Raw genomic sequence first — 57,671 nt, forward strand, 5'->3', positions numbered from 1 at the left:
CTTATTCTTAAAATCATCGTGGATATTCAGCTGCTGATTCTTTTCAGAGATGGCATCGTTCATTTCCCTCAACAAACGTTCCTGCCGGCGCAGTTGTTTGTAAGACCGGTAGCGGGCATAGGTGAAGCCTCCCATCAGCAGCAGCACACCAGCCAGAAAACCGATTAGTTGCTGGCGGCTTTTCCGCTTCATATTGGCCTTGTTGATCTTCTGCTCCTGTACCCTGTTACTCAGCTCCCATTCGTTCAGCTCCTGCTCTTTCAGGAAGTAATCCAGGTAGTTCATATAATTGCTGGATTTCAGTTCCAGCCGCTTTCTCACCAGTTCCCACAGTGCCCGGCCATAGTAGGCCTTTTTGGCCTCATTACTGCTGTTGGCGTAATACCGGTACAGGCTGGCAATGGTTGGCAGCATCATATTCAGATACCCTGACCGGCTACCTATTGCAAAGGCCTTTTCCTTAGCAGGTATAGCATCAGCAGGATAACCGTTCTGCCTATATGTGTCAATGTGATCCAGCATGTCAATAGCCACTACCACCAGGCCTTCCTTCAGCGCCTTATCCGCCAGCTGGTTGATTCGCTGTACGGCCCGGGCGCCTTCCCCATCCTTCATCCATTCATCGGCCTCTAATGCCTGTATATAGTAGACATCCCTGCTACCAGGATACCTGCGGATAATTTCCTTTGATCTTTCCAATGCCCATTTCACAGAATCCCGGTGGGTACTGTCCTGTTCAAAACGTAGGGCATAATTGATCAGCACCAGGCTGTAAATAGAGTCCTGTGTCAGTGTTTTTCCCAGCTCCATTGCCTGATAGAGGTACTGATTGGATTCCGGTTTCATGCCATCCATGTAATGGAACACACTGAGATTCATCAGTAACTGGCAGATGTTGGGCTGGTCTTCCAGTTCACGATAGAGCAACAGGGATTTAAAGCCATATTCAATAGCCTGCTTGGTGTTGGCTTTCAATGCATAGAAAATACTCAGGTTATTCAGCGCGCCTGCCAGGCCTCTTTTGTCTCCGCGCCGGGTAGCTATATCACGGGCTTTTACCGCATACCAGAAACAGCTGTCAGTATTACTCAGATGATATTGCATACCCAGCTGGTTCAATACATCTGTATAGCGGCTACTATCCGGCTGTCGTAACAGGTCGGCCCGTAACTGGCGGATCACATTATCCTGGGCAACTGACGGCCTTCCGGCCATCAGGCCAGCTACCATTAAGAGTATGATATGTATCCATGTTCTTTTCACTGTTCCTGGGTTATGCTCTCCTTTGCGAGCGGCAAAGTATAGGAGAACGTACTACCGTTCTCCGGGTTGTTGGTTGCCTGAATAGTGCCGCCTATCTTGTCCATAAAGTCTTTGCAGATGATAAGTGCCAGTCCTGCGCCGCCATTTGTCCGGCCCCGGTCTTTTTCCCTGTTGCGGTATTCGAACAGGTACTGCAGCATGCCGGGATCCACTCCTCTTCCTTCATCGCTGAATGAAATAGTGGCCTTGTCTCCTTCCACAGCAGCGGTGATATGCAGTGTACCCTGTAGCGGACTGAATTTCACAGCGTTGTGTAACAGGTTCCGGTGTACGAACTGCAGCATTTCCCTGTCGGCCAGCACTTGCAGGTGCTCCGGAATATCGACACGTATATTCAACTCTTTCTCCAAACAATTATCCTTTATAATCTCCAACGCCTCGCGGATCATAGCAGCCGGCCGGCAAATCGCCGGGGTATATACGAAACCGCTCAGTTGTGACCTGATCCAGCGCAGGATGCTGTCAAAAATATGCAGGGTATCCTGGGACTTGGTTTCCAGCTTCCGGAACAGGGCCGTCGCGTCATCATATTCCAGGGACTGGTCCTTCAGCAAATTGGTGATGTCTATGATATGATTCAGCGGCACCCGGAAGTCGTGCGCGATGAGGGAGATCAGTTTATTTTTAAAATCATCATTGGTACGCAACAATGCATTCTTTTCGCTGATCTCACGGTTCTTCTCTCCCAGCTGGATGGCATTCCGGCGGGAGCGCCGGTGGGAACGGTTGACATCCACCAACAATAAAACCGTCAATAACAGCAGTATAGTCAGAAAGATAATAACCGCGTACCTGCCACGGCTTTCCATGGCCTTTTTATCCAGTAGCTGCTGCTGGTAGTCGTGTTGCAATTGTAAGGCGCGCAGCTTTTTCTCCTGCATGTAATAGTCTATGTAGTCCAGCTCTCCCTGTGTTTTACTTAGTTCCTCCTTTTCCACTATATCCAGCATAACGGAGCCATAGAACCGGGCGGAATCGTCCATGTTGTGATTATCGTACCAGGCATAGAGTTTTGCTACCACCGGCAAAGCCAGTTCCCGGTACCCTCCTTCCAGCGCCAGCCGCACCATTTGCCGCTGAAATATCAGCGAGTCTGCCTGGTGGCTGCGGGCTTTGTAAGAAGCCAGGTGGGATGAGCCATACATGGCATGATACACATATCCTTTCCGCTCAGCCTCGGCCACAAGGGCAATGAGTTTAGTTACGCCCTCAGCTTCGGCCGTTTTACCATATATCAGCTCCTGGGCCTGTAGCATACCGGTATAGAGCAGCAACCGTTCATCGCCTGCCCTGGCGGCCATCTGACGCGCCAGCGCCAATGCCCGGACGGCCCTTTTCCTGTCGACGATGTCACTACTTCGCCCGGCGCGGAGATTACTGAGATAAATGAAATAATAATTGGCCCGCAGGGCCATGAGAATACTATCGTTTTTCAGGCGCTTACCAATATCCAGGGCCCGCTTCATGTACCCGCCGGCTTCCTCGTACTGTTTTTCAAACTGGTAATATACCCCCAGGTGCATACAGGTCTGGCAGATACCGGCACTGTCTCCCAGCTCTTTATACAGGTTCAGGGCATCAATGTAAAAGCGGAAAGAAAGATAGTTGTTGTCACGATAGGTATAATAGCTTCCCAGTCCCCGGTAAGCAGCTGCTTCCCCTTTCACATAACCCAGCCGCTGGGCTACTTCGCGGGCTTTACAGAGATACAGGAAACAGGTATCCAGCTGACGGTGCTGGAACTGGCCAGCCAGCTGGTTCATGAGATCGACATACCGGGCGCTGTCTGTAGTCACGGTCGCAGTGGCCTGTAGCCGGGAAATAACCCCATTCTGGGCAAACACTGCTCCCTGCCGGACAAAGCTCCCGGAAATGACTATCATGAGGTAGATGAGTACGTTCTTATTACGGAAGATGTACAATAATAAACAGATGTAGTGTAATGATTTCGCCTGTTTTCTCTTACAAGATACTGTTATATCTCGAACACCAGTCCCCTCCTTTTTAATTCTTCATATTTCTGTTTATCAAACCGGTACAGGTGTGCTCCTTTCTTTGAGGTTGTTTTATCCTTTTCCTCGAGTTTCTCCAATATGTTCATGGACAGTATCTTCTTACGGAAGTTACGCTTATCCAGTTCATGCTGGTAGATTTCCTCGTACAGGCTGCGTAGCTGGGAAAGGGTAAACTTTTCGGGCAGCAGTTCAAAGCCAATCGGGTGAAAATGAGCATTATCTCTCAATTTCTTCAGCGCGTCGGCTATCATCTGGCGGTGGTCGAAGATGAGGTTAGGGATCTGATGCAGTTCCAGCCAATGTGCGCTGTATTGCTGGGTGGGATTATGTTCATGTTCCCGGATGCGGATCAGGGCGTAATACGCCATTGATATTACCCGGGCGCCTGAGTCACGGCCAACGTCTCCGTAACAGGCTAATTGTTCCATGTAAATGTTTTCCAGTCCCGTAGTTAGCTTTAGTACCCGCCCGGCAGCTTCGTCCACACTCTCATCTTTCTGGAGAAAACCACCCATTAAAGACCACTCTCCCTGCATGGGATCTACCTTTCGTTGCATGATCAGCAACTTCAGTTTACTGTTTTCGAATCCAAAAATAATACAATCTACTGCTACCAGGTGTTGCGGTACATTAGCATAAAATGATTGTGCACTCATTGAAATATTATTGTCTGCCTTGTGCTGACCAGCTGCAAAGATGCTACTATTTTCTGCTTCTTGCGAACTCGCTGAAATCAGTAACGGGAATTTTTGAAATACCGGCCTGCCGCAACATAGTTACCAGCTGACCGCGATGATACGTGGCATGATTAAATACCTGCATCAGTATTTCTATAACGGTTGATTTACAATATTGTTTCCGGGTATCGTAATAAGCCACCACATGCTGTAGCCTGACAGGCTGCACCTGTTTTACCCAGTCTGCCAGCAACTGTGACTGTTGCTGCCAACGGGCGCACGCTTCCGCAAACGTGCCTTCGAAACCAGTGGAGGGCCGGACTGCCTGTTCGACCAGGTGTAAACGCTGGTACCACAAGCTTTCCGCATCCCACATGTGGTATGCCGTCTTGCGTAAACTTCCAAAGCTGCTGCCCGTTTCCTGGTCCAGCTGTGTATCCGGCAACTTTTTCAATACATCCGCTATCCTATTGTTAGCCCAAAGGTTATAAGCTGCATAGCTGAGCAGGATATCCTTCATGGATATAATTTTAGTTACTATCTTCACCAAAATACCAAAATTATCGCACCTGCCAGCATGTGCAGGTAAATAATCCTGAAGGAACATGGAAAAAATTACTATAAGGGACGTACGAAAAGAAGATTGTCCGAGAATAATGGAGCTGATACAGGAGCTGGCAGAATACGAAAAAGCACCCGAGGCGGTGACCGTAACACTTCAGGAGTTTGAGGATGCAGGCTTCGGTAAAAACCCTGTCTGGAAAGCATTTGCGGCCACCCATACGGAAGACGGGAAAGAAACAATTGTTGGTTTTGCGCTTTATTATATCCGTTATTCTACCTGGAAAGGATGCAGATTATACCTGGAAGATCTGATCGTAACAGAGCGTTTCAGAGGCAGACGTATAGGTAATATGTTGTTTGAAAGATTATTCGAGGAAGTAAGGGAAAAGAAGCTGAAAGGCATGAACTGGCAGGTACTGGAATGGAATGAACCTGCTATCAACTTCTACAAGAAACTAAACGCCAATTTCGACCCGGAGTGGTGGAATGCCAGCATTGACTTTTAAATAAAGAGAGAGGGATCAGGAGTTACGTCCTGATCCCTCTTTCAAATTAGCTGATTCCGTTCACCACGGCATCTTTCTGTATCTTCACGATCAGCCCCTGCAATACCTTGCCAGGGCCTACTTCTGTAAATGTAGTTGCACCGTCGGCTACCATAGCCTGTACGGACTGTGTCCAGCGTACCGCGCCAGTCAGCTGATCGATCAGGTTTTGCTTGATCTCTGCCGGAGTGCTGACAGCTTTAGCCACCACGTTCTGATATACCGGGCAGGACGGTGTGCTGAAAGTTGTTTTCTCAATAGCCGCCTTCAGCTCTTCTTTGGCAGGCGCCATCAACGGAGAATGGAACGCACCACCTACAGGCAGTACCAGGGCTCTTTTGGCACCCGCCGCTTTCATTCTTTCACAGGCTATATCAATACCTTTGATGGAACCGGAAATCACCAGCTGGCCAGGGCAGTTGAAGTTGGCAGGTACTACTACCTCCCCTGTTTCTGCACTTACAGCAGCACAAATCTCCTCCACTTTTGCATCGTCCAGCGCCAGCACAGCTGCCATTGTAGATGGCTGCAGCTCACAGGCCTTCTGCATAGCTGTAGCGCGTATGAATACCAGGCGTAATGCGTCTTCGAATGTCAGTGTACCATTGGCCACCAGCGCCGAAAATTCACCCAGAGAATGTCCAGCTACCATGTCTGGTTTTGCCGCAGGCTCAGCACACAGGAAAGCGATCACGCTATGCAGGAACACTGCCGGTTGCGTCACCTTGGTTTGTTTCAGGTCTTCCTCAGTACCGGAAAACATAATGTCTGATATACGGAAGCCCAAAATTTCGTTGGCTTTCTCGAAAAGCTCTTTTGCTTTAGGATTGCTATCGTACAGATTCTTGCCCATACCCGGGAACTGAGAACCCTGTCCTGGAAAAACGTAAGCGTGTTTCATCTGATTTGGTTTACGCTACCTGACACATGCATTAATATTTCTGCATATATCTTGGTAACTGGATTGCAAATATTCATACTCTTTGTGATATATCAAAATCCCACTTAAAAAAGGCGGGATTATAGCTGCGGTTGTTTAACTTGCATTAACCTTTTCTCCATGTAGCATTTCGATCCGTTCAGTAGAACACCAGGTAATTCTTTAACAGGGGTTAAAATACATACTGCAATGATAACAGGAAATGATTACACGATAATTTCAAACAAAGAGTTCAGTGAATTCTTCCCGGCTTTTATTGAGGACCTCAAAACGAGGGACGTACACCTCATTGTGGAAGAAGTGGAAGTTGTTGAAGAAGAGGTGTATGAGTATGTGCTGGCAAAAGACAAAAAAACATTTCAGGAATATCGTGAAAACGGGTATGCTATAAATGAGCGTGGGGAAGGTTGTTTTGTAATAATTGCCAAAAGGGTTCACAGGCTGGAATATAATGTTGAGATCACAACGAAGATAGAAGATGATGTAGAAGAGGCGATCGATCCTTATTCTTCAGTGTTGATATTGAGGGATACCTGGAGTTATACGCTGGTATTGCCGGCTGTAATTGAGGATAGCGATTATTGTCAGCGTGTATATAATATAGCCGTGAATGTGTTGAGGTAAATAAAAAAACCGCCTGACAACGCCAGACGGTTCATATCTTTTTGTCGAACTTATTTCGTGATCAAACGCATAAACTCATTCCTCGTCCTGCCATCTTCAAACTGACCTGAAAACGCAGACGTTGTCGTCACTGAATTCTGCTTCTGCACACCACGCATCATCATACACAAATGCTGCGCTTCTATTACCACTCCCACTCCCAGCGGCTGCAGCGTCTCCTGGATAGCATCAAGGATCTGATGGGTCATACGTTCCTGTACCTGTAGTCTGCGCGCGTACACATCCACTACACGGGCCAGCTTGCTCAGACCGGTAATATACCCATTAGGAATATAGGCAATATGCGCCTTGCCGAAAAATGGTAACATATGGTGTTCGCACAGGGAGTACAACTCAATGTCCTTTACGATCACCATTTCACTATATGCTTCTGTAAACCTGGCTCCTTCCAGGATAGCTTTCGCATCCATCTGGTAACCTTCAGTGAGGAATTGCATTGCTTTGGCCACACGTTCCGGTGTCTTCAATAGTCCCTCTCTCTCAACGTCTTCTCCTAATAACTCTATGCTGCTCTTGTAATGATGAATAAGCTCATTCGTTATCTTTTCATCATACGTTTCTATCTTATTGTAAGCCATTACTATAATTAACTTAGTCTAATAATCGGCAATTCCTGAATATCCGTGGTATGGGATATGTTATAGCTTATTTGCCACCAAAGTATTCTACATAGATACGAGGCGTCTCATACAGCTTAATACAATGTAATTCTACTCCGGCGGGCAGATGAGGCGTCAGTTGGTCCCAGATGCCTATAGCGAGATTTTCAGCAGAAGTAAATATGCCGGCCATGAAATCAACATCCACGTTCAGATTCCTGTGGTCTACCTTTTCCACAATATAATCCTTGATAAGTACGCCGAGTGTCTTGGCATTAAATACAAATCCGGTTTCCGGATCTGGCGTTCCCTTTACTGTGACGTGTAATTCGTAATTATGACCGTGCCAGTTTTCGTTAGCACATTTACCAAACACTTCCTCGTTCTTTTCCTTACTCCAAGCGGGATTGGATAACTTATGCGCCGCATTGAAGTTCTCCACACGCGTTAAATAGATCATTATTTACTCTATATTTTCCGCAAAAATACAATAATTCGATCAGAACCGATCGTTACACAAAAACCAAAAGCGCCTACCTTTGCATCATGAAAATTTTGGTTACCGCAGCTACTACCTTTGAAATCCAGCCTTTTATGGACCATCTGGCCGGGAAGAATTACCGGAATTGCCAGGTAACCACCCTGATAGGCGGCATCGGCATGATGCATACCGCTTACCAACTGGGCAGGCAGTTCGCCTCATCCCGACCGGATTTTGCCATTCAGGCCGGCATTGCCGGCTGTTTTGATCATTCCTGGGAAATGGGAAAAGTAGTGATCATCGACAAAGAACAGTTAGGCGATCTGGGCGTTGAAGATGACCAGGCCTATAAAGACCTGTTTGACATACAGTTATGGCAACCGGATCAGCCTCCCTTCACTAACAGGCAGCTTATTAATCCGCTGAAAGATATCCCCCACCTGCCGGAGCTTCCGATTGCTTCAGGTGTGACTATCAATACCGTCAGCGGTAGCGAGCGCACCCGTCAGCTGCTGCTGGATAAGTATAAGCCGGAAGTTGAAAGTATGGAAGGCGCGGCTTTTCATTACGCCTGCCTGCTGGAAAAGATTCCCTTCCTGCAATTGCGGAGTATCTCCAACTACGTGGAGGTAAGAGATAAAAGCAAATGGAAGATCCAGCTGGCTATTAAAGAATTGAATGATACATTGATTAAATATTTTGAACGATGGAACTAACATTAGGATTCTCACCATGCCCGAATGATACATTCATTTTTGACGCTATGGTGAATAACAAGATCGATACAAAGGGCCTCACATTCAACACACAGCTTGAAGATGTTGAAACACTGAACAAGTGGGCTATGCAGGGCAAACTGGCTGTTACCAAACTGAGTTTTGGCGTATACCAGAAAGTGAAAGATAAATACGAACTGCTTAACAGTGGCAGCGCTTTAGGCAGAGGCTGCGGACCACTGCTCATAGCAAAAAAAGATATCCCGCAGGAAAAGATTAAGGATTGTAAAATTGCTATCCCGGGGGAAAATACAACAGCTAATTTACTCTTCTCTATTGCATTTCCGGAAGCTAAACAAAAAGAAGTACTGATATTCTCTGATATTGAAAATGCAGTACTGGACGGTAGAGTAGATGCAGGTGTGATCATTCATGAAAACAGGTTCACTTATCAGCAGAAAGGTCTTGTGAAAATTATTGATCTTGGTGAATACTGGGAAAACACCACCGGTAGCCCAATTCCCTTAGGAGGTATCTTTATCCGGAAAGATATTCCTGATCATATCAAACAACAGGTAGATCAGCTGATACATGACAGTCTGCAATATTCCTACAAACATTATCCTGCATTATCATCCTATGTAACTGATCATGCGCAGGAAATGGATGAAGCAGTGATGCGTCAGCATATCGATCTGTATGTAAATGATTTCAGCCTTGGCCTCGGTGAAGCGGGTAAAGCGGCGGTTGACAGACTGATGTCCGTATATGGGTAAACATTAGCAGGTATAATAAAAACAGCCCACAGATGACTTGTAATTGTCTGTGGGCTGCTTATGTCTTAATGATCGTATTGTTCCCCCGCTTCTATTTATTGCGATGACCTAAGAAGCTAATGCGGCTTTATAAACTTCCAGTACCCTTTTGCGCGCCTGCTCATGCACAACCATTGGTTTTACATAAGTCAGTTCTTCAAATTCAGGCACCCATTTTCTGATATATTCAAAAGAAGGATCAAAACGTTGCGTTTGCAGCGTCGGATTAAACACCCTGAAATAAGGCGCTGCATCACAACCACAACCTGCCGCCCATTGCCAGTTACCATTGTTTGCTGCCAGATCATAATCGAGTAATTTCTTAGCGAAATAAGCTTCTCCCCAACGCCAGTCTATCAACAGATGTTTCGTAAGAAAACTTGCAGTGATCATACGTACACGGTTATGCATAAAACCTGTCGTATTCAGTTCACGCATGCCTGCATCTACAATAGGATAACCGGTTTGTCCGTCACACCATTGCTGAAATTCTTTTTCATTATTCCGCCATTGTATGTTATCATATTCACGACGGAAAGAATGTTCTACAACATGCGGAAAATGCCACAGTATCATCTGAAAGAAATCACGCCATATCAGTTCCCCAAGAAATGTCTCGTTTAACTGATTAGCACGTTCTGCTATTTCACGTATGCTCATCGTGCCAAAACGCAGATGTAATCCAATATGTGTAGTACCTTCAATACCCGGCAGATCGCGTGTTTTATCATAGTTCTTTATCACGCTGTCCTTTACTCTCATGGAGGGGAATCCCCTATCTCCGGCAAGGAATCCGATAGCACGCAGGCTCGGTACCTTTTTAGCTTTCTGTTTGAAGAAATTCCTGAAATATGTTTCTGTAGGATATGCTTGTAAAGAATAATCATCCAGTAAGGTTTTCCATTTTTTACTATAAGGTGTAAATACCGTATATGGTTCTCCGTTATCTTTCAAAACTTCATCACGGTCAAAGATAACCTGGTCTTTGTACTGATGAAAGGCAATTCCCTTCAACTTCAGCCGCTTCGCAATATCTGCGTCCCGTTTTACTGCATAAGGCTCGTAGTCGATGTTGGTGAACACTTCCTGTACATCATACTGTGTGGTCCAGTGTTCGAACGCTTCCTGCGGAGTACCATAAAAAACATCCAGTGTACTGCCCAGCTTACTGAGTTTTACCTGCAGATCATTCAATGTGTCATGAAGAAACGTGACGCGTCTGTCATGCTTGTCTTCAAGATCATTCAGAATGTTTGTGTCGAACACAAAGACAGGGACAACAGGATTTGTTGACTTCAAAGCGTAGTATAAAGCTGCGTGGTCAAGCAAACGTAAATCACGTCGCAACCAGCATAAATTTATAGTTGGAGGCATAAGAGTGGTTAGTTTTGCATTCTCAAATAAACAATCGCAGGTACAAGATAAACCGGATAAAACAAAGAAAGTGCCACTAAAAATATGCCACTGCCGTGCAGGTTCAGTATATATCACTAAATAATTAATGGTATATTTTTATCTATAATCCTTCGTGGATGAGTTCATGTAGAATAACCGCAGTGGCATTTCCATAACTGCTATCGCGGAATGCACCTACCCAGCGGATACCGGTAACGGCATTGGTGAGAAATATTTCATCTGCCGTCTCAAGATCTGCTACTGTTATAGGTTTCTCGCTAACAGCGAATGGCATTTCCATACGTAGCAGATTCTTACGCATCACTCCGCACACTCCTCCTTCAGATAATGGAGGTGTGATAATCTCCCGCCCCTGCACTATAAAAAGATTGGCGATAGTAGTGTCTGCCACTCTTCCGCAGGGGTTCAGCAATACTGCTTCATTAATGCGGTGTTGTTTTGCATACATAGCGGCCATAACATATGGCAGGCAATTATTCGACTTTATATAGGAATATTTATCGCTCGGTTTTCTTACATCGGGGAAAATATCCAGCCTCAGTCCGGTCACATTTAACTCCAATGTCTGCCGGTTCAGTTCCCAGCTCTGGATAATGAAATTCGGCAGGTTATTTATCGGGTCATATAAGCCTCCGTCCGACCTGAAAACGGTCAGCCTTACCCTTGCCAGCCGCTCATGACCATTCCGGCTGCAAAGCTCTGTTATGAGCCTGGTAAAATATGCCTTTGTAAATTGCTGGGGAACATCAAAATGAAGGAGGTTCATGCTGGACATCAGCCGCTCAAAGTGCAGATCAGCCAGCAGGATCCGTCCCTGGTACACCCGCATGGTTTCAAAACAACCATCTCCATAACGGAAGGAACGGTTATCGGCCGTTAGTATAGGCTCGGACGCCGCAATAAACTTACCATTATAACATAAAGAACCCGATTGCACTTCGAACACTTTAACTTTTAATTGGACTGTTAAGTTACGGAAAATTAATGGGGTAAAAATGGGTAGCGGTTACCCGGCCTGATGCCGGATAACCGTCTTTTTTCACATAGGACAGGGGTTCTTCCCGGCTTAGGCAGGGATGAACACCTGTAATACCTGACAACCCAATATTGGAAACTGCTGATGATACGGAAATCCTCAGGCGCGACTACGCACAAACCCTGGCACAGGCTTGCAATCCACCAGGTGTGGTACAGTATTCTTTCATAATTCAAAAAAAAGTATAAGATAAATAGGACATTTCGAACAATCACATGACAGGAATTAAATTCCAACATATACCATTCGGTACTTGTAATCATTCAGTATTCTGCTCCATTCAGGATAGATACATACGTGGTCTTAATTTCATAGTGTTGCTTGATTCTCTGAACGTTCACGACAATTTCCACAATGCGCGTTACATTGTACGATTTAAAGTTTTGGTTGTTCCCTCAGGAAATATTGACTTCTCTTATCTGATTTGCTTTCGAATGCCGTTCACATACGCTACTGCTATACTAATCGCTAACAGTAATTGACATAGCAAAGATGCTGATTTTGTTTTATTATACAATAGCAAGTTAAGGGTATTGCAAATATGAGGGATAATACTTATGAAAAAATAAAAAATTAGGAATTGAGAATTCAACACGAAGAGTTATCGCGGCATTTCAATTCCTGATCCAGATGCTTAATTCAGCTTCATTTCCGGTATATCTCCCTTGACTATCAGCCGTCCTGCTGTTTTGGCAATGATCTCCTCCACACTTACACCGGGAGCCCTTTCCAGTAAAAGGAAGCCTTCGGGAGTGATATCCATTACCGCCAGCTCGGTTACCACTTTTTTCACACATGATACTCCTGTCAGAGGTAAGGTACACGTTGGTAGCAATTTGCTCTCCCCTTTGGGATTTGTATGCATCATCGCCACGATAATATTTTTTGCGGATGCTACCAGGTCCATCGCTCCTCCCATTCCTTTTACCATTTTACCAGGTATTTTCCAGTTGGCGATATCCCCTGCGTCAGATACTTCCATGGCGCCCAATACGGTAAGATCCACCTTTCCTGCCCTGATCATGCCAAAGCTCTCTGCAGAGTCAAAAAAAGCGCCTCCCGGCAGTACAGTGACCGTTTCCTTACCGGCATTGATCAGGTCTGCATCTATCTCCTGCTCATCGGGATAAGGGCCCATGCCCAGCAATCCGTTTTCAGACTGTAACATGATAGAGATACCAGAAGGTACGAAATTGGCGACCAGGGTTGGGATACCAATACCCAGGTTCACATACATACCGTCGCGCAGTTCCTGTGCTATTCTTTTGGCTATGCTGTATTTATCTAAAGACATAATGATTTTCAGATTTGAGGTTGCAGTAAACAGTGAGGGATCAACCCATTTTTACGGTTTTCCGCTCTATACGTTTCTCATAATTATTTCCCTGGAAGACACGATGTACATAAATACCCGGTACATGGATCTGGTCGGGGTCCAGTTCTCCCGGTTGTACCAGGTGTTCTACTTCGGCAATAGTGACATTGCCGGCTTTGGCCATAGAGGTACTGAAATTGCGGGTGGTTTTCCGGAATACCAGGTTGCCCATTGTATCCCCTTTCCAGGCTTTAACGATAGAAAAATCAGCATGCAGGGCCAGTTCCATGAGATACTGTTTGCCATTGAACTCACGCGACTCTTTTCCCGTAGCGATCTCGGTACCATAACCGGCAGGGGTGAAGAAAGCGGGAATTCCCATACCCGCCATCTGGATACGGGTAGCCAGGGTGCCCTGGGGGATCAGTTCCACCTCCAGTTCGCCGGAGAGCAGCTGACGTTCAAATTCAGCGTTCTCTCCCACGTAAGACGAAAGCATCTTTTTGATCTGCCGGGTTTTCAGCAGCAGTCCGAGGCCAAAATCGTCCACACCGGCATTATTGGAAATACAGGTTAACTGTTGAATACCCTTACGTACTAAGGCGGCAATACTGTTTTCGGGGATGCCGCACAAACCAAATCCGCCCAGCATCAGGGTAGCGCCGTCACGGATGTCATGCAATGCTTCATCAGCATTAGCTACAACTTTATTCATGTTTTGGTGATGTTTTTAAAGAGGAAGGCTTCAGCTCCCCGGTTTGGCCATTTTGAGCCTGGGCTTTGGTGGCAGATGGTCGAAATTGATGCCTCTCTTATTTTTCTTAACAAATGGAATTAATGTATCCTGTTCGCCTGAAATTAGGCTATTATTATTAACCGGCAAAAGAGAACGGCGGTTTGTAACATATTCCTGCCGTTTCACATTCAGGTCCAGCATGTTCTTATCGTTCGTGATAGATGAGAACATCATATCATATACTTCTTTGAACTTGTTGGGGTGCGCCTCATAATAGGCGTAGCTGTGTCTAAACGCTGCGGGAGTCAGTTTATGCAGGTCCAGGATCTGGCGGTAATACATCTTCGCCCTTTGCTTGCGCACGGAGTCCTGGACGATCAGGTTGGACTGGTCATTATCCGACATGCCACTGTATGCATCCGCCAGATTCATATCCAGCAGCACATCGCGCATTTTTTCTTTTGACAGGACGTCTTTCGGTACTTTATCCGCCTCCCCACACGCCATTGTCAACAGCATCAGGCAAACTGCTATAATTCTATACATAAATGATTTTCCTTCTTCAGAATGCAAAGCTATTTCATCTGCTGATATTTCGCAGCATTGGTGACGTCCATTGTGGCAAGTAACTGTGCCGCACGTGATCTTTCCTGCGGAGGTGATTTCGCGAAGATCTTCTGCAATTCATCCGCTTTGGCGGTAAAGAACGTCGACATCAGCATAGAATTGGGTATATCCTGGTATATGGCATACATCATATTCAGGCAATTCATCACCGCATTACGCCCCTTGTTCATGTCCTCATACATCACATCCAGTCCCTGCCGGTGATATTGGTACATCACATCATGAAACCGGGCGAATTTTACATTCAGCAGATTGTCCTGCAGCCAGTAGCGGTTACGGTTGCCTTCAAAAGGTTTCCATCCGGCGATATCTTTTCCGTCAGGCGCATTGCTCACTATATTCAGCGCTTTCTTATAAAAATCGTCTCCTCCCCTGGCAGCAAAAGAATCTGCGTCCAGTCCGAGAATAATATAGGTATAATAGGCCAGGATAGCTGTCAGGTTGGACGCCAGCGGATCATTTCCCACTACACGGTTATCACTGAATTCCAGTGGCTGAAATTCCACGTAACGGAACACGACATTCACATCCTGTGTGTTCAGGAGACTGCTCACGTATCCGGCATTGTATACGGGTCGGGTAGCCTGTATTGTCAAAGTGGCCTTGAAAGTATTATTACCCAGGTCTTCGGTAATATTGAGCAGGAAGTTACTCTCTATACGTTCTGCAGGCGTATACGCTTCGTCTGTCCATCTGCGGCCATTCAGAAATTCCCTGATGGAATTCTGCAGGGTGGTAAATACCTTCCTGCTGGTATTATTATTTACCAGCCTGCCGGTAGTGACAGTAACATTTGCGCGGAGCTCCTGTGCCTCTGCAGGTATCAGGGCCAGCAAAGTTCCTGCTATTGACATGATGAGTGCAAAACACCAGGTTCTGTGTTTTGCATACCATAAGTGAGCGTTAGTTGCCATTGTGATCATTCTATTATATAGAGCATGTGTTTAGACTACCAGGGGAGCGCTGTTAAGGTGAACAATATCCACAATAGCAGCTACTATATCCTGCGCCACCTCCAGTTTCGATTTCAGTGGCAGGTCCCTTGCATCGCCTTTCTTGTCGAACAAAGTTACCTTGTTGGTATCGTGATTAAAGCCGGCGCCTTTGTCATTCAGGGAATTCATTACAACAAGGTCCAGGTGTTTTTCACGGAGTTTCTTCAATGCATATTCCCTTTCGTTATTCGTCTCCAGTGAAAATCCAACCAGTACCTGCTTATCAGTACGGGTAGCGCCAAGGGTACGCAGGATATCTTTCGTTTTTTCCAGTTCCAGCGTCAGGGCATCTCCCTCTCCTTTCTTCATCTTAATATCTGCCACATGTTTGGGACGGTAATCCGCCACTGCTGCCGCCATTACAATTACATCAGCCTGGGCGAAATGTGCAGCGCTGCTATTGAACATCTCTTCCGCAGTAACTACCCGGATGGTACTGATGGTTGGATTAACCGCCGACAGGCCTGTTGGTCCCAGTACCAGGGTCACCTCAGCGCCGGCAGCCGCCAATGCATCTGCAATGGCAATCCCCATCTTTCCGCTGGAATGGTTACTGATATAACGTACAGGATCCAACGGTTCTTGCGTGGGACCAGCAGTTACCAGCGCTTTTTTTCCTTTGAGGGGCAGGCCCGTAAAGGTAAACTGTTGCTGATCAATGTGCTGTGCTGCCCGATCGGCACCTGACTGTTCTGTAAGCACAGGTTGCCCGGTCAGACCGGCAACATCCTTTGTCTCTTCCGGCTTATGCAGGGATTGTCTGGTACTGAAATGCCCTTCCAGGTATTTCACAATATTTTCCGGTTCTGCCATACGGCCTTCTCCGAACAGGCCACTGGCCAGCTCTCCTTTTTCTACCGGTATCTGTTGATGCCCGTAAGAGAGTAATTTACTGATATTGTTCCGTGTTGCGGGATGGTGCCACATATCCTCGTCCATAGCCGGCGCAAAAAGCACCGGGCAGGTAGCAGACAGATAGGTTGCCATCAGCAGGTTATCGCAGGCGCCATTAGCCATTTTGGAGAGGGTATTGGCAGAAGCCGGTGCTATCAGCATCACATCCGCCCAGCGCCCCAGCATAACATGGTTATTCCAGCTCTGGTTATCGCTGATGGTTACCGGCACTTCATGTTTGGATAAGGTAGCCAGGGTCAGTGGAGTAATAAAATCGCAGGCAGATGGGGTCATGACCACTTTCACGTCTGCACCTTCTTTTACCAGCAACCTTACAAGCGTCGCTGCCTTATAGGCAGCGATGCTGCCGGATACACCCAGTAATATTTTCTTTCCTTGAAGCATGACCTATTGGCTATTAAACAAAAAGGCGGCAGAAATATGTTCCTGCCGCCATGAAGTTAGATATTTTTCAGTCAAACTACTTAACTATACAAGTCGTCGTCGTTCCTGCGGAAGTAGATCTTATCTTCCAGGAATTCCTGTGTAGCCTGGATAGCCGGATTCGCCATCCTCTCATAGAAACGGGAGATCTCAATCTGCTCTTTGTTCTCATGCACTTCCTCCAGGTTGTCTGTGTGGCTGGCAAATTCTTCCAGCTTGGAGTGCAGTTCTTCCTTCACAGATATGTTGATCTGGTTGGCGCGTTTCGCGATCACTGCAATAGATTCATACAGGTTACCAGTTTTGCCCTTAATCTCGGTAGTATTTTTAGTTTCTACCATCGGATTGATGCTACTGGTGAGACCTCTTTTTATTTTGCTCATTCTCCAGGGAATTATTGTGTTTATTAATTGTTTTTAGTTTCGGTATCGGCTTTTTCAGATTTCTTTGAGTTCTCTGATTTTTCCGTTTTGTCAGCCTTTTCAGCTTTATTAGCTGCTTTTTCAGCTTTTTTGGCTTCTTTCTTTAAACGCTCAGGCTTTACGTTGCTATAACTTTCGATCGTTTTGATATTGCCTTGTGCTAAGGTATAATATTTCTCGGCATCTCCCTTCAGTTTGCTCTTCGGATAATGATCCGCAAAATCCAGGTATTCAGAGACTACGTCGTCGTAGCGTTCCTTTTGCTTTTCCCAGATACTATTTTTGGCATATTGATAATATGCCTTGATAGCCATATACTTATACTCATCGCTCTTGTCAGAATCCGGATAGTTGCGCATCAGGCTTTTGAAAGAGATGGCAGCTGCCTTATAATATCCTAAGTTATAGTATAACTCTGAGTTGTTGTATTCTTTCTTTTCCAGCTTCCTGCGGGACAGCTCGATCACGAGATTAGCCTCAGGTACTTTATCGGAAGTGGGATAGTTGTTGATGAAGGTCTGCATGGCAGCAATAGCTTTCTGGGTATTGGTCTGGTCCAGCTGCACCTTCGGGGACTGTTTATAATAGCAGTAGGCCTGCATATAGTCCATCTCAGTTGCTCTCGGGCTGTTCGGGAAGTTATCCAGGTAGTTCTTGAAATAGAACCCGGCCTGTACATAGTCCCTCATCTTATAAGAGCAGTAGCAGTAATTATAATAAATAGGTTCATACTTATCAGTTCCTTTATATACCTGGAACAAAGACTCATATAAAGCCTGGGCTGAAGTATACTTCTTTTTAGCATACAGCTTGTCAGCATATGCCAGCTTGGCTTCGTAGTCCTTGCTTTTTTCAATTCTGCGCAGCTCCGTATTACATGATACAGAAGCTGTTGCTGCCACAAAGAGACTGATGTATAAAACTATTTTCCGCATAAAGAGGGCAAAGTTAAGAATTAAATGTAAATGTAAGATAGGGAGGGAATCGAAGCTGTTAAAATTTTGTAAAAGCCGGGGCCGGCAAAACGACTACTTGCCTTCCCCTATCCATCGCAACGGGAACCGTTAGTGAAAAAAGTCCCACCACTTTTTACCACCGGGATCATATTCCCCCACTTTTTACCACGAAAATCTCTTTTCACCACTTTTTACCACGGAAACCCAAAAACAGGCTTCCAGATGCAATCCATTCTGTTCAGGTCCCCCCATGCGTTGGGTATAAAGCATGTTCAGGTCCACCCGTACATCAGATATATGCCTGGTTTGCGGCAAACCTAAGATACGTTTAAGTCCACCTCAAAGGCATGGCAAAGGCATGGTAAAGGCATGGTAAAGCCGTATTAAGAGTTGGCAAAGCGGACCAAAAAACCATTGATAATCAGCCACAGGAGAGCATAAGAGGGAGAGCATAAGTAGCAGCAGTTTCAGATGGGAATGGCGGGCCTTCGGCGCTCCGGTGACACGACTGATGCGTTCAATCTATATTCCAAAATCCGATTCGATTGACGACGTTCAATAGTCTTCCAGAGAGGCGCCGACCGCCATATCATACTGAAAATGAGCTACTTATTGTGAGACAAAGGGATGATAAAATTCTACAGAGAGCGTGAAGACTAATTTGCTCACCCGGGTTATAAACAAGAAATACACACTTATAAACATATTATTAACATGATATTCACACCAATTCACACCGATTGCACAATAAAACTCACACGACTCAATATTATAGGCAAAAAACCGCTGTGGAAAAAATTTATATTTCATTTTTTCGTTAGAGAGTGGGAAAAAGTGTTATTTTGTGTTAGAAAAGTGTTTTTCAAGGACTTTCGCCCCCCAAGTATGACAGGCTTTCTCGGTGAATATGAGGCTACGCTGGATGCAAAAGGGCGCTTTCTACTACCCGCTGGCTTTAAAAAGCAGCTGGCAGAGAGCGCAGGGGAGCAGTTTGTGCTTAACCGCGGGTTTGAAAAATGCTTGTCTTTGTATCCCATGAATGAATGGCAGCCAATTTTCGAGCGTATCAGTAAACTGAACGACTTCGATCCGAAAGTTAGGGAATTCCGCCGCTATTTTCTGAATGGAGCTACCATATGTGAACTGGACAGTGCAGGGAGATTATTAGTACCAAAAAACCTGATGTCGTACGCCTCACTTGAAAAAGACATTGTGCTGGCTGCGGCAACCAATAAGATAGAGATCTGGGATAAAGGTAAATACCAGGAGTTCTTTGAAAATTTCTCACCAGGATCATTTAGTGACCTGGCCCAACAAGTAATGGGAGGCGGAGATAATAATATTTCGATTTAACCGAGTATGGAAGAAGGTTCAGCATATCATCTGCCCGTGTTACTGCAGGAAGTGATTACAAACCTGCAGATACGCCCCGACGGTGTATATGTAGATGCCACTTTTGGAGGAGGGGGCCATTCCAGGGCAATCCTGGAACAACTAAATGAAAACGGCAGACTGATCGTATTTGACCAGGATGAAGATGCTTATAACAACCGGATAGATGACCCCAGGGTCACCTTTGTTCAACAGAACTTCCGGCATATGCAACGGTTCCTGAAATTATACAAGTCAGTCCCGGTAGACGGTATTCTCGCTGACCTGGGAGTTTCTTCCTGGCAGTTCGATACCGCAGAAAGAGGATTCAGTACCCGCTTTGACGGCGACCTGGACATGCGGATGGATAAGCGAACCACGCAGACCGCCGCAGGGCTCCTGCAATCATCTACCGAAAAGGAACTACAACTGATCTTTCAGGAATATGGCGAAGTAACAAACGCCCGTACCCTCGCAAAGACCATTGTACAGGAACGCAAGGCAAGACCTATGCGTACCATCAGTGAATTCAAATCTGTAATTCAGCCGATAGTAAAAGGCAATCCGCAGAAATACCTGGCACAGGTGTTCCAGGCACTGCGAATTGCAGTCAATGATGAACTTGGCGCCCTGAAAGATATTTTGACCCAGTCAGCGGAAGTGCTGAAACCAGGCGGTAAACTCGCCATCATCACTTTCCACTCGCTGGAAGACAGACTGGTAAAAAACTTTATGAAAATGGGACAATTTGAAGTACAGGATGATACGTTCTCTTTTGAAACGCCTCCGAAACTCTTCAGATTAGTGACTAAAAAACCAGTAACTGCCAGCCCCGAAGAGCTGAAGCGCAATACGAGGTCCCGAAGTGCAAAACTCCGGGTAGCCGAAAAATTATAAGATTGATTATGAATCCGCTATGCCAATGTACTTGTTCAATAACAAGCTGCATTGGCTTAGTAGCATAAATAATAAAAAGTGTTGCAGGACGAAGAAGCATACATATCAGACGTGGACGAGACCCCGGAAGAACAGCCGGAACAGCATGAACATAAGAAGGAATGGCGCCTTCGTATTAACTACAGAGCCATTACCCAGAATATGCCGTTCATCGGGTTCCTGTCCGTGCTCGCACTGATATATATCGCCAACAGTCACCTGGCAGAAAAAAAGATCCGGCGCATCAATAAACTCGGCAGGGAAATAAAGGAACTCAAATGGGAGTACCTCAACGTCAAAAGTGAATTGATGTTCCGCAGTAAAATGAGCGAAGTAGGCAAAGCAGTAGAGCCCCTGGGACTAAAACCGCTTAACTCTCCGCCACAGAAAATTGAACTGGAGAAAAAGGAATAACCTTTTATACATAACAAACAGTGGAAGTAAAGAAAGACATATTGTGGCGTGTGTATCTATGCTTTATTGGCATGGGACTGTTTGGTGTGGCAATTCTCGTAAAAGTGTTCATGGTCCAGAACATAGAGGGCAACTACTGGCGTAGTATGGCAGACAGCCTGCATACCCGCTACGTTTCTCTCGATGCTGACCGCGGCACCATTTATTCAGAAGAAGGCAGAATGCTTTCCACTTCCATCCCTTACTTCAACCTGAGGGTGGATTTCGCTGCTGATGGCCTGCGGGACAAAAAAGGAAAGATCTTCAGGGACAATGTAGACTCATTGTCCATTCGCCTTTCCGGCCTGTTCGGCGATCATACGCCAGCTGAATACAAACGTATCCTGCTGGACGCATACAAAACCAAAGACAGGTACTTCCTCCTCAAAAGAGATGTACAGTTTGTCCAATACCAGGCAGTCCGCGACTTCCCGATGTTCAGACTGGGAAGGAACAAAGGCGGCCTGATCACAGAAACGAAAAATAAACGCATCAACCCCTTCAAACTATTGGCCAACCGTACAATAGGATTGTCCAGGGAAAATGCTCAGAACGTAGGTCTCGAAAGGACCTACGATAAATATTTAAAAGGCGTTACCGGTAAAAGACTGATGCGCCGTATCGCCGGTGGAACATTCGTTCCCGTGGAAGGATACGATATCGAACCTGAGAACGGACGGGATATCATCACCACCATAGACGTCAATATGCAGGACATCGTGGAAACAGCGCTCATGAACATGATGGTGAGCAATGAAGCTGAACACGGCACCTGCATCCTGATGGAAGTGAAAACCGGTAAGATAAAAGCCATTGCCAACTTAGGCCGCCAGCCTGATGGCAGCTACTGGGAGGACATGAACTATGCCTTACAGGTGGGCGAACCAGGTTCCACCTTTAAACTGGCTACCGTGATCGCCGCACTGGATGACCAGTACGTCACCATGAACAATCAGGTAAACCTTAATGAAGGCCGCTGGCAGATTGGAAGGAGAACAGTGTTTGATTCCGAACCTCACCCGGGACAAACAAACGTTAGCATCAAACATGCTTTCGAACTGAGCTCCAACGTGGGAATGGCAAAACTGGCCATGCAGTGTTACGCAAAAAGGCCCAATGACTTTGTGGCGCACCTGCGTAAGCTGAAACTTGACAAAGCCACTGGTATCGACCTCGTAGGGGAAGGTAAACCGGTGATCAAGAATACAAAATCAAGGACATGGAGTTCCACCACCCTTCCATGGATGGCCTTTGGATACGAAGTGTTGATAAGCCCGTTACAGACCTGCATGTTGTACAACGCAGTGGCTAATAACGGCACCATGATGAAGCCTTACCTGGTAAACGCCATCATGGAATATGGTCAACCGGTGGAATACTTTGATCCGGAAATCGTTCTGGACAGTATCTGCTCACAGAACACACTCAGGCAGGTAAAACAGATGCTGGAGGGTGTGGTGACCAACGGTACGGCCAGAGCCTTATGGTCGCCGTACTACAAATTTGCCGGTAAGACCGGTACCGCCCTGGTAGCCAATGGTAAACGGGGTTATGCAGAGAAGATCTACCAGTCTTCGTTTGCAGGGTACTTCCCGGCCAACGATCCGCAGTTCACCTGCGTGGTGGTGATCAAGAACAAACTCGATGCGGTGAAGTTCTACGGAGGAGCAGTAGCAGGACCAGTGTTCCGCGAAGTGGCAGACAAGCTGTACGCGATCGCTCTTGAAAAACAAAAGCCCATGCGTGCTACCCTGGCAATAGATACATTGCTGGCGTTTAAAAACGGACAGGGACGCGAATGGAAAACAATACTGAACAAACTAAACCTGCCAATGCAGGGCAATGTGAATAACAGCAGCTGGGTGAGCGGCAAAGTAGATGATAAGAAGATCGTCTTTGCGCCCATACAGCAGGTGAAAGGTGGAGTGCCCAACGTAACAGGGATGGGCTTAAAAGATGCACTATACCTGTTAGAGAATGCAGGCTTGCGTGTGATCATCAAAGGAGCCGGTAAGGTGACCAGTCAGTCAATACCCGGCGGCTCCCAGTTGGAAAGAAACCAGACAATCGTAATAGAACTGAGCTAAGAGAATGAAGACGTTGCGTGACATACTATACAATGTGAGCATCCGTGAGGTACACGGCAGTACTGATACTGCTGTTAATTCACTGAGCATCGACTCCCGGGCCATTGGCCAGGGAGATGCCTTTATTGCGATAAAAGGCGTACATGCGGATGGTCACCTGTTTATAGATAAAGCCCTTGCACAGGGCGCCGCAGTTGTCATCTGTGAAGAACTGCCGCAAAACCTGGCAGACGGTGTTACATATGTACTTGTGAACAGCAGCGCTACCGCGGCTGGCATCATTGCAGGTAACTTTTACGATAACCCGTCGCATAAACTGAAACTGGTTGGTGTAACAGGTACCAATGGTAAAACTACCATCGCTACCCTCCTGTTCCGCCTGTTCAGTAAACTCCGCTTTCACTGCGGACTGCTGTCTACAGTTCAGAACCAGATCGGCGACAAGATCGTTCCGGCTACACATACCACACCCGACACCATTCACCTGAATGCCTTGCTGGCGGAAATGGTGAACGAAGGCTGCGAATATGTGTTCATGGAAGTCAGTTCCCATGCAGTACATCAGCAACGTATTGCGGGACTGAAATTCACCGGTGGAATATTCAGCAACATCACTCATGATCACCTGGATTACCACAAAACCTTTGACGAATATATCAGGGTAAAAAAAGCCTTCTTTGACGGCCTGCCTCCTGCTGCTTTTGCGCTCACCAACCTGGATGACAAGCGCGGCAATGTGATGCTGCAGAACACCCGGGCAAAGAAACAATCATACAGCCTGCGCACAGTAGCTGATTTCAAGGGTAAGATCCTGGAAAACAACCTGACAGGGCTGGTCATGACCGTGAATGAAAAAGAAGTGCATTTCCGCCTGATAGGTGAATTCAATGCATACAACTTACTGGCGGTATATGGCGCAGCCATATTACTGGGACAGGATAAAGACGAAGTACTGCAGGCACTCAGCGACCTTTCCGGCGCGGAAGGCAGATTCGACTATATCATGTCCGCACAGGAAAAGATCATTGGTATTGTCGACTATGCACATACACCCGATGCACTGCTGAACGTGCTGGCCACTATCAAAAACCTGCGCAAAGGCAACGAACAGGTAATTACAGTAGTAGGCTGCGGCGGCGACCGCGATACAGCTAAACGCCCCGTGATGGCAGCAGTAGCTACAGAACACAGTGATAAGGTGATCCTGACCTCCGACAATCCACGCTCGGAAGATCCGGTAGCCATCATTCACCAGATGGAAGCAGGTATACCAGTGCACCAGAAGAAAAAATCACTGTCTATCACCGACAGAAAAGAAGCCATTAAAACAGCTGTAAGCCTGGCCAACCCGGAAGATATAATCCTGGTAGCCGGCAAAGGCCACGAAAAATACCAGGATATCCAGGGGGTAAAACACCCTTTCGACGACAAACAGGTATTACGCGAAATGCTGGAACTGATGGGGAAATAACAACAATGCTGAGACAACTAACGAAACTAAACCTGTAAGTAACGACTGCAGGCAACTGACAGAGACTAACTAACTATATGCTATATTACTTATTTAACTATCTCAAATCATTAAACTTCAGCGGCAGCGGGATGTTTCAATTCATCACCTTCCGTGTTACAATGGCATTGCTGCTGTCGTTAGCGATTTCTTTGTTGTTAGGTAAGCGTATTGTTCGTTACCTGCAGCGTAAACAGATCGGGGAAACCATCCGCGACCTGGGACTGGCCGGAGAAAACTCCAAGAAAGGTACCCCTACCATGGGTGGTCTTATCATTTTGTCTTCCATTCTTATTCCCACCCTCCTTTTCGCTCAGATCAAAACCGTATACGTATGGTTGATGCTTTTATGTACCGTATGGCTTGGACTGATCGGATTCCTGGATGACTATATCAAAGTATTCAAGAAAAATAAAGAAGGGCTGGCAGGCAAATTTAAAGTACTCGGACAGATCGGTCTGGGTATCATCATAGGCAGCACACTCTATTTCAATGATAACGTAGTGATCTCCCGCGAGATCATCAGCGGCAACAAACTCGCTTCGTACGAAAAAGATGTGCACCATAAAGAAAGAGTTACAAAGGATGGACACCGGTTCGCAGATGTAAAAACGCCGATCACCACTATTCCTTTTGTAAAAAATCATGAGTTCAACTACGCTAAACTGATCTCCTGGATGGGAGAAGGTGCGGAGAAATATACATTCATCCTGTATATCCTGATCGTAATCGTGATCATCACAGCCGTATCGAACGGCGCCAACCTCACGGACGGCCTCGATGGCCTTGCCACGGGAGTCTCGGCAGTGATCGGTGTGTGTCTGGGCATCTTTGCTTACGTATCGGGTAACATTCAGTTTGCAGAGTATCTGAACATCATGTACATCCCTAACCTGGGTGAATTGTCCATCTTCATTGCCGCCTTCGTGGGCGCATGTGTGGGCTTCCTCTGGTATAATGCTTATCCGGCGCAGGTATTCATGGGTGATACCGGTAGCCTTGCACTGGGAGGTATTATCGCTTCCATCGCGATCATCGTAAGAAAGGAATTACTGATACCTATCTTCTGCGGTGTGTTCCTGGTAGAGAATCTCAGCGTTGTGCTGCAGGTATCCTACTTCAAATACACCAAAAAGAAATACGGAGAAGGAAGGCGCATTTTCAGAATGTCTCCCCTTCACCACCATTATCAGAAGCTGGGATATCATGAAAGTAAAATTGCAACAAGGTTCTGGATCATTACCATCATCTGTGCAGCAGTATCTATAGCAACGTTGAAAATGAGATAAACATGCAAAAGAAACTCGTCATACTTGGAGCCGGTGAAAGCGGCATCGGCGCTGCCCTGCTAGGCAAGCGGCAGGGGTATGATGTATTTGTGTCTGATGGCGGTGCTATAAAGGATATCTACAAACAGGAACTGGCGGTCAACCATATTCGGTTTGAAGAAGGGCAGCACTCCTGGGATGTAATCCTGAACGCCGATGAGATCATCAAAAGCCCTGGAATACCTGAGAAAAGTGAGTTGATGAAAAAAGTGCGCGAGAAACAGGTGCCGGTGATCTCTGAAATAGAATTCGCGTACCGGTTCAGCAAAGGCAGCAAGGTCATTGCCATCACCGGTAGTAACGGTAAAAGCACTACCACTGCGCTGACCTTTGACATCTTTGAAAGAGCAGGACTGAAAACGGCGATGGTAGGAAATATCGGCCTTAGTTATGCAAGGCAGGTAGCCACTGCACCGGCGGATTACTATATCGTGGAGGTGAGCAGTTTTCAGCTGGACGATATTAAGGAGTTCAAACCGAATGTTGCCATTCTGCTGAACATAACGCCGGATCATCTGGATCGTTATGACTACAAAATGGAGAACTATGTGGCATCAAAATTCCGCATAGCAATGAACCAGGGTCCGGAAGATTATTTCGTGTATTGCATGGACGATCCCGAGATCAGCGATTATTTAAGGAAGCAAACTATTTATTCAACAACAATACCCTTTACTATCATGGAACCATTAAAGCAAGGAGGATTTATGGCAAACGAACAGGTGAACATCCAGGTGAATGATGAGCCAATGATCGTATCAATGTATGATCTTGCGCTAAAAGGCAAACATAACTTGTATAATTCAATGGCAGCGGGTATTGCAGGACGCACCATGGACATCAGGAAAGAGAAGATCCGCGAGAGTCTTACTTCTTTCAAGAGCCTGGAGCACCGCATGGAGTATGTAGCTACTGTGCGCGGAGTGGATTTCATTAATGATAGTAAAGCAACCAACGTAAACTCACTGTGGTTTGCATTGGAAAGCATGGAACATCCTGTAGTACTGATCATGGGTGGTGTGGACAAAGGAAACGACTACAGCGCGATCCGTGATCTGGTAAAGGAAAAAGTAAAAGCAATTATCTGTCTCGGTGTTGACAATGCTCCTATCCAGGAAGCGTTATCCAATGATACACCGGTAATGGTAGATACACGCAATATGAAGGATGCTGTTCAGGCAGCGTTCCATCATGCGGCGAAAGGAGATGTAGTATTGCTCTCCCCTGCTTGCGCCAGCTTCGACCTCTTCAAGAACTACGAAGACAGAGGCAAGCAGTTCAAGGAGGCAGTCAAAGAACTGTAACCGGCTTGTTGTCTGAAAGTAATACACTCAGACAACCGGCGCCAAAAGAGTGAAATGGACGTACTTCATAGGACAAAAGGAGACAGGGTGATATGGACGATCGTGATCTTCCTGTCACTGGTAAGCCTGCTCGCTGTTTACAGCGCCACGGGATCGCTGGCGTATCGCGAACAGGGAGGTCATACGGAGTACTATCTTTTCAAACAGCTGAGTGTACTGGGCATGGGGCTGCTGATCATCTACTTCGCACACCGGGTGAATTATACCATTTACTCACGTGCCGCGCAGATAGGGTTTCTTATCTCTATACCATTACTGATCTACACACTGGCATTCGGACACAACATCAACGACGCCAGCCGTTGGATAAGGCTGCCAGTTATCAACCTGACATTCCAGACATCGGATGTGGCCAAACTGGCCATATTCATGTATGTGAGCAGACAGCTGTCCAAACGGCAGCATGTGATCACTGATTTCAGGAAGGGCTTTTTGCCCATCATTATACCGGTAAGCATCATCTGTGTGTTGATCATGCCGGCAAACATGTCTACAGCCTTGCTGCTGGGCGCCAGCTGCATGATACTGTGCTTTATAGGCCGGGTACCTGTCAGGTTCCTGGCTTCTATGGTCTTAGCTGTAGTGGTCCTGGTGTTACTGATGTTTGCCATTGCGAAGCTGACGGGATTTGAAATGCGTACACAAACATGGATCAACAGGCTGGAACATTTCTCAGGAGAAGAGAACTCAGATCTGCCTTACCAGGTGCAACAGGCAAATATTGCGATTGCCGGCGGAGGCATACTGGGAAAGGGTCCTGGCAACAGTACACAAAGAAATTTTCTTCCTCATGCATATAGTGACTATATATATGCAACAATTATCGAGGAGTATGGTATCTTTGGCGCCTTTTTGATCTTGATGGCCTACATGTTGCTACTCTTACGTAGCATCCGCATATACAGAAAATGCCCTTATGCATTTGGTGCATTTCTCGCAGTAGGACTCAGTGTCACGCTTGTAATACAGGCACTTACAAATATGGCAGTGAATGTGGGATTGTTCCCTGTAACAGGGGTTACACTACCACTGGTGAGTATGGGAGGTTCTTCCGTCATCTTTACCAGCCTTGCCATAGGAATTATACTCAGCGTATCGCGCAACGTGGAAGAACTGGAAGGAAAGAGGATAGAACAGGAACGGATCGCTAAAGTGATGGAAGAAAACGGTTATCAACCAGCAGCTTAAAACAACGTAAAAACTATACAGATGCAACGCAGAATAATCATAGCAGGTGGCGGAACAGGAGGACATATCTTCCCGGCTATTGCTATTGCCAATGCGTTGAAGAAAATAGACCCGGAAACGGAGATCCTTTTCGTAGGCGCCAAAGGAAAAATGGAGATGGAAAAAGTGCCACAGGCGGGCTACAAGATCGAAGGACTGGAAATAGCCGGATTGAATCGTAGTAACATGTTCAAAAACCTGTTGCTGCCTTTTAAAGTGATCAAAAGCCTGGGACAGGCGCGCCGTATTATCGAACACTTTCAGCCGCAGGCTGTAGTGGGCGTTGGCGGTTATGCCAGTTTCCCCATTCTGCGCAAAGCACAGAGTAAAGGCATCCCAACACTGATACAGGAACAAAACTCCTTTGCAGGAAAAGCCAATATGGTATTGGGAAGAAAAGCAAAGAAGATCTGTACCGGCTATGAAAACATGGAGAAATTCTTCCCTGCGGATAAGATCATCTTCACAGGTAATCCTGTAAGAAATAACATCACGCAGTCATCAGTAACACGGGAAGACGCACTGCAGCACTTCAGACTGAAGAACGGTAAAACAACCGTATTCGCCGTTGGCGGCAGCCTGGGGGCTAAAGCCATCAATGAAGCACTGCATCCGCTGCTGTCCAGCTTTGTAGAGAAAGATATACAGCTGATCTGGCAAACAGGTAAGCCATATTTTGAAACAGCAAAGACCGCGGCAGCTGCATACTCATCTCACGTGAAAGTATTTGAATTCATCAACCTGATGGATTTCGCCTATAAAGCAGCAGACGTGGTGATATCACGTGCAGGTGCGCTGGCCATTGCTGAATTGTGTGTAGTGAAGAAGCCCGTCATATTCGTACCATATCCTTTCGCGGCAGAAGATCATCAGACCTTCAATGCGCAAAGCCTGGTAAATAAAAAAGCAGCCCTCATGATCAAAAATGATGATGCTGCAACACAGCTTGGGACAACATTATTCAGCCTGGTACAAAATAAAGCACTGCTGGAACAACTGACAGAAAATATCGGCAAACTGGGGAATACCAATGCTGATATGGTTATAGCGAAAGAAGTAATGGGATTAATAGGGTAATCAGTAATACGTAATTGAAAAAATGGATCTGAACAACATAAAACGTGTATACTTCATCGGCATCGGAGGCATTGGCATGAGCGCCATTGCACGCTTCTTCAATGAGAAGGGTGTGCATGTGAGCGGTTATGACCGTACCGAAACTGCGCTTACCCGCCAGTTAGCTGAGGAAGGAATGCAGATCCATTATACTGACGATGTACAGCTCCTGGATCAGCAGGCAGAACTGGTAGTATACACACCTGCCATTCCTGGCTCCCACTCAGAACTGATCTGGTTCCTCCAGCAGGGATATGAAGTGGTGAAACGCAGTGACGTATTACAGGAAATCACCAGGAACCTGTATGCCATCACGGTAGGCGGTACACATGGTAAAACCACTACCTCTACCCTGATCGCACATATACTCAGGGATACCGGTTATGGCTGTAACGCTTTCCTCGGAGGTATCAGCGCTAACTATGACCGTAACTTCTGGAGCAGCAGCAAACAGGTAGCTGTGATAGAAGCGGATGAATATGACCGTTCATTCCTGAAACTGCATCCTGATGTGGCTGTATTAACGGCGATCGATGCAGATCACCTGGATATTTACGGTACAGAAGAAGAAGTACAGGAAGCATTTATACAGTACACCCGCAACATCAAAGCCAATGGCACACTGGTGGCTAAGCAGGGTTTACAACGCGCAGATGAACTGAAGGGCGATAATCATATCTGGTATCACCTTGACGACAGCAAAGCGGACATACATGCTACCAACATACAACCAACAGAAGGTGGTTACATGTTCGATGTGGTACAGAAAGACTGGAAACTGAATAACATCTATCTTCCGATCGGCGGTACCCACAATATAGAGAACACCGTAGCAGCCATTGCTGTAGCGCAGCTGCTGGGTATTGAAGACGACAAGATCAAAGCAGCTATTGCTGACTTTAAAGGTATCAAACGCAGGTTTGAATACCTCGTGAAGAACGACTATCAGGTGTATATCGACGACTATGCACACCATCCGGAGGAATTGCGCGCACTGATCACCAGCGCCCGCGCATTATTCCCCGACAGGAAATGCATCGTGCTGTTTCAGCCGCACCTGTACACACGTACACGCGACTTTGCAGACGGCTTTTCAGAAAGCCTCTCGCTGGCAGATGAAGTATTATTACTCCCCATCTATCCGGCCAGGGAATTACCGATTGAAGGAGTACACAGCGAGATAATAGCCAGGAAGATCAGCAAGCCCGTTCAAGTGATACAAAAAGAGGACGTGTTACCCTGGATAAAAGCGAACAGTGCGCCACTATTTATCACGGCCGGTGCAGGAGATATAGACCAGTTCCGGGAGCCCGTACAGGAAATACTGAATGGAAAAGGAATCATAGACAATGAAGGAGTAAAGAAAGACGCATAAAAAAAGTATAACACCCAATGCAAACCAAAACCCGTAAAGTACTAAGACGAATCGGCACCACTCTGATGTGGTTAGGCGTGCTGGCGGGCTTTGTTGTCATCCTGGTAGCCGCAGTCAATGACAAGAATGATGGTAAATGCACCGGGATCGTTGTAAAACTGCAGGGAGATGAGGGCAATTTCTTCATTGAAGAAAGAGATATTAAGGCACTGGTGACGAAAGACATGGATTCAAACCCCGTCGGCAAACCAATCAAGAATATTAATACCGCTAACCTGGAGAAGATCGTATCACGTGACCCCTGGGTAAAAAATGCAGAGATATTCATTGACAACCAGCGCAAGCTGAATATAAAAGTAACACAGCGAGAGCCTGTAGCGCGAGTATTCACGACAGCCGGCAACAGCTTTTACTTTGATACGGAAGGAGACCGGATTCCGGTATCTGCCCGTTACACCGCCCGCGTACCGGTGTTCACAGACTATCCGGCAGAAGCTGTAAAGCCCAAGACAGCCGACAGTGCACTGTCGGCAGGTATTATGACACTGGGCAGCTACATCATGGAAGATCCCTTCTGGTCTGCACAGGTAGAACAGGTGATGATTACACCGACGTGGGAATTTGAGATCATCCCGAAATTAGGCGATCATGTCATCGCTTTTGGAGATGGAACAGATGTAGAAAAGAAGTTCAGCAAACTGCTGGCGTTTTATAAAGAGGGACTGAATAAAGTGGGCTGGAACAATTACGCAAGAATTAATGTTGCTTATGAAAATGAGGTAGTATGTACGAGAAGGAACGGTGAGGAATTATCCAGAAAACTGGCATCTGCAGATAGTGCACGCATTGCCGGAAATGATTCTGCCGCTAAGTTCCTTATACACCACGATGAAGTAACGCAAGCAGAAACAACATCAATGATGAAGACGCAGACCAAAGTGGCAGCACCTAAGCAGGCAAAAGCAAAGGTGACAACACCTAAGCCTGCATCTTCAAAGCCGAAGGTACAAAAGGCTGCGGCGACCGATAAAAAGGCGCCGAAAGCAGTGTATAAGCCGGTTAAAAAATCTGTCAACACAACAAAAAATAATAGAACGCCATGAATCAGGAAGCTCCCATCATTGTAGGTCTCGATATTGGAACTACAAAGATTGCTGCCATCGCAGGAAGAAAGAATGAATACGGGAAACTGGAAATCCTGGGTTTTGGTAAAGCCCCGTCTTTCGGTGTTCAGCACGGAATGGTGCTGAATATTGATCAGACTATCAAGGCTATTCGCCAGGCCCTGGAAAACTGCTACGCTTCTAATCCGAATCTCGAGATCAATGAAGTATATGTTGGTATTGCAGGACACCACATCAAGAGTCTGCAGACACGCGGTGACATTGTGCGCAGCGATACCGACGCCGAAATTTCTCAGAAAGACATCGATCAGCTGATAAATGATCAATATAAAACTGTGATTCCCGCCAGTGATCAGATCATTGACGTGATACCGCAGCAGTATATCGTGGACAGCCTCCAGAACATCACCTACCCTATTGGTATGTCAGGTGTGAAGGTGGGCGCTAACTTCCACATCATCACCGGCGACAAGAACGCTATCCGTAATATCAACCGTAGCGTGGAGAAATCCGGTCTGAAAATACATGACCTCGTACTGCAGCCACTGGCGTCTGCAGCAGCGGTAATGTGTGATATGGACTTCGAAGCAGGTGTTGCTATCGTGGACATCGGTGGTGGTACGACAGACCTCGCCGTGTTCTATGAAGGTATTCTGAAACATACAGCCGTGATTCCTTATGGTGGTGAGAACATTACCAACGATATCAAGAACGGTCTGGGTGTACTGAAAACACAGGCAGAACAGATGAAAGTGCAGTTTGGTTATGCCCTGGCTGATGAAGCTAAGAATAACGCGTACATCACTATCCCTGGTCTGCGTGGACAAAGCCCGAAAGAGATCTCTGTAAAGAACCTGGCCCACATCATACAGGCACGTATGAGTGAGATCATGGACTTCGTGGTGTATCATCTGAAACAGATCGGAATGGACAATAAGATGCTGAATGGCGGTATTATCCTGACCGGTGGAGGTTCCCAGCTGAAACATCTCATACAGTTAACTGAATATACAACTGGTGTTAGCGCACGTATCGGTTATCCGAACGAACACCTGGCCAGCGGTCATATTGACGAACTGACCAAACCGATGTACGCTACCTGCGTAGGTCTCATCCTCAAAGGTTACAATGATTATGAGAACGACCGCAGAGCACTGGAAGAGAATTATGTAAAGATCAACACCAGCTATCTGGCCAAAGAGCAGGCGGCTAAAGCAGCTACGCTTGATGAAGATTCCTGGGAAGACGATGAACCGACTGTTGAGCAAATACAGGAAAGGAAAGTAAAAGAACGGAATGCTTCGCTGAAAACATTCCTGGACAGGATGAAGACAAAGATCATAGACATGTTCACGGAAGAAGAAGATGCGAAACTTTAACAGGGTATTGTCGGTATATGGCGCAATTGTTGCAGCCACAAACGATTTAAAAATCAAATAATTAATAAGGGATAATTAATAACTAGAAAGAATTGTGGGCATTATTAATTATACTAACTAACCCATAAAAGAGATAGAGTCATGATACATTTTGATCTTCCCAAAGAAAAATCTTCCATCATCAAGGTGATAGGCATTGGTGGTGGTGGGAGCAATGCGGTGAACCATATGTTCAACCAACGCATCGAGGGTGTGAATTTTATCATCTGCAATACCGATGCACAGGCTATTGCAAACAGCCCTGTGCCTAACAAGATACAGTTAGGGCCACACTTAACGCAGGGACTGGGTGCGGGTGCCAATCCCCGCATCGGTGAACAGGCGACGGAAGAATCCTTTGAAGAAATCAAAAAGATCTTAGAGGTGAATACCAAGATGGCCTTCATTACTGCAGGCATGGGTGGCGGTACCGGTACCGGTGGCGCGCCTATCATTGCACGTATATGTAAGGAGCTGGGTATTCTTACGGTGGGGATTGTTACAACACCCTTCTCTTATGAAGGGAAAAAAAGGATGGCGCAGGCAGATGACGGTGTCAGCAGATTGAAAGAATATGTTGATACACTGCTTATCATCTCCAATGACAAGCTTCGTCAGAAGTTCGGCGATCTGAAATTCAAAGCTGCCTTTGAAAAAGCAGATAACGTACTTGCAACCGCAGCAAAATGTATCACCGATGTGATCAACTCAACTGGTCAGATCAACGTGGACTTTGCGGACGTTTGTACCGTTATGCGCAATGGCGGTGTGGCCATCCTTGGTGCTGCCACTGCAGAAGGTGAAAACCGTGCGCAGAAAGCGATCGAAGAGGCCCTGACTTCTCCTTTGCTGAATGATAACGATATTCGTGGTGCTAAATGGATCCTGATCAACATTTCCTCTTCAGAAGGTGAATTCGAACACACCCTGGATGAAATGGATACGATACAGGCATACGTACAAAGCCAGGCAGGTGAGGATTGCGACGTGATTCTCGGTGTAGGTTATGACTCTACCCTGGACCGTAAACTGGGCGTGACCATCATTGCTACTGGTTTTGAACAGAAACCGATTCAACAGGTAAAAACGACCCCACAGGATCCTTCCCAGGAACAGCCTAAGATTGTAATGCAGCTGGGCCAAGATGGTGATGAAAAGAAAATGAATAATCAGCAACAGACATTATTCGTTGAACCAGCGGACCTGATGGCGCCCCGCCTGGTAGAACCTGTGGTTACCCAGCCTGCAACTACCTTCACTCCTCCTGCTCCCCAGCAGCCGGAAAGACAAAGCTTTACGCTCAACATTGAGCCTTCAGCTGCGGCTTCCCAGCCTATGGCGGGCTACGGAGCCGGTGTAAATGTTATACAGCCTACTCCTGCAGCCGGTGGCTACCCTGCAGGCCCTGCATACATCTACATAGAGCCAGGTGGCAACACGCCTGCTTCTCCGGATGTTCCGGAAATGAAAATGGTTTTCAGAGATGAAGATCAGGCGCCGGAAGCACCGTCAGAGATCCAGCTGCAGGCTTTTGAAGAGCAACTGGAAGAACAAAAACGCAAACAGGCTGAACGCGTGGCAAAACTGCGCAGCATCAGCTTCAATGTAAAAGGCATAGATAATAACACAGAAATAGAAAATGTTCCTGCCTACATCCGTCGTAACATCAACCTCGATAATGGCGCCGGATCAGCAGAAAACTTCTATTCTAACTATACTATTTCCGACGGTCAGAACAACCAGGCGGAAATTAATACGATTAATACCTTTTTAGATGGGAAAAAACCCGATTGATCTATTCGGACGTTTGATTGTTTTTTAGTTGTGTTAAAGAAAAGTCCTCCGGTTCCCCGGGGGACTTTTTTTGTGCTAAACAAAAATAGTTGCGGCTGTGCTTTGTAATAAAATCCGTAGAGAAACAATTTCCGATCATTTTGCCGATATCGGCAAAATGATCGGATTGCGGTTATGCACTTTCAATCAAATAAACAATCAGCAATACACTCACCAAAAATATAAATGCCGTTAACAGTGTAATGAGCAAAGACGAGTGGTAATAAGTCCCTTCCGTCAATTGCTTTTCGGTACGTTTATACCGGACATAAGAGAATATCGTAGTAGCGGCGCCAACCACCACAAGTAATATTCCAACAAGCGCAGAAACACTCCTGGAATGAATCGCATACTCCTTTCCCAGTACCAGTGAGATCTGCTTCACGAAAAGCGAAAATTTGACCACTACGAAGCCAAAGGCCATTATTCCAATATTCGTTCTTATCCAGGCAAGCAGCGTTCGTTCGTTTGCAAGATGATCGCTGACATTCCCTTTCCTTTTCTCTTCTGGCATGTGATTTATTTTTCACTAAAAGATACAGTAAAATTAAATTGCAAAATATTAAACGCACTCAATTTTGAGTAGCAAGCATTTAGGAACTGTTTTCATTTTTTCAGTAGCTTTGAACGCCTGATATGATTTAAACTCCAATTGTGTTTCCCAAGATATATCTGGCATTATACGTTAACACTCAAAATCATACACCAAATGAAAAGTGATCAAATAGCAGAACTTTTTGAAAAATTTGAAGGAATCCGTTACGACCATGGGGGAGTCGAATGCTGGAGCGCAAGAGAGCTCCAGGTAATATTGGGATATTCGAAATGGGATAACTTTGCAAAGGTAATTGAAAAGGCTAAAAAGTCATGTGAAGCTGCTGGGGAAGTGGTTTCTGATCATTTTGCCGATATCGGGAAAATGATCGGATTAGGAAAAGGAGGAGAACGGAACATTGATGACATTGCTTTGACCCGTTATGCATGTTATCTGATTGCGCAAAATGGCGATTCGTCCAAGCCCACTATTGGATTTGCCCAAACATACTTTGCAGTACAGACCAGAAAACAAGAGATAATTGAGCAACGATTGTTGGAAGTAGCCCGTGTAACTGCAAGAGAAAAGCTTACTCAATCAGAGAAAAAACTCTCCGGCATTATTTATGAACGAGGAGTGGATGAACAAAGCTTTGCCGTTATTCGATCTAAGGGTGATCAGGCACTATTTGGTGGAATTAATACCCAGGCAATGAAACAGAAATTGAATGTGCCAGCTAATCGTCCTCTCGCAGACTTTCTACCGACTTTAACCTTGAAGGCAAAAGATTTCGCCACAGAATTAACAAGCCATAATGTTGTTGAAAAGGATTTGAAAGGAGATCAACAAATATCTAAAGAACATGTTGACAACAACCTTGAGGTACGAAAAATACTGTTAAAAAGAGGTATTAAACCCGAACAAATCCCTCCGGCTGAAGATGTAAAGAAATTACAGAGAAAGCTGGATAATGAAGAAAAAAGCGTTCTCAAAAACGTAAAGAAGAAAAAATAGTACTCTCCACACCCTGCTGCTGTAAAAAGGCTTTCAAGCCAAAGACTAGTAGCTTGTTCAGAATTAGAAGTATAGGTCCATTGAAAGAGAAAATTCTGACCTGGAACAAAAAGTACGAAGAAATCATCATTTCCAATGCATGAACAATACCGTCGGCTACCCCTTATTTGAGCAGTTAAGTGTTATTAATGCTATTGCTATATCAACACCACACACACACATGTCAGATCGTCGAGCCAGAAAAAACCAATAGCGTCGTAGTTGATTTTGGAACCACTTATCTGTAGTTTATGATGCCGTAATTTATATACCTAAAATCATCCACCACTTCCCCACATCTATCCATTCCCCACCCCGCCCTTCCTTCGTAAATTTGCTTATGCAAAAGACAGTAAACAAGGTTGTAAACAACCATCCGATAAATGGCTCTCTGAGCGATTATTACTTCTACAGTCCTTTGCCTTATCAGGACGGCAAGGCGACGGACCCATTTCTGTTATTACATCACCACGGACCTATGACCCTGCCCCCTTTTAACAGCGGCATGCCGTTCGGTCCTCACCCGCACAGAGGGTTTGAAACAGTGACCTGGATCATTAGCGGACACGTAGTACATAAAGACTCACATGGTTATCATAGCAGGATTGATGCAGGCGGCGTACAGTGGATGTCTGCTGCAAGGGGATTGATACATAATGAATATGTGGAGAAATCCTTTAAGGAAGAAGGTGGAGACCTGGAACTCTTACAGCTCTGGATCAACCTGCCGGCAAAATTAAAGATGAATCCAGCTAAATATACCGGCTTACAGCAGAATGATATCCCTGTAGTAACTACAGACGATGATAAGGTGAAGGTAGCTATCGCAGGAGGCAATTGGAATGGCCATAAAGGCGCTATCAATTCCCTTACAGGGGTCAATGCCTTCCTGATAACAATGAAGCCGGATAGCAAGGCAGAAATCAATGTTGCGGAGAGCAGGAATGTCTTGTTTTATGTATTGCGGGGTAATGTAACGGTGAATGGAAAGACAGCCGGAGACAGGTCGCTGGTGCTCTTTAATAACGACGGAGATACGATCAATATCGCTGCCAGCAGTGATGCAATTATCCTCTATTGTGACGGAGCGCCTTTAAACGAGCCTGTTGCCTGGCATGGCCCTTATGTAATGAATACCCAGACCGAGATTATGGAGGCGATGAGAGATGAGCGAATGGGTAAATTCGGGTTCTATATAGACTAAAAAGTAAAAAGGCCAGCATTAAGCTGGCCTTTTCTATTAAAAATGTATGATCCGTCGCAGTTGCAGGTTCGTGACAGGCGATACCACCAGCGGATATTTTTCGATCGTTACGTAACTGGAATCCAGTCCGAAACCACGCTCCTCTGATAAGCTGATCTTTTTCAGGAAGAAGTACATACGCATTACCAAACGCTCATAGAGTGGCAGGTCATTATCGTGCGAAAGGAATTTCTCCATTACGATGAACTGGAAGTCCCCTACTACATTGTTCTTGCTCAGGGATTCGTACCGGCTGGTAATGTTCACTTCCTTGTTACGCACCATATCTTCCACGACCATGCGGAACATCAGGTTGATACGCTGCTCCACTTTAAAGCCCAGTCTGAATTCCACCCTGATCACCTCATTAGGAATGATCGTCTGTACGGAATATTCACTCAGATAAGGCTCATCCACAACGTCCACATGTACAAACCAGTATATATCCGCCCTTTTGGGCTTCTTGTTCAGGATAGAATAAATGATCTTATGCTCGATCTCCTTCGGATTGTCAGCGCTACTCATATACACCAGGTGAGTGGCATATTTGGGGATAGTGCTGTCGTTACTTAGTTCCTGGATCACCGGAAGATGATCTTCCAGCCTTACAAATTCCACGTACCGGTTCTTGATCTTCCTGGATTTAAACCATACCATCATGATCAGGAAGAGGATTCCCGCCACAATTACGGTTACATAACCGCCATGCATGAATTTCACCAGGTTAGCGAAGAGGAAGGAGAATTCCAGGGTAAAATAAATGACCAGGTAGATCAGGATCAGGCTGAGCCGGACCCTCCGCGTATATAGGTAGAAGGCGAACAGACAGGACGTCATCAGCATACAGATGGTGATGGACAATCCATAGGCCGCCTCCATAGAGGAAGACTCCTTAAAGATCAGCACAATAGCCACACAACCCACGAACAACATGGTATTAATACCAGGGATGTATAACTGTCCGCGTTCCTCCGTAGGGTAATTAATCTTTAATTTAGGCCAAAGGTTTAATCGCATTGCTTCTGAAATGAGGGTAAAAGACCCTGATATCAGCGCCTGACTGGCAATAATGGATGCCAGGGTAGCGATCAGCACTCCAAAGATGACAAACCATTCAGGCATAATAGCGAAGAATGGGTTCTGGTCTTTAGGGATGATCTGTCCTTTCTGCGTCAGCAACCAGGCACCTTGTCCGAGGTAGTTCAGGATCAGGCAGGCCTTCACAAAAATCCAGGAAATCCGGATATTTCCTCTACCACAGTGGCCAAGGTCGGAATAAAGGGCTTCAGCTCCAGTGGTACACAGGAATACCGCTCCTAATATCATAAACCCACGGGGATAGGTGGTGAGCAGCTCGATGGCATAGTGGGGGCTGAATGCTTTTAAGACAGCCACGTCATCCACGATGTGCGACAGGCCCAGCAGCCCCAGCATAGAAAACCAGATCACCATAATAGGGCCAAACAATTTGCCGATGGATACGGTACCAAATTGCTGTACTACAAACATTAAAGTGATGATGGTCAGCACGATCTTTACAATTGTGAACTGGCTGAGGTCTTTGAATACTTCCAGGGTCCGTAACCCCTCAATAGCAGATGTAACAGTAATAGGTGGGGTAATGATCCCATCGGCCAGCAGGGCGGCCCCTCCTATCATCCCAAAGATAACGGCCCATTTGGCATGCCTTCTGACCAACGCATATAATGAAAAAATCCCGCCTTCACCTTTGTTATCGGCCCGAAGTGTCAGGATCACATATTTAATCGTCGTTTGTAAAGTCAGGGTCCAGATGATACAGGATATACCACCGATAACCAGGAGATCGCTTACAGGGTTATTGCCTACAATTGCCTTGAAAACGTATAACGGAGAGGTACCAATGTCACCGTAGATAATACCCAAAGCTACTACTAAACCGGCCAGGCTTACCCTGTTAATGTCTTTTCTCACGAAATATGTATTTAATAAAAAAGCCACCAAAGTTAGGTGGAATTGCGGAGATGTACAAATATCAAAAAATCCGCTTATAAAAAAACCCCGTCTCGGTTTGCGCGAGACGGGGCCTTATATCTTCTTAGTGAGACACTATTAGTTAGCAGGAGCTAAATCAACAGTGGAAGACTCACCAGGAGTGTTTTGTTTGATGAAGCGACCGCGATCGATACCTTGTTTATCAGCCAGGTAGTCGATAACTGCATCTACTCTTCTGCTGCTCAGATCAACACCACCTTTTTTACCTTTAGCACCAGCGTGGCCAGTAACCAGGATGTTGCAAGATGGGTTAGATTTCAGTGTGCTAGCAACGCTTGCCAGTACAGCTTCGTTGTCAGTTGCAACTTTGGTAGAGCTACCTTTGAAGCTTACGCTAGGCAGTACCAGTGTGTTACAAGCAGCAGTTATAGGCTGGGTTTTGCAGCACTCAGGATCTGGGCATTTACCAACACCATCAGCGTCAACTGGCTGGCAGTAAGTTGGAGTAACCAGTTGTTTATCCTTGAAGTCAGGAACACCGTCACCATCAGTATCTTTAGCAACACCGTGAACATCAACTGGAGCACCAGCTGGTGTGTTAGGCTCACGATCAAACTGGTCAGTAACACCATCACCATCAGCATCAGGCAGTACCGGAGTAGGCAGCTTCATGTGACGAGGAGCGCTCAGTTCGTTGTAAGCGTAGTTCAGCGGATTTACCCACCATAATGGCTCAACGCGTTTAGCGGAGTTACCCAGGTTGAAGTTCAGACGAATGCTGGTATAGCTGAACGCATCTTTGTGACTGGTATATGGAGAGGAATAACCGTCCAGATAGTCATCAAAGTACAGCGTATATTTCTCTTCGATACCGATGTTGAAACGTTTAGAAATTTTGTACGCGATTCCAGTACCGAAATCAGCGCCATGACGCCACATCTGGTTGTCGTTTTTACGACCGATGTTAGCTCTGTTACCCTGAGATGGAGCGTTCTGCTCGTAATCTCCGTCTAACAGGTTCTTCAGCTGATCCTTGATGTCTTTACGAGGAGCAGAGAAGTTGATGCTGCTGTAGTTATAAGCTGCGCTACCGTTTAACGCATCAACGTCAACGTCGATCAGACCCAGGCTGTAACCACCGAATACATACCAGTTGATTTTAGGCTGTGCCTTGTAGAACAGGATGTTGCTCAGAGAAGCCATCAGGTCAAAAGACAACTGGTGAGCAGCTGTTTTATAGTTAGCTACGATCAGACCATTGTTAGCTGCAGCAGTTGTTGCCCATGCATTGCTACCAGTAGTGATCGCTGGCCTTAATCTGTAATCCAGACCTTTATCGAAGGAACCGGTGTATTCTGCTCTTACAGAGATAGTATGACCCAGAGATTTTCTCAGGGAGATACCACCACCAAAACCTGGTCTAGCTGGGATTGTACCATTGATCAGGTGAAGACCACCATGGAAACCTAATTCCCACATATCGCGAGGTTTCGCAGGGAAATCATACTGGTGGTTGGAAAAGTTGTTCTGTTGGGCCTGTCTTGACGCTGGTACTTTACTTGAATCCAGGGCATCATAAACAGGGGTAACTTGTGCAAAACTGGAGGACGCCGCTAGGAGACTCATAGCGCCTGCCAGTAATAAGTACTTTTTGCTTGCCATAATTGTTTTCTATTTAAAAACTGTTAAAAATTTACTAATAACCCGTTTTTTTACCCAGCAAAGGTAAAATTCTCAAATGAATATTCAAATTTTTGTTACAATATTATTTTCATTGATAACTAGTTAACTACTAGTGCTTAGGCAAAACAAATGTTATACCTTAATTTGACTTGGTATATAACGAATAAGCATATTTGTTATAACTAAAACAAGGTATTGTTAAAGTTATGTTACACCCATATACACAAATTAGGGGCCAATTTGTTAAAATTTGACATTTTAAGCATAGCTTAGCAATCTTTTTAAAGCACCTATGGACGAAATTAAACACCTGATCAGTAAGGAATTACAGGATTTTGAAAGCAAATTCGCTGACGCTGTAAAAAGTCATGTCCCCCTTTTGGACAGGATCATGCATTACATCGTTAAACGTAAAGGCAAGCAGATCAGGCCCATGTTTGTGCTTTTATCTGCCAAACTCTTTAATAATAATATACAGGAAAGCACATATCATGCCGCAGCCTTCGTAGAACTGCTCCATACAGCTACACTCGTTCATGACGATGTGGTAGATGATGCCAATGAAAGAAGGGGCTTCTTCTCCATCAATGCACTGTGGAAAAACAAGATAGCCGTGCTGGTGGGAGACTATCTCCTGTCTAAAGGACTACTACTATCAGTAAATAACAATGAGTTCAAAGCCTTAAAGATCCTCTCGGATGCTGTAAGGGAAATGAGTGAAGGAGAACTCCTGCAGATAGAAAAAACACGTAAGCTTAATATTAAAGAAGACATCTACTTCGAGATCATCCGCCGGAAAACAGCTTCCCTCCTCGCCTCAGCCTGCGCTGCCGGCGCCTGGAGCACCACCAACAACGATGAAACTACCGAGAAAATGCGCCTTTTTGGAGAAAAGGTAGGAGTAGCTTTCCAGATCAAAGACGATCTCTTCGACTATGGCTCCGATAAAATAGGTAAACCTACAGGGATTGATATACGGGAAAAGAAAATGACACTCCCGCTCATCTATACCCTGGAACATGCCACTCCGGATACCAGAAGACATATTATTAATATCGTCAAAAATCACAATACTGATAAAGACCGTGTCGCAGAAGTGATTGACCTGGTAAAAAAATCCGGTGGCATTGAATATACACAACAGAAAATGTTCGAGTACCGCGATGACGCATTGGCTATCCTCCACAGCTTTCCTGAAAATGATATCAGGGCCGGCCTGGAAACATTAGTAAGATATACCACAGATCGTACTTTTTAACCAATAAAAACTTATCTTCCGAGAACAGAACAAGATTCAAACAACTTTAGATACTAACTCACGCATTAATGCAAAAACGCTGGACAGTCCGATCTTATCAACCGAAACAGGAAGCATTGCTCCAGTCGTCTTTGCGTATTCACCCTTTATTATGCAGATTGCTGGTTCAACGGGGTATGCATACCTACGATGAATCACGCCTTTTTTTCCGGCCTACCCTTGCGGATCTGCACGATCCCTGGCTGATGAAAGATATGGATAAAGCAGTCTCCCGTATTGAACAGGCCTTTTTCAGAAATGAAAAGATCCTCGTTTTCGGAGACTATGATGTGGATGGCACTACCGCTGTAGCTACTGTTTTTGACTTTCTGCATTCCTTATATAATAAGATCGAATTTTATATTCCTCACCGGTATAAAGAAGGATACGGCATTTCCAAACAAGGTATAGAATACGCCAGGGACAATGAATTCACCCTGGTGATTGCATTGGATTGTGGCATCAAGGCCATCGATCAGATTACCTGGGCGGCCGACAATGGCATAGACTTTATCATCTGCGACCACCACCTGCCCGATGCAATATTGCCACCGGCAGTTGCCATCCTCAATCCTAAACAATACGACTGTCCTTATCCATATAAAGAGTTAAGTGGCTGCGGCATCGGCTATAAACTGATCTCTGCTTTCGCACAAAAAAGAGGCGTACCGGATGAAAAAGTACATAGTTACCTGGACCTGGTAGCCACCAGTATCGCTGCCGACATTGTACCGATGACGGGAGAGAACCGCGTGCTGGCCTTTCATGGATTAAAGAAAGTAAACTCCGCCCCGCTTCCCGGTATACAGGCATTGATAGAACTGAGCGGATTGAAAGAACAGCTGACCATCTCCAATCTCGTGTTTGTGATAGCGCCTCGCGTCAACGCAGCAGGCAGAATGGATGATGCAAGAAAAGCAGTAAACCTGTTCGTGGAAACAGATAAGGAGAAAGCAATGGAAATTGCCAAAGTGTTGCATGCCGATAACTTTGACAGGAAAGAAATAGATGGCAACATCACCAAGGAAGCAGTTGAATTGCTGCAGAACGATCTTACACTGCAGGATAAAAAATCCACCGTTCTTTATAAACCAGACTGGCATAAGGGCGTAGTAGGTATTGTTGCATCCCGCCTGATCGATAAATATTATTACCGCCCTACTATTATTCTTACGCTGAGTAATGATAAAGTAGCAGGTTCTGCACGCTCAGTCACCGGTTTCAATGTATATGAAGCTATCCACCAGTGTAAGGAGCTTCTTGAGAATTATGGTGGACATTTCTATGCAGCCGGTATGACATTAAAGCCCGAAAATGTTGCTGCATTTCAAAAGAAATTTGAGGAAGTAGTAGCCACTACCATTGATCCGGAACTGCTGGTACCGGAAATACTGATCGATACCGAGATACAACTGAAAGATATTACTCCCGCTTTCTTCAATATCCTGCGGCAGTTTGAGCCATTGGGACCAGAGAACCTACGTCCCGTTTTCCTCGTCAGGAATGTAACCGACAGTGGTTATTCAAGACTTGTAAAGGATGAACACATTAAGTTCTCCGTAAAACAGGGCAAATCACCTAACGCATTAACGGGCATAGGATTCTACATGTCCGAAAAATTCCACATCGTGAACAGTAAACAGCCCTTCGATATGGCCTTTACTATCGATGAAAACGAGTGGAACGGTAAAATGAATCTGCAACTGAAAGTAATTGATATCAGGGCTCACAACTAAGTAATATTACTTATTCCCCTTCTTCTTTCATATAGTCTGACCAGCTATAACAGCTCTACTTTTTCTGTTGCAGCAGCCAGGTATATAACGCGGTATCTGCATATGCTTTTGTCCAGGCATCATGCCCACCGGTAGGATTTTCCGTATACTTAACCAGCTTACTTCCGCATGTCCTCAATGCATTTACCATATCCCGTGAGCCGGCTACGCCTACTGTCGGATCATTTGCATTATGAAACGCCCATACCGGCATATTCTTCAATACACAAGCCTGCGACGGTGTACCTGCGCCACAGATAGGCACAATGGCCGCAAACTTCTCAGGGCTGGTCTGTGCCCAGTTCCAGGTGCCAAATCCACCCATACTTAATCCTGTTAAATAAACACGTGAACTATCCACATGGTATTTCTTCAATACTTCTTTATATAACTGTTGTAAAACATCAGTATTCCACCAGGATGCTGTACACTGCGGAGCGATCATTACAAACTGCTTTCCTGTCACGACCTTAGGCAGACCTACTCTTCTGATCACATCAATGTCGGTCCCGATCTCTCCTACACCATGCAGAAAGATGACGATAGGCCATTTATAAGTCTTTTTCTCATTGTAAGTGTCAGGAATGTAAAGCAGATAATCATCAATATTGCCTCCCTTGTAATCCATTGTCTTTACAGTAATGCCCACGGTCTGAGGGTCAAATACATCTTCTTTGGGAGGATCGGGAATCGTATCCGTTCCATTACCGCCGGGTGTCGCGGCATCATTCTTTTTGGAGCAGGCTACTATATTACCCAATAAAACAAGCAGTAGCACATATACAAATCTCTTAATTATTCTTCTTTTCATATGCGTGGCATAAATGAAAAATCCCGTCTCATGGGCTATGAGACGGGATCCGGGTTGTTATTTTGATATTACAAACCTACTACATTGTTTACTTATATAGCAGATTAATTTTTCTTTTCAGCACTCATTAATTCCACACTTCTGTTCACAAAAGCGGTAAGATCAGCGCCCGTCAGCAGGTTCTGTGATAATAACGCCAGATCTGCCAGATTTCGTACCTGCTTCTGCTGTTTATCATTATCATTTTCGTCGAGGATCTGCAGATAGATCGGATGGTTTGCATTGATGGTCATATTGATCTCATCAGGCATGCTTGCATACCAGCTCATACCGCTTCCGCCTACTGCTGCCATATCTTTCATACGACGCATGAATTCCGGACGGGTTACGATCACCGGTTGAGCATCTGCGCTCAGGCCTCTCAGCTCTACCTTCACATGCTGCTGAGGAATGTGTTCGAACAGCTCCTTCAGTTTGGTTTCCTGATCAGATGTTAATACACTTTCTGATTTTTCATCCCTGTCTATCAGGTGATCTGCTATATCAGCATCCACACGGGTAAACATCATACTATCCCACCTTGGCTCCATATTGTTGATGAACGCAGCATCTACAATAGTATCCAGCTTCACGATCTTATATCCCTTGTTCTTTGCAGCCTGTATATAACTATCCTGCTGTACTGCATTTGTTGCATACAATACCACCAGCTTTCCCTCCTTGTTGGTCTGCAGCGCACTTGTTTCCTGTTTGTATTCTTCCAGTGTATAGAACCTGCCTTCCTCAGTGATATCTTCCATGATCAGGAATTTGTTTCCTTTCTCCTGGAATTTATCATCAGTCATCATACCATATTTGGCAAACAGACCGATGGATTCCCATTTCTCTTCAAAGCTCTTACGGTCATTGCGGAAGATCTCATCCAGTTTATCAGCTACTTTCTTAGTGATATAAGTGCTGATCTTTTTCACATTCGGATCTCCCTGCAGATAACTGCGGCTTACGTTCAGCGGAATATCCGGACTGTCTATCACACCATGCAGCAACATCAGGAATTCAGGAACAATATCCTTCACTTCATCAGTTACGAATACCTGGTTGGAATACAGGCTGATCTTATCTTTCTGTACTTCAAAGGTCTTGCTGATCTTAGGGAAATACAGGATACCTGTCAGGTTGAACGGATAATCCACATTCAGATGGATCCAGAACAATGGCGCCTCTGCGTATGGATATAATTCTTTATAGAAATTCTGATAATCTTCTGCTGTCAGATCACTTGGCTTCTTAGTCCATGCCGGGCTGGTATTATTCAGCTGCTTATCTGCAAATTTTACAGGTACAGGCAGGAATTTACAGAACTTTTCCAGCATAGTCTGGATGCGGTGTTCATCCAGGAATTCTTCACTTTCTTCGTTAATATGCAGCACAATGTCAGTACCACGGCTTTCTTTAGTGGTCTCTTCCAGCATATATTCAGGACTGCCATCACATTCCCAGCGTACGGCAGGTGCTTCTGCCCTGTGTGATTTGGAAAAGATCTCCACCTGGTTACTCACCATGAAGGAAGAATAGAAGCCCAGACCAAAGTGACCAATGATATTGGCGCCATCTGTCTGACCTTTGTATTTTTTCAGGAATTCTTCCGCACCGGAGAAAGCTACCTGGTTGATGTATTTGTCTACTTCTTCGGCAGTCATACCCACTCCCATATCGGAGATGGTCAGCGTCTTTTTCTCTTTATCCAGCGTTACTGTAATTTCAGGGGTGCCCAGCTCACCTTTAAATTCACCGACACTAGCCAGGGTTTTTAGCTTTTGTGTAGCATCAACCGCATTACTCACCAGCTCGCGGATGAAGATCTCATGGTCTGAATAGAGGAATTTCTTAATAATGGGGAAAATGTTCTCTGTCTGAACACGTATTGCTCCTTTCTGCATGGGTGTCAAAATTTTTTAGAATCTTTATGACAAAGGATATGCCATCAGACATTAAGCTGACAAACTGTCCGGCGGAGGGATAAAACCAGCTCTTTTTATACTGTTGCTTCTTCGTTGCTTCTTCGTCGCTTCTTCGATACTTCTTCGACCAAGCGGACTTACCTGCAGAAATGGCACTTTTCCGCCCACCGGCTTAACAAATAAATCATACGAACGGTCCCTCTACTCTAAGACAAATATTGTAGTTTTAGTGTCCTGACCCCGGTGACTGTTGAGATGTATTATGTTTTTACCCAGACCCTCTTTCTAAACCTCTATTTACATGAAAAGACCTTTACTCCTTTTCTTTGCCGCAGTTTGTTTTGCCAATGCCAACGCGCAGACGCAACCTGCTGCCCAGACGCTGCCTTATCAGCAGCCATTCAGTACTCTACCACCCTCATCCACCACCTATCCGGATGGATGGCAGGGTTGGACACTCTCCGGTTCACCTTCAGCCAGTTTTAACGTGCTGCCACCGGCATCCGACAAGGCCCTTGTATCAGGCAGCGCTTCCAGCACTACCAATGGGGTATATAATTACTCCGGAAAACTGGGCTTTCTCAATAGTGGTAGTGTGGATAACTCAGTGGTACTGGGATTGAATACCACTGGCCAGACCAATATTGCTTTCCAGTATGATGTGATGACGCTGCGTAACCCCTATGACGGTACCAGCAACACCCGCATCAATGAAGTGACCCTGCAATACCGCATTGGGAATACCGGCAATTTTACCAATATCACCGGTGTTGAGTACCAGAACAGTACCACTCAGCAAACCGGTTCCGGCGTAACTACGCCGCTGGATTCCGCCCACAGGTCACTTGTACTGCCATCTGCCTGCGATAACCAGCCCCTGGTACAGCTGCGCTGGGTAAACCGCCAGATCAGCGGGGCCGGCTCCCGTCCTTCCTTCGCCATCGACAATATCATGGCAGGCAGCTCAGGGGCAGACGTAACGCCACCGGCTATTGACAGCCTGTTCCCGGCCAATAACAGCACCGGCGTATCACCAGCCTCTCAGCCATCCATCTTCTTCAGCGAAAATATTAAGGCGGGCAATGGCCAGCTGATACTGCATAACGTTACAGCCGGCACACAACAGGTATTCCCGGTGGATAGCGCAGCTGTGATCATCAGCAATAAGACCCTGACATTAGCCGTAACCCTGCAGCCGCAGCATAGCTACTATATCACGCTGGATGATGGTGCAATACTTGACCTCAGCGACAATGTATTTGCAGGGATCACTGACAACAGCACCTGGACATTCAGCACCGGCACCCAGCAGTTGTCATTTGACTTCAACGCCTGCATTACCGGCAGCATCACCGGCGGTTTCAAACAATACAGTGTAACCGGCGCCCAGAAATGGGATTGCACCACCTTCGGACAGAATGGGAACGGTGTACAGATAAACGGCTATAGTGGCGGTCCGATAGAAAATGAGGACTGGCTGATCTCGCCTGCCTTCGATCTTTCCGGTTTTGACTATCCACTGCTGGATTTTGCCAGCCGGACGGCATTCTCCGGCCCTACCCTCCAGCTAATGGTATCCACCAACTATGATGGCGCCAGCAATCCACATACTGCTACCTGGACACCGGTAAACGGACGTTTCCCGGCCCTGTTGTCAGATACCTGGACTGTTTCAGACAGCATCAACCTGGCAGCTTTCAAACAGCCTAATGTATATATCGCTTTTGTATATACTTCTTCCCCTTCCATTGGTGCTGCCCGCTGGACCTTAGATAACTTCAATATCACCAACAGTCCTGAAGCGCCTAAACCATCCCTGGATCTGAATACCCGCAGCATCGACTTTGACTATGTTCCGGCAGGTCAATTATCAGCTCCGCTGCCATTTACCTTCCAGGCCAATGACTTTATTGACAGCCTGGTCCTCACTTCAACTTCAGGCTTCTCTATAGCGAAAGACAGCAATGGCGTATATAGCCAGTCGCTGACCTATCTGCCCGATTCACTCAACGGCCCACGTACCGTATGGGTGAAATTCCAGCCTGCTGCCGCAGACCAGAATTATACCGGCACCATTACTTTCGACAGCGACAGCATCCATGTTCCTGCTATTCAGCTTTCCGGCACTTCTCTCCGCTCGCTGAAAGTAGTGAACTGGAATATCGAGTGGTTCGGCAGCCCTGCACAGAACCCGGCCAATGACAGCCTGCAACAGGCCAATGTGACCACCATCCTCAAAAAGCTGGATGCAGACATCTTTGCACTGGCAGAAGTGGTAGATACCGCCCGCTTCAGAGCAGTAGCCAGTCAGATGCCGGGATACAGCTATATTATATCTGATTTTGGTTCTTATGCAGATAGTATTAAGGATGCTGACTATACTTCTGCCCAGAAACTGGCCTTCCTGTATAAAACATCGGTTATCAAGGGATTAAGCTCTTATGGCGTATTACGCCGGGGTGGCAGCAGCGATGCTTATTATAACTGGTCATCGGGTAGGTTCCCATTCCTCCTGGAAGCCAGGGCTAAGCTGAACAACGACAGCGCCCTGATCCGCTTTGTACTGCTGCACGCGAAAGCCAATACCGGCACTGCCGCAGATAAGATCGAATCCTGGCACAGGCGCAAAAACGGAAACCTGGAACTGAAAGACAGCCTGGATGCACAATATCCGACTGCCAACCTGGTGGTACTCGGCGATTTCAACGACGCACTTGACAAAACCATCACCACAGAACTGGCGCCGGATACTACCACTTCTTACATAGACTTCATTGATGACAGCATCCACTATAAACCGCTGACCCTGCCGCTCAGCTTACAGGGCCAGCAATCTACCGCATCCTTTAACACGGTGATTGACAACGTACTGGCTTCCGATGAAATGGCCCTGAGCTACCTGCCGGGATCTGCCCGTGTAAGGAGAGAAGTAGAAAAACTGGTGAACAGCTATAGCAACACCACTACTGACCACTACCCCGTGCAGACAAGCTATAATCTGCACGTACTGGCGCATCCTGCACCGCTGGAAGACTTCTCTGCCGCAGTTGACACCGGAGATGTGAAACTGACCTGGAGTACTCCTTATGAGCTGAATACAGCCTATTTTGTGGTACAACGTTCCCGTAATCAGCAGCAATTCGAATCTGTAGACACTGTCGCAGCTCATGGCACGACTTCACTGCCAAACAGTTATGTAACATATGATACCCGTCCATGGCTGGGACTTTCTTATTACAGGCTGAAAACAGTAAGTCTGGACGGATCAGTCAGCTACAGCAGCAATGAAAGAGTGATTATTACACTTAAAGATCTGATAAAGAAACTTTTCTGGTGTATTTTTGGCCGCCAGTTGCAGGTGTATCTGGATATAGAAAAACCTGGACAGGCCATCTTACAGTTGGTTGATATGCAGGGTCACGTAAGACAGACTACACTAACTACTGTAAATAAAGGAAGAAATATCAAGACATTGGATATCAGTAACTTGTCTAATGGTGTGTATATCCTGCGCGTACAGAGCAAGGAAGGCATCCAGACAAGCAAGATACTTGTTAACCACTGATCTTTTTGAAAAAGCCATTTTGATCCAGGCCGGCCCGTATTGCAATACGGGCCGGCTTTTTTTTCCCCGCTGGTGTCGAAAGGCCCACCGGGGCATATATTCGCCTGATCCTCCCACGCATATCTTAGGTGTACGAAGTCAGGTATAAAATATTTATCTACTATAAATATTCTTCTTTTATAAACAAGTACAGAACAAAGGTTTTATATAACCTTTGTAAAGGTGCTACTATAGCATGTTTTCGGAGATAACCCATATATAACCCATATATAAGCCATATATGACCCATATATAACCCATATTTAAGAGGTATGGGTTATATATGGGTTATATATGGTTAGATGATAGTTTATAAATGGGTTATAATAATGAATGCACAGATATATCACTAGCTTTGCTTTGGTTCCGGGCTGACTATTTAGCCATAGCCGCCGCATTTTTCATTCTTATGCATTATGTTCCGCAATGGCTGGAATCGGGGGGTGCAACTCCAGGGAGGCGTCCCCCCACCCCCTAAAAACCAATCCCCCGCTTTTATTTGCTGGTGTCAGCAATTTCAGTATCTTTGCACTCCTAATTTTTTTTAACAACATTTAAAAACAGGGAAATTTATGAACTACGAATTGATGGTGATTTTTACCCCTGTGCTGTCTGAGGAAGACTACAAAGCTGCTCAGAAAAAATTCGCTGATCTCATTAAAGAGAACGGCGGAGATGTAACGCACGAAAATCCCTGGGGATTAAAATCACTGGCGTACCCAATCCAGAAGAAGACCACGGGCATGTACCTGGTACTGGAGTACAGCGCGCCATCCGACCTCAATGAGAAGCTGAAAATCCAGCTGAACCGTGACGAAAATGTACTGCGTCACATGATCACAGCATTAGACAAATATGCTGTACAGTACAATGGCCGCAAAAGACATGGCGTGAACGCTGATTCTAAAACCGCAGAAGCTTAAAATTATGGCAGTAAAACAAGAAATTAAGTACTTAACCGCCGTAAAACAAGAGAAACGCGCGAAGAAATATTGCCGTTTCAAAAAGTTAGGCATCCGGTATGTGGATTACAAAGACGCTGAGTTCCTGAAGAAATTCCTGAACGATCAGGGTAAAATGTTACCTCGTCGTATTTCTGGTAACTCTCTGAAATTCCAGCGTAAAGTAGCGCAGGCTATTAAAAAAGCCCGTCAAATGGCTTTGTTACCTTACGTTACTGACCTTTTAAAGTAAACAAACCTACTGGTTTCCTGGTCTGAACCGGGTAATTAAAGGTCCTTAAAACTAATTAACAATGCAAGTAATCTTAATACAAGACGTAGATAACCTGGGCCAGAAAAATGAGCTGGCTTCCGTTAGAAACGGTTATGCCAGGAATTTTCTGATCCCGCAGAAATTTGCGGTAGAAGCCAGCCCTTCTAACCTGAAGCAACTTCAGGAGCGCCTGAAAGTGCAGAAAGCTAAAGAAGAGAAAATGTTGGCTGAAATTGCCAAAGTTGTGGAAGTGCTGAAAGCAGGTCCCGTTAAAATTGGCGCTAAAACCGGTACTTCCGGTAAGATCTTCGGTAGCGTAACTGGTGTGCAGATCGCACGTGCTATTAAAGAGCAGAAAGGTTACGAAATCGATCGTCGCCGCATCCACATCCTGGATGACGTAAAAGAGTTAGGTACTTACAAAGCAAGACTGGATTTCGGTAAAGGCAACGAAGCTGAACTGGAATTCGAAGTAGTAGCTGAATAAGACTATATATTCTTTCCAAAAAATCCCGTCTCGTTCTAAATGAGACGGGATTTTTTTTATGCGGTTATTTTATATTTGCGCCATCATATGAAAAAGTATTTACCTCTATTTTTTATTGCAGGCATGATAGCCGCCTGTAATGGACAAGATATCAGTGATAGCGCTTCAGATACTTCACATATAGAAGAAGCACCCTCAATAGGAAAAGTACCTGTTAATACAGACACCTTCTCTGTCGGCAAAAAGTCTTTTACCATCCATCCGCTGGAACATTCCTCCTTTGATAAACTGCCCGATCCTGATTACGACAGTGCAGAGACCAACCTCCTGAATAAAGATAAAGCACATGTAAAACGTACCGGCGACGCCCTGGAGTTTGCATTGAATAATGGCGAGACACACACCCTTGCCAATAATACCAAAGAAGACGACAAGTACTGTATCTACTTTTATGCCGGTTACCTGCCCGACATTCATCAATACCTCGTTTTTGGTAGTTACTATGAGTCCAGCGACTATGTGCTGATCAACGCCGATAACGGGGATATCACGCATGTATGGGGCATCCCTGTCATCTCTCCTGATCATAGGTATGTTATATGCGCCTCGGTTGACCTGATCGCAGGGTTCAACAACAATGGCTTCCAGCTATTCTCCTACCGCAATAATAAGCTCATTTCCGAGGGTGATGTGCAGTTTGACAAGTGGGGTCCGGGACAAATGAAATGGCTCGATAATAAGACTATTGAGGCCGAATATGTCGTACTTGACAGTGATATGAATGAAGTGCCCAAACCAGTTAAACTGGTAATGAAATAAACGGATCTGTTTTCCGGAAGAAAAGGAACATCATGTACGGTGTTCCTTTTTTTATTTGGTATACCTGTCAATATGGGCGAACATCTTCTCTGCTGCCTCATTGACAACATCTGCTGGTATGGCATGCCAGCCCTTAAAGCTATAAAACTCATGAACAGCACCGGCCTTTTTAAGCATGCTGTCCATGGAGATGGCCTGTGAATAACGCGCCAACGTATCTTCCGTACCATGGATCAGTAAAGCAGGCGGCGTTTGCCCGCTTATATAGGATATAGGACTGGAGGAATGATATAGCTCCGGCTTTTGTTGCGGTGAACCTCCCAGTACATCTACAACCAGCGGTGCTACTCCAGCGCTGCCCTCGTCGAAAAAACGTTTCATGTCATACACACCCATTATACAGACCATTGCCCTGATATATCCCTTCTGATTATGTTTACAACCCTGCAACGCTGCCAGATGAGCACCTGCACTGGTTCCTATCAGTCCTGTGAGAGGGGAAATATGAAAGCTGTCTGCCCGGCTCCAGAGGTATTCCAGGGCGGCATTGATATCCTCTTCTGCCGCCGGAAAGATGTTCCTGCCATCTTTTACCAGCCTGTAATTCAGATTGACATAAGCATAGCGGGCATCCCTGTTCTTCATATTGTTAATATGTGGGGTATAATCCTGCTTATCGCCACCTATCCACCCTCCTCCATGTATCAGAACCATGATATGGGTGATAGCAGGCGTTCGCCCGGCAGGCAGATAAATATCCATGACCTGCTGCGGATCTTGTCCGTAATATTCATTGAGTAATTCCAGGGCTTGCAGGGGAACAATGGTATCTGTGGGAGGTTGCTCTCTGGGCACCGTGTCAGCCGGGACTTGCCGTTCCAGTGGTGAAAACTTTGTACAGGCAGTTCCCAGCGTTATGAAAGCCAGGAATATAAAAGCCCTGCAACAAACTATAGAAGAGACAGGCATGCAGATGGGGATTATGAAGAGATCTACGTAATTACCCCCTCCAGAGATGCAACAAATGCATTAACTTCCTTATAAATCCCCTCAGATGAAAAACACCTTAAGAATATCATTGTTACTGCTGTCAGTCTTGACTTTCGCCTTCTCTGGCAGTCAGGCACAGGTACCGCAGGCCCCACTTTCCAATATTGAAGGTAATGCCCAATCCATTACCAATAAACTGAAAGCGGCGTTGACCTTAACTGAGGCCCAGCAACCAAAGATATTGAACACCGTTACCAACTTCCTGCAACAGCGGGCTACCATCCTTTCACTAAACAATAGTAACCAAAAAGCATACGATACCAAGCTAAAAAGCTTTCAGAACGGCTTCCAAAGGAAACTGAAAACAATCCTCACGCCAGAGCAATTCACTGGTTTCCTGGAGCTGAAACCAGTGAATAATGACATGACCAACGTCCTGTCACAATTATTTTATTAGCGATCAACTCCAGGCTTTACGCAGGAACCTTAACCAGTTACCGTGCATAATGTTATCAATATCCGCTGCGGAATATCCTCTCTTTGCAAATAAAGCAGGTATCTTCTGCAGGTCGGCGATCGTTTCCAGGTCATAAGGGCTTTGCTCTTTTCCGAAAGCGCCGTCCAGGTCTGACCCTATCCCTACATGTAATGCATTGCCAGCCAGCTGGCAGATGTGGTCCATATGATCGACCAGTACATCCAGGGAAGCTCCCATTTCCTTAGGCTGAGACACCCCTCTTACCCATCCGGGCACCATCATCCAGGCATCCATGGCACCACCAATGACAGCTCCCCGGCTGATCAGTTCTTTGATCTGCTCGTCAGAAAACTGCCGGTTATGATTGACCAATGCACGTACATTGTTATGGCTCGCCCATACATGGCCATGGAAATGCTCCATTGCTTCCCAGAAACTATCGTCACATAAATGCGTAGCATCCAGGATGATGTTCAGTCTTTCCATTTCCTTCAACAGGGCATGTCCCTTAGGTCCCATAAAACCAGTGGCATCCGTTCCCTGTGCATAACGGCCGGGGCCATAATGCGCAGGACCTACTGCACGTAGCCCATTGTCATAAGCACGCTGCAGGTAGCTGATATCAACAATTGAATCCGCTCCTTCCAGGCTGAGGATATAACCAATCGGTTTGCTGGTGTTGGGCGTGCCATCGTTCCACAGGGCCAGATGTTTCTCCAGGGCTGCCAGATTGGTGATCTGGACCATTTCTCCTGCATCTTCCATCGCTTTGTACCAGGCCAACTGTCCCTGTGTCTGGGCCCATGCCTGTTCGGGTGAGAACCAGCCGGGTAAGGGGTTGTCAAGGGCTACGAAACGCGCTATCTGGGTAGCTACTACCAGTCCGATATTTCCTTTGCGCAACTCAGGGAATGACACCACTCCTTTCGCACGATCCGGTTTGTCTGTCAATCCTGCCTCACGTTTCCTGATATCTTCTACCGGCAATCGCAGGTTACGGTTCCATTCCATCGCATTCATGCTCAGATCAAGATGCGCGTCTATTATAAACATGTCAGTATTCTTTTTTGATAAGTTAGATCATGATCTTTCTGTCCCGGGCTATTACTTTCCAGTAGGCCACACAATTATTACCTTCCACAACTCCTACACGATCGTGCAAAGCCACGGTCGGACAAATGTGTACCGGAATGCCATAGAACACCGTACCTACAGGATATAAGGAAGTATCCGGCACTTTAACAACCATGTGCTCTTCACTATGTCCCTGTGGTACTGCATCAGGTACATCCAGGAAAAGCACTCTCGGTTGAGGCATTTCAGACGCAATAGATTTATGTCCGAGGTCCACACAGAGGTGTTGATCATCAATGATAGAGATCACCCTGGTAACCACTACAGCCGCATATACAAAGTCCTGTTCAGGAAGTTCCCGCCGGTATCCCCAGTCCCAGAAGATGAAGGTACCGGGGCTGCATTCAACACCGGGGCGCTCTGCATGAAATGCATAAGTAGGTGTGCCGCCTGCAACGATCTGCGGAGCTTCCGCTCCCGCAGCAGTAATAGCGGCCGCCAGGGTAGTGACAGGTGCATAACCTGCATTACATTTCTCCTTGCGTACTGCAACATCTGTATCATGCAGATGACCATCATATGCATGTAAACCAACAGGAGTAATTCCCGGCATATGCTGCAGTTCCTGATAGAGCTCAAATGCTGCATCGCCTACAGGAATACCCGTCCTGTTCATACCTATATTCAGATCAATATATACAGGAATATTGCGTTGCGCAGTGAGGAACAAGGCGGCGATAGCCATAGCGGCTGTACGGTTGTCCACGAGGCAGGAGTACTTTGTATCAGGATACTGTTCCACTACCTGCAGCAACCGGTTAATCTTCGGACCGACGGGCTGATAAGCCAGTAATACATCCGCAGCACCAGCCAATCCCAGCATTTCTGCTTCGGCAATAGTGGCACACTTGAACTTATTGATACCCTCTTCCTTCAGCAACTGCACGGCTTCTATCATTTTACTCGTCTTGATATGCGGCCGCAAACGCTGTACATCTCCTATTGTCTGTTTTAACAGCAGGATGTTCTCACGCATACGCTCGGGGAAAACGAGCACCGCAGGAGTATCAACAGTATTGATATTGTGTAATTCGTACCAATGCATGATCGTAAATTAAGACCCGGAATGAAGTACCAGCTATTGAAAACAGCAATGGACTCCACACCTGATGATTTAGTGAAGTTCAAACAGTGCTTCGATTTCCACAGGAATGTTATCAGGCAATGAACCAAAGCCTACCGCGCTGCGTACGCCAATGCCATTTTCTTCACCCCATACTTTTGCAAACAATTCGCTGCAACCATTGATAACGTAAGGATGACGGCCAAA

General features: G+C 45.9%; 52 protein-coding genes (2 of these 52 running past the window's edge). 27 read left to right on the plus strand and 25 right to left on the minus strand.

What is annotated here, in order from left to right; translation table 11 throughout:
• The 4 genes from F3I09_RS02585 to F3I09_RS02600 form a co-directional block, all read right to left on the minus strand.
• Positions 1 to 1,263 carry the 5' portion of a HAMP domain-containing histidine kinase gene (locus tag F3I09_RS02585; protein WP_149693471.1) on the minus strand. It extends 612 nt beyond the left edge of the window, so only the first 1,263 of its 1,875 coding nucleotides appear in the window; it begins with the start codon at positions 1,261 to 1,263; its stop codon lies off the left edge, out of view.
• On the minus strand, positions 1,260 to 3,206 hold the full coding sequence (locus F3I09_RS02590) for a HAMP domain-containing sensor histidine kinase (protein ID WP_149693472.1): 1,947 nt from the start codon (positions 3,204 to 3,206) through the stop codon (positions 1,260 to 1,262). Before F3I09_RS02590 ends, F3I09_RS02585 begins: the two co-directional genes overlap by 4 nt.
• A gap of 92 nt (positions 3,207 to 3,298) precedes the next feature.
• Positions 3,299 to 3,994: an NUDIX domain-containing protein gene (locus tag F3I09_RS02595; RefSeq protein WP_149693473.1), complete on the minus strand. Its 696-nt coding sequence runs from the start codon at positions 3,992 to 3,994 to the stop codon at positions 3,299 to 3,301.
• 46 nt (positions 3,995 to 4,040) lie between these two features.
• On the minus strand, positions 4,041 to 4,535 hold the full coding sequence (locus F3I09_RS02600; protein ID WP_188133657.1) for a DinB family protein: 495 nt from the start codon (positions 4,533 to 4,535) through the stop codon (positions 4,041 to 4,043).
• Positions 4,536 to 4,620: 85 nt separating this feature from the next.
• Between F3I09_RS02600 and F3I09_RS02605 the strand changes: the two genes are divergently transcribed.
• Positions 4,621 to 5,085, plus strand: coding sequence for a GNAT family N-acetyltransferase (locus F3I09_RS02605; protein ID WP_149693475.1), 465 nt, complete (start codon positions 4,621 to 4,623; stop codon positions 5,083 to 5,085).
• Positions 5,086 to 5,131: 46 nt separating this feature from the next.
• Here the strand turns inward: F3I09_RS02605 and fabD are convergent, their stop codons facing one another.
• Positions 5,132 to 6,025: an ACP S-malonyltransferase gene (fabD, locus tag F3I09_RS02610; RefSeq protein ID WP_149693476.1), complete on the minus strand. Its 894-nt coding sequence runs from the start codon at positions 6,023 to 6,025 to the stop codon at positions 5,132 to 5,134.
• Between the two features lie 228 nt (positions 6,026 to 6,253).
• On the opposite strand from fabD, the gene F3I09_RS02615 reads away from it, so the two are divergent.
• Positions 6,254 to 6,688: a hypothetical protein gene (locus F3I09_RS02615; protein WP_149693477.1), complete on the plus strand. Its 435-nt coding sequence runs from the start codon at positions 6,254 to 6,256 to the stop codon at positions 6,686 to 6,688.
• Positions 6,689 to 6,738: 50 nt separating this feature from the next.
• Here the strand turns inward: F3I09_RS02615 and folE are convergent, their stop codons facing one another.
• On the minus strand, positions 6,739 to 7,326 hold the full coding sequence (gene folE / locus F3I09_RS02620) for a GTP cyclohydrolase I FolE (RefSeq protein WP_149693478.1): 588 nt from the start codon (positions 7,324 to 7,326) through the stop codon (positions 6,739 to 6,741).
• 67 nt (positions 7,327 to 7,393) lie between these two features.
• Positions 7,394 to 7,807: a 6-carboxytetrahydropterin synthase gene (locus F3I09_RS02625; protein ID WP_149693479.1), complete on the minus strand. Its 414-nt coding sequence runs from the start codon at positions 7,805 to 7,807 to the stop codon at positions 7,394 to 7,396.
• An 86-nt stretch (positions 7,808 to 7,893) separates the two neighbouring features.
• On the opposite strand from F3I09_RS02625, the gene mqnB reads away from it, so the two are divergent.
• Positions 7,894 to 8,544: a futalosine hydrolase gene (gene mqnB / locus F3I09_RS02630; RefSeq protein WP_149693480.1), complete on the plus strand. Its 651-nt coding sequence runs from the start codon at positions 7,894 to 7,896 to the stop codon at positions 8,542 to 8,544.
• Positions 8,535 to 9,320, plus strand: coding sequence for a 1,4-dihydroxy-6-naphthoate synthase (locus F3I09_RS02635; RefSeq protein WP_149693481.1), 786 nt, complete (start codon positions 8,535 to 8,537; stop codon positions 9,318 to 9,320). Before mqnB ends, F3I09_RS02635 begins: the two co-directional genes overlap by 10 nt.
• A 108-nt stretch (positions 9,321 to 9,428) precedes the next feature.
• Here the strand turns inward: F3I09_RS02635 and F3I09_RS02640 are convergent, their stop codons facing one another.
• The 9 genes from F3I09_RS02640 to F3I09_RS02680 form a co-directional block, all read right to left on the minus strand.
• Positions 9,429 to 10,733, minus strand: coding sequence for a deoxyribodipyrimidine photo-lyase (locus tag F3I09_RS02640; protein WP_149693482.1), 1,305 nt, complete (start codon positions 10,731 to 10,733; stop codon positions 9,429 to 9,431).
• Between the two features lie 142 nt (positions 10,734 to 10,875).
• Positions 10,876 to 11,721, minus strand: coding sequence for an aminotransferase class IV (locus F3I09_RS02645; RefSeq protein WP_149693483.1), 846 nt, complete (start codon positions 11,719 to 11,721; stop codon positions 10,876 to 10,878).
• Between the two features lie 724 nt (positions 11,722 to 12,445).
• Positions 12,446 to 13,105 (minus strand): 3-oxoacid CoA-transferase subunit B, encoded by a 660-nt coding sequence (locus tag F3I09_RS02650; RefSeq protein ID WP_149693484.1) that lies wholly within the window; start codon positions 13,103 to 13,105, stop codon positions 12,446 to 12,448.
• 40 nt (positions 13,106 to 13,145) lie between these two features.
• Complete coding sequence (locus F3I09_RS02655; RefSeq protein WP_149693485.1) at positions 13,146 to 13,841, minus strand: CoA transferase subunit A; 696 nt, start codon at positions 13,839 to 13,841, stop codon at positions 13,146 to 13,148.
• Between the two features lie 30 nt (positions 13,842 to 13,871).
• Positions 13,872 to 14,408: a DUF4296 domain-containing protein gene (locus F3I09_RS02660; RefSeq protein WP_149693486.1), complete on the minus strand. Its 537-nt coding sequence runs from the start codon at positions 14,406 to 14,408 to the stop codon at positions 13,872 to 13,874.
• Positions 14,409 to 14,437: 29 nt separating this feature from the next.
• Positions 14,438 to 15,403: a DUF4835 family protein gene (locus F3I09_RS02665; protein ID WP_223233110.1), complete on the minus strand. Its 966-nt coding sequence runs from the start codon at positions 15,401 to 15,403 to the stop codon at positions 14,438 to 14,440.
• A 30-nt stretch (positions 15,404 to 15,433) separates the two neighbouring features.
• Positions 15,434 to 16,783 (minus strand): phosphopantothenate--cysteine ligase family flavoprotein, encoded by a 1,350-nt coding sequence (locus tag F3I09_RS02670; protein WP_149693488.1) that lies wholly within the window; start codon positions 16,781 to 16,783, stop codon positions 15,434 to 15,436.
• Positions 16,784 to 16,863: 80 nt separating this feature from the next.
• A complete protein-coding gene (locus F3I09_RS02675) occupies positions 16,864 to 17,205 on the minus strand; it encodes a DNA-directed RNA polymerase subunit omega (protein ID WP_149693489.1) in 342 nt (113 codons plus the stop codon).
• A 23-nt stretch (positions 17,206 to 17,228) separates the two neighbouring features.
• A complete protein-coding gene (locus F3I09_RS02680) occupies positions 17,229 to 18,179 on the minus strand; it encodes an outer membrane protein assembly factor BamD (RefSeq protein WP_149693490.1) in 951 nt (316 codons plus the stop codon).
• Between the two features lie 906 nt (positions 18,180 to 19,085).
• Here F3I09_RS02680 and mraZ point away from each other — a divergent pair.
• The 13 genes from mraZ to ftsZ all read left to right on the plus strand — a co-directional run bounded on the left by mraZ (position 19,086) and on the right by ftsZ (position 35,303).
• Positions 19,086 to 19,553, plus strand: coding sequence for a division/cell wall cluster transcriptional repressor MraZ (gene mraZ / locus F3I09_RS02685; RefSeq protein ID WP_089828277.1), 468 nt, complete (start codon positions 19,086 to 19,088; stop codon positions 19,551 to 19,553).
• Between the two features lie 6 nt (positions 19,554 to 19,559).
• Positions 19,560 to 20,468 (plus strand): 16S rRNA (cytosine(1402)-N(4))-methyltransferase RsmH, encoded by a 909-nt coding sequence (gene rsmH / locus F3I09_RS02690; RefSeq protein WP_149693491.1) that lies wholly within the window; start codon positions 19,560 to 19,562, stop codon positions 20,466 to 20,468.
• Positions 20,469 to 20,546: 78 nt separating this feature from the next.
• Complete coding sequence (locus tag F3I09_RS02695) at positions 20,547 to 20,921, plus strand: FtsL-like putative cell division protein (RefSeq protein WP_223233111.1); 375 nt, start codon at positions 20,547 to 20,549, stop codon at positions 20,919 to 20,921.
• A gap of 20 nt (positions 20,922 to 20,941) precedes the next feature.
• On the plus strand, positions 20,942 to 23,047 hold the full coding sequence (locus tag F3I09_RS02700) for a penicillin-binding protein (RefSeq protein ID WP_149693492.1): 2,106 nt from the start codon (positions 20,942 to 20,944) through the stop codon (positions 23,045 to 23,047).
• 4 nt (positions 23,048 to 23,051) lie between these two features.
• Positions 23,052 to 24,518, plus strand: a complete 1,467-nt coding sequence (locus tag F3I09_RS02705) for a UDP-N-acetylmuramoyl-L-alanyl-D-glutamate--2,6-diaminopimelate ligase (protein WP_149693493.1) — start codon at positions 23,052 to 23,054, stop codon at positions 24,516 to 24,518.
• Positions 24,519 to 24,595: 77 nt separating this feature from the next.
• Positions 24,596 to 25,846, plus strand: coding sequence for a phospho-N-acetylmuramoyl-pentapeptide-transferase (mraY, locus tag F3I09_RS02710; protein WP_149693494.1), 1,251 nt, complete (start codon positions 24,596 to 24,598; stop codon positions 25,844 to 25,846).
• 2 nt (positions 25,847 to 25,848) lie between these two features.
• Positions 25,849 to 27,189 (plus strand): UDP-N-acetylmuramoyl-L-alanine--D-glutamate ligase, encoded by a 1,341-nt coding sequence (gene murD / locus F3I09_RS02715; protein WP_149693495.1) that lies wholly within the window; start codon positions 25,849 to 25,851, stop codon positions 27,187 to 27,189.
• 54 nt (positions 27,190 to 27,243) lie between these two features.
• The gene (locus F3I09_RS02720) at positions 27,244 to 28,437 is read left to right on the plus strand and encodes an FtsW/RodA/SpoVE family cell cycle protein (protein ID WP_149693496.1); all 1,194 of its coding nucleotides are present in this window, start codon (positions 27,244 to 27,246) and stop codon (positions 28,435 to 28,437) included.
• Between the two features lie 21 nt (positions 28,438 to 28,458).
• The gene (gene murG / locus F3I09_RS02725) at positions 28,459 to 29,553 is read left to right on the plus strand and encodes an undecaprenyldiphospho-muramoylpentapeptide beta-N-acetylglucosaminyltransferase (protein ID WP_149693497.1); all 1,095 of its coding nucleotides are present in this window, start codon (positions 28,459 to 28,461) and stop codon (positions 29,551 to 29,553) included.
• A 22-nt stretch (positions 29,554 to 29,575) separates the two neighbouring features.
• Positions 29,576 to 30,967, plus strand: coding sequence for a UDP-N-acetylmuramate--L-alanine ligase (gene murC / locus F3I09_RS02730; RefSeq protein WP_149693498.1), 1,392 nt, complete (start codon positions 29,576 to 29,578; stop codon positions 30,965 to 30,967).
• Between the two features lie 17 nt (positions 30,968 to 30,984).
• Positions 30,985 to 32,070: a cell division protein FtsQ/DivIB gene (locus F3I09_RS02735; protein WP_149693499.1), complete on the plus strand. Its 1,086-nt coding sequence runs from the start codon at positions 30,985 to 30,987 to the stop codon at positions 32,068 to 32,070.
• Positions 32,067 to 33,470: a cell division protein FtsA gene (ftsA, locus tag F3I09_RS02740; protein ID WP_149693500.1), complete on the plus strand. Its 1,404-nt coding sequence runs from the start codon at positions 32,067 to 32,069 to the stop codon at positions 33,468 to 33,470. The genes F3I09_RS02735 and ftsA overlap by 4 nt, the downstream gene beginning before the upstream one ends.
• Positions 33,471 to 33,611: 141 nt before the next feature.
• Positions 33,612 to 35,303 (plus strand): cell division protein FtsZ, encoded by a 1,692-nt coding sequence (gene ftsZ, locus F3I09_RS02745; protein ID WP_149693501.1) that lies wholly within the window; start codon positions 33,612 to 33,614, stop codon positions 35,301 to 35,303.
• Between the two features lie 172 nt (positions 35,304 to 35,475).
• Here the strand turns inward: ftsZ and F3I09_RS02750 are convergent, their stop codons facing one another.
• Positions 35,476 to 35,856 carry a YidH family protein gene (locus F3I09_RS02750; RefSeq protein ID WP_149693502.1) on the minus strand — a complete coding sequence of 127 codons (381 nt, stop codon included), beginning with the start codon at positions 35,854 to 35,856 and terminating at the stop codon, positions 35,476 to 35,478.
• A 195-nt stretch (positions 35,857 to 36,051) separates the two neighbouring features.
• Here F3I09_RS02750 and dinD point away from each other — a divergent pair, with 195 nt between their 5' ends.
• On the plus strand, positions 36,052 to 36,891 hold the full coding sequence (gene dinD, locus F3I09_RS02755) for a DNA damage-inducible protein D (RefSeq protein ID WP_149693503.1): 840 nt from the start codon (positions 36,052 to 36,054) through the stop codon (positions 36,889 to 36,891).
• Between the two features lie 379 nt (positions 36,892 to 37,270).
• Positions 37,271 to 38,134: a pirin family protein gene (locus tag F3I09_RS02760; protein WP_149693504.1), complete on the plus strand. Its 864-nt coding sequence runs from the start codon at positions 37,271 to 37,273 to the stop codon at positions 38,132 to 38,134.
• A gap of 36 nt (positions 38,135 to 38,170) precedes the next feature.
• Here F3I09_RS02760 and F3I09_RS02765 read toward each other — a convergent pair whose 3' ends face one another.
• Both F3I09_RS02765 and F3I09_RS02770 read right to left on the minus strand, forming a co-directional pair.
• Positions 38,171 to 40,126, minus strand: coding sequence for a KUP/HAK/KT family potassium transporter (locus tag F3I09_RS02765; RefSeq protein ID WP_188133658.1), 1,956 nt, complete (start codon positions 40,124 to 40,126; stop codon positions 38,171 to 38,173).
• A 138-nt stretch (positions 40,127 to 40,264) separates the two neighbouring features.
• On the minus strand, positions 40,265 to 41,809 hold the full coding sequence (locus F3I09_RS02770) for an OmpA family protein (protein ID WP_149693506.1): 1,545 nt from the start codon (positions 41,807 to 41,809) through the stop codon (positions 40,265 to 40,267).
• Positions 41,810 to 42,122: 313 nt separating this feature from the next.
• On the opposite strand from F3I09_RS02770, the gene F3I09_RS02775 reads away from it, so the two are divergent.
• On the plus strand, positions 42,123 to 43,088 hold the full coding sequence (locus F3I09_RS02775; RefSeq protein WP_149693507.1) for a polyprenyl synthetase family protein: 966 nt from the start codon (positions 42,123 to 42,125) through the stop codon (positions 43,086 to 43,088).
• Between the two features lie 68 nt (positions 43,089 to 43,156).
• Positions 43,157 to 44,863, plus strand: coding sequence for a single-stranded-DNA-specific exonuclease RecJ (gene recJ / locus F3I09_RS02780; protein ID WP_149693508.1), 1,707 nt, complete (start codon positions 43,157 to 43,159; stop codon positions 44,861 to 44,863).
• A gap of 55 nt (positions 44,864 to 44,918) precedes the next feature.
• On the opposite strand, the gene F3I09_RS02785 is transcribed toward recJ, so the two are convergent.
• Both F3I09_RS02785 and htpG read right to left on the minus strand, forming a co-directional pair.
• Positions 44,919 to 45,713, minus strand: coding sequence for an alpha/beta hydrolase-fold protein (locus tag F3I09_RS02785; RefSeq protein ID WP_149693509.1), 795 nt, complete (start codon positions 45,711 to 45,713; stop codon positions 44,919 to 44,921).
• Between the two features lie 104 nt (positions 45,714 to 45,817).
• Positions 45,818 to 47,653: a molecular chaperone HtpG gene (gene htpG, locus F3I09_RS02790; protein ID WP_149693510.1), complete on the minus strand. Its 1,836-nt coding sequence runs from the start codon at positions 47,651 to 47,653 to the stop codon at positions 45,818 to 45,820.
• Positions 47,654 to 47,975: 322 nt separating this feature from the next.
• Between htpG and F3I09_RS02795 the strand changes: the two genes are divergently transcribed.
• From F3I09_RS02795 to F3I09_RS02815, 5 genes are all read left to right on the plus strand, one after another.
• Positions 47,976 to 51,239 carry an Ig-like domain-containing protein gene (locus F3I09_RS02795; RefSeq protein WP_149693511.1) on the plus strand — a complete coding sequence of 1,088 codons (3,264 nt, stop codon included), beginning with the start codon at positions 47,976 to 47,978 and terminating at the stop codon, positions 51,237 to 51,239.
• A gap of 611 nt (positions 51,240 to 51,850) precedes the next feature.
• A complete protein-coding gene (gene rpsF / locus F3I09_RS02800; RefSeq protein ID WP_106601492.1) occupies positions 51,851 to 52,201 on the plus strand; it encodes a 30S ribosomal protein S6 in 351 nt (116 codons plus the stop codon).
• A 4-nt stretch (positions 52,202 to 52,205) separates the two neighbouring features.
• Positions 52,206 to 52,472 carry a 30S ribosomal protein S18 gene (gene rpsR, locus F3I09_RS02805; RefSeq protein WP_106601493.1) on the plus strand — a complete coding sequence of 89 codons (267 nt, stop codon included), beginning with the start codon at positions 52,206 to 52,208 and terminating at the stop codon, positions 52,470 to 52,472.
• Positions 52,473 to 52,533: 61 nt separating this feature from the next.
• Complete coding sequence (gene rplI, locus F3I09_RS02810; protein WP_149693512.1) at positions 52,534 to 52,980, plus strand: 50S ribosomal protein L9; 447 nt, start codon at positions 52,534 to 52,536, stop codon at positions 52,978 to 52,980.
• Positions 52,981 to 53,067: 87 nt separating this feature from the next.
• Positions 53,068 to 53,799, plus strand: a complete 732-nt coding sequence (locus F3I09_RS02815) for a hypothetical protein (protein WP_149693513.1) — start codon at positions 53,068 to 53,070, stop codon at positions 53,797 to 53,799.
• Positions 53,800 to 53,850: 51 nt separating this feature from the next.
• Here the strand turns inward: F3I09_RS02815 and F3I09_RS02820 are convergent, their stop codons facing one another.
• Positions 53,851 to 54,768 carry an alpha/beta hydrolase gene (locus tag F3I09_RS02820; protein ID WP_149693514.1) on the minus strand — a complete coding sequence of 306 codons (918 nt, stop codon included), beginning with the start codon at positions 54,766 to 54,768 and terminating at the stop codon, positions 53,851 to 53,853.
• An 85-nt stretch (positions 54,769 to 54,853) separates the two neighbouring features.
• On the opposite strand from F3I09_RS02820, the gene F3I09_RS02825 reads away from it, so the two are divergent.
• Positions 54,854 to 55,246, plus strand: a complete 393-nt coding sequence (locus F3I09_RS02825) for a hypothetical protein (protein WP_149693515.1) — start codon at positions 54,854 to 54,856, stop codon at positions 55,244 to 55,246.
• 3 nt (positions 55,247 to 55,249) lie between these two features.
• Here the strand turns inward: F3I09_RS02825 and F3I09_RS02830 are convergent, their stop codons facing one another.
• The 3 genes from F3I09_RS02830 to F3I09_RS02840 form a co-directional block, all read right to left on the minus strand.
• Complete coding sequence (locus F3I09_RS02830; RefSeq protein ID WP_149693516.1) at positions 55,250 to 56,320, minus strand: dipeptidase; 1,071 nt, start codon at positions 56,318 to 56,320, stop codon at positions 55,250 to 55,252.
• A gap of 22 nt (positions 56,321 to 56,342) precedes the next feature.
• On the minus strand, positions 56,343 to 57,446 hold the full coding sequence (locus F3I09_RS02835) for a D-TA family PLP-dependent enzyme (protein WP_149693517.1): 1,104 nt from the start codon (positions 57,444 to 57,446) through the stop codon (positions 56,343 to 56,345).
• A 69-nt stretch (positions 57,447 to 57,515) separates the two neighbouring features.
• Positions 57,516 to 57,671 carry the final stretch of a RidA family protein gene (locus F3I09_RS02840; RefSeq protein WP_149693518.1) on the minus strand. Its footprint extends 306 nt past the window's final position, so the window shows 156 of its 462 coding nt (coding positions 307-462); its start codon lies off the right edge, out of view; the stop codon is at positions 57,516 to 57,518.

This window comes from Chitinophaga sp. CF418 (assembly GCF_900142925.1).
Taxonomy (GTDB): domain Bacteria; phylum Bacteroidota; class Bacteroidia; order Chitinophagales; family Chitinophagaceae; genus Chitinophaga.

Excerpts from the sequence above, each read along its gene's own strand:
- F3I09_RS02625 (WP_149693479.1), bottom strand. The coding sequence starts at position 7,807 with ATGATCTATTTAACGCGTGTGGAGAACTTCAATGCGGCGCATAAGTTA.
- F3I09_RS02600 (WP_188133657.1), bottom strand. The coding sequence starts at position 4,535 with ATGAAGGATATCCTGCTCAGCTATGCAGCTTATAACCTTTGGGCTAAC.
- F3I09_RS02635 (WP_149693481.1), top strand. The coding sequence starts at position 8,535 with ATGGAACTAACATTAGGATTCTCACCATGCCCGAATGATACATTCATT.
- F3I09_RS02750 (WP_149693502.1), bottom strand. The coding sequence starts at position 35,856 with ATGCCAGAAGAGAAAAGGAAAGGGAATGTCAGCGATCATCTTGCAAAC.
- F3I09_RS02670 (WP_149693488.1), bottom strand. The coding sequence starts at position 16,783 with ATGCTTCAAGGAAAGAAAATATTACTGGGTGTATCCGGCAGCATCGCT.
- dinD (WP_149693503.1), top strand. The coding sequence starts at position 36,052 with ATGAAAAGTGATCAAATAGCAGAACTTTTTGAAAAATTTGAAGGAATC.
- F3I09_RS02665 (WP_223233110.1), bottom strand. The coding sequence starts at position 15,403 with ATGGCAACTAACGCTCACTTATGGTATGCAAAACACAGAACCTGGTGT.
- murG (WP_149693497.1), top strand. The coding sequence starts at position 28,459 with ATGCAACGCAGAATAATCATAGCAGGTGGCGGAACAGGAGGACATATC.
- rplI (WP_149693512.1), top strand. The coding sequence starts at position 52,534 with ATGCAAGTAATCTTAATACAAGACGTAGATAACCTGGGCCAGAAAAAT.
- F3I09_RS02605 (WP_149693475.1), top strand. The coding sequence starts at position 4,621 with ATGGAAAAAATTACTATAAGGGACGTACGAAAAGAAGATTGTCCGAGA.
- F3I09_RS02705 (WP_149693493.1), top strand. The coding sequence starts at position 23,052 with ATGAAGACGTTGCGTGACATACTATACAATGTGAGCATCCGTGAGGTA.
- F3I09_RS02590 (WP_149693472.1), bottom strand. The coding sequence starts at position 3,206 with ATGATAGTCATTTCCGGGAGCTTTGTCCGGCAGGGAGCAGTGTTTGCC.
- F3I09_RS02770 (WP_149693506.1), bottom strand. The coding sequence starts at position 41,809 with ATGGCAAGCAAAAAGTACTTATTACTGGCAGGCGCTATGAGTCTCCTA.
- rpsR (WP_106601493.1), top strand. The coding sequence starts at position 52,206 with ATGGCAGTAAAACAAGAAATTAAGTACTTAACCGCCGTAAAACAAGAG.
- F3I09_RS02640 (WP_149693482.1), bottom strand. The coding sequence starts at position 10,733 with ATGCCTCCAACTATAAATTTATGCTGGTTGCGACGTGATTTACGTTTG.
- F3I09_RS02720 (WP_149693496.1), top strand. The coding sequence starts at position 27,244 with ATGGACGTACTTCATAGGACAAAAGGAGACAGGGTGATATGGACGATC.
- folE (WP_149693478.1), bottom strand. The coding sequence starts at position 7,326 with ATGGCTTACAATAAGATAGAAACGTATGATGAAAAGATAACGAATGAG.
- mqnB (WP_149693480.1), top strand. The coding sequence starts at position 7,894 with ATGAAAATTTTGGTTACCGCAGCTACTACCTTTGAAATCCAGCCTTTT.
- F3I09_RS02785 (WP_149693509.1), bottom strand. The coding sequence starts at position 45,713 with ATGAAAAGAAGAATAATTAAGAGATTTGTATATGTGCTACTGCTTGTT.
- F3I09_RS02675 (WP_149693489.1), bottom strand. The coding sequence starts at position 17,205 with ATGAGCAAAATAAAAAGAGGTCTCACCAGTAGCATCAATCCGATGGTA.
- F3I09_RS02735 (WP_149693499.1), top strand. The coding sequence starts at position 30,985 with ATGCAAACCAAAACCCGTAAAGTACTAAGACGAATCGGCACCACTCTG.
- htpG (WP_149693510.1), bottom strand. The coding sequence starts at position 47,653 with ATGCAGAAAGGAGCAATACGTGTTCAGACAGAGAACATTTTCCCCATT.
- murD (WP_149693495.1), top strand. The coding sequence starts at position 25,849 with ATGCAAAAGAAACTCGTCATACTTGGAGCCGGTGAAAGCGGCATCGGC.
- murC (WP_149693498.1), top strand. The coding sequence starts at position 29,576 with ATGGATCTGAACAACATAAAACGTGTATACTTCATCGGCATCGGAGGC.
- F3I09_RS02655 (WP_149693485.1), bottom strand. The coding sequence starts at position 13,841 with ATGAATAAAGTTGTAGCTAATGCTGATGAAGCATTGCATGACATCCGT.
- rpsF (WP_106601492.1), top strand. The coding sequence starts at position 51,851 with ATGAACTACGAATTGATGGTGATTTTTACCCCTGTGCTGTCTGAGGAA.
- mraZ (WP_089828277.1), top strand. The coding sequence starts at position 19,086 with ATGACAGGCTTTCTCGGTGAATATGAGGCTACGCTGGATGCAAAAGGG.
- F3I09_RS02650 (WP_149693484.1), bottom strand. The coding sequence starts at position 13,105 with ATGTCTTTAGATAAATACAGCATAGCCAAAAGAATAGCACAGGAACTG.
- F3I09_RS02825 (WP_149693515.1), top strand. The coding sequence starts at position 54,854 with ATGAAAAACACCTTAAGAATATCATTGTTACTGCTGTCAGTCTTGACT.
- F3I09_RS02680 (WP_149693490.1), bottom strand. The coding sequence starts at position 18,179 with ATGCGGAAAATAGTTTTATACATCAGTCTCTTTGTGGCAGCAACAGCT.
- F3I09_RS02760 (WP_149693504.1), top strand. The coding sequence starts at position 37,271 with ATGCAAAAGACAGTAAACAAGGTTGTAAACAACCATCCGATAAATGGC.
- F3I09_RS02815 (WP_149693513.1), top strand. The coding sequence starts at position 53,068 with ATGAAAAAGTATTTACCTCTATTTTTTATTGCAGGCATGATAGCCGCC.
- F3I09_RS02830 (WP_149693516.1), bottom strand. The coding sequence starts at position 56,320 with ATGTTTATAATAGACGCGCATCTTGATCTGAGCATGAATGCGATGGAA.
- recJ (WP_149693508.1), top strand. The coding sequence starts at position 43,157 with ATGCAAAAACGCTGGACAGTCCGATCTTATCAACCGAAACAGGAAGCA.
- F3I09_RS02820 (WP_149693514.1), bottom strand. The coding sequence starts at position 54,768 with ATGCCTGTCTCTTCTATAGTTTGTTGCAGGGCTTTTATATTCCTGGCT.
- F3I09_RS02835 (WP_149693517.1), bottom strand. The coding sequence starts at position 57,446 with ATGCATTGGTACGAATTACACAATATCAATACTGTTGATACTCCTGCG.
- F3I09_RS02615 (WP_149693477.1), top strand. The coding sequence starts at position 6,254 with ATGATAACAGGAAATGATTACACGATAATTTCAAACAAAGAGTTCAGT.
- mraY (WP_149693494.1), top strand. The coding sequence starts at position 24,596 with ATGCTATATTACTTATTTAACTATCTCAAATCATTAAACTTCAGCGGC.
- rsmH (WP_149693491.1), top strand. The coding sequence starts at position 19,560 with ATGGAAGAAGGTTCAGCATATCATCTGCCCGTGTTACTGCAGGAAGTG.
- F3I09_RS02660 (WP_149693486.1), bottom strand. The coding sequence starts at position 14,408 with ATGTATAGAATTATAGCAGTTTGCCTGATGCTGTTGACAATGGCGTGT.
- ftsZ (WP_149693501.1), top strand. The coding sequence starts at position 33,612 with ATGATACATTTTGATCTTCCCAAAGAAAAATCTTCCATCATCAAGGTG.
- ftsA (WP_149693500.1), top strand. The coding sequence starts at position 32,067 with ATGAATCAGGAAGCTCCCATCATTGTAGGTCTCGATATTGGAACTACA.
- F3I09_RS02595 (WP_149693473.1), bottom strand. The coding sequence starts at position 3,994 with ATGAGTGCACAATCATTTTATGCTAATGTACCGCAACACCTGGTAGCA.
- F3I09_RS02795 (WP_149693511.1), top strand. The coding sequence starts at position 47,976 with ATGAAAAGACCTTTACTCCTTTTCTTTGCCGCAGTTTGTTTTGCCAAT.
- F3I09_RS02775 (WP_149693507.1), top strand. The coding sequence starts at position 42,123 with ATGGACGAAATTAAACACCTGATCAGTAAGGAATTACAGGATTTTGAA.
- fabD (WP_149693476.1), bottom strand. The coding sequence starts at position 6,025 with ATGAAACACGCTTACGTTTTTCCAGGACAGGGTTCTCAGTTCCCGGGT.